The sequence below is a fragment of the Streptomyces sp. BI87 genome (genome assembly GCF_025957665.1).
Taxonomy (GTDB): domain Bacteria; phylum Actinomycetota; class Actinomycetes; order Streptomycetales; family Streptomycetaceae; genus Streptomyces; species Streptomyces albidoflavus.
The window spans coordinates 170,126-227,796 of sequence record NZ_CP110079.1 but is presented as its reverse complement, the minus strand read 5'-3'; the positions used below and the strand labels follow the sequence as shown (position 1 = coordinate 227,796).

At 75.2% G+C, this 57,671-nt stretch carries 49 protein-coding genes and 2 pseudogenes (2 of these 51 running past the window's edge); 29 read left to right on the top strand and 22 right to left on the bottom strand.

What is annotated here, in order from left to right; genetic code table 11:
• The 7 genes from OIM89_RS00970 to OIM89_RS00940 all read right to left on the bottom strand — a co-directional run.
• On the bottom strand, positions 1–7,188 hold the 5' portion of the coding sequence (locus OIM89_RS00970; protein WP_264490880.1) for a non-ribosomal peptide synthetase. The gene continues 576 nt to the left of window position 1, outside the view; only the first 7,188 of its 7,764 coding nucleotides appear in the window; it begins with the start codon at positions 7,186–7,188; its stop codon lies off the left edge, out of view.
• Between the two features lie 62 nt (positions 7,189–7,250).
• Complete coding sequence (locus OIM89_RS00965; RefSeq protein WP_226964798.1) at positions 7,251–9,053, bottom strand: non-ribosomal peptide synthetase; 1,803 nt, start codon at positions 9,051–9,053, stop codon at positions 7,251–7,253.
• Between the two features lie 5 nt (positions 9,054–9,058).
• The gene (locus tag OIM89_RS00960) at positions 9,059–9,940 is read right to left on the bottom strand and encodes a 3-hydroxyacyl-CoA dehydrogenase family protein (protein ID WP_047466800.1); all 882 of its coding nucleotides are present in this window, start codon (positions 9,938–9,940) and stop codon (positions 9,059–9,061) included.
• Positions 9,933–11,006 (bottom strand): HAD-IIIC family phosphatase, encoded by a 1,074-nt coding sequence (locus OIM89_RS00955; RefSeq protein WP_030696059.1) that lies wholly within the window; start codon positions 11,004–11,006, stop codon positions 9,933–9,935. The genes OIM89_RS00960 and OIM89_RS00955 overlap by 8 nt, the downstream gene beginning before the upstream one ends.
• Positions 11,003–12,166 carry an acyl-CoA dehydrogenase family protein gene (locus tag OIM89_RS00950; protein WP_257381077.1) on the bottom strand — a complete coding sequence of 388 codons (1,164 nt, stop codon included), beginning with the start codon at positions 12,164–12,166 and terminating at the stop codon, positions 11,003–11,005. The genes OIM89_RS00955 and OIM89_RS00950 overlap by 4 nt, the downstream gene beginning before the upstream one ends.
• Entirely contained in the window at positions 12,150–12,422 is a 273-nt protein-coding gene (locus tag OIM89_RS00945) for an acyl carrier protein (RefSeq protein ID WP_257381076.1), read from the bottom strand. Before OIM89_RS00945 ends, OIM89_RS00950 begins: the two co-directional genes overlap by 17 nt.
• On the bottom strand, positions 12,419–13,423 hold the full coding sequence (locus OIM89_RS00940; protein ID WP_264491765.1) for a 3-oxoacyl-ACP synthase: 1,005 nt from the start codon (positions 13,421–13,423) through the stop codon (positions 12,419–12,421). Before OIM89_RS00940 ends, OIM89_RS00945 begins: the two co-directional genes overlap by 4 nt.
• Before the next feature lie 287 nt (positions 13,424–13,710).
• On the opposite strand from OIM89_RS00940, the gene OIM89_RS00935 reads away from it, so the two are divergent.
• The gene (locus tag OIM89_RS00935; RefSeq protein WP_264490879.1) at positions 13,711–14,394 is read left to right on the top strand and encodes a hypothetical protein; all 684 of its coding nucleotides are present in this window, start codon (positions 13,711–13,713) and stop codon (positions 14,392–14,394) included.
• A 183-nt stretch (positions 14,395–14,577) separates the two neighbouring features.
• Complete coding sequence (locus tag OIM89_RS00930) at positions 14,578–15,000, top strand: hypothetical protein (RefSeq protein ID WP_264490878.1); 423 nt, start codon at positions 14,578–14,580, stop codon at positions 14,998–15,000.
• Positions 15,001–15,200: 200 nt separating this feature from the next.
• Here OIM89_RS00930 and OIM89_RS00925 read toward each other — a convergent pair.
• Positions 15,201–15,464, bottom strand: a pseudogene (locus OIM89_RS00925) (NUDIX domain-containing protein); the annotation flags it as partial.
• Between the two features lie 293 nt (positions 15,465–15,757).
• On the opposite strand from OIM89_RS00925, the gene OIM89_RS00920 reads away from it, so the two are divergent.
• The 5 genes from OIM89_RS00920 to OIM89_RS00900 all read left to right on the top strand — a co-directional run bounded on the left by OIM89_RS00920 (position 15,758) and on the right by OIM89_RS00900 (position 20,477).
• Entirely contained in the window at positions 15,758–16,621 is an 864-nt protein-coding gene (locus tag OIM89_RS00920) for an ABC transporter ATP-binding protein (RefSeq protein WP_264491764.1), read from the top strand.
• A 7-nt stretch (positions 16,622–16,628) separates the two neighbouring features.
• Entirely contained in the window at positions 16,629–17,603 is a 975-nt protein-coding gene (locus OIM89_RS00915) for an iron-siderophore ABC transporter substrate-binding protein (protein ID WP_030696053.1), read from the top strand.
• Positions 17,600–19,735 (top strand): iron ABC transporter permease, encoded by a 2,136-nt coding sequence (locus OIM89_RS00910; RefSeq protein ID WP_247859902.1) that lies wholly within the window; start codon positions 17,600–17,602, stop codon positions 19,733–19,735. The genes OIM89_RS00915 and OIM89_RS00910 overlap by 4 nt, the downstream gene beginning before the upstream one ends.
• 65 nt (positions 19,736–19,800) lie before the next feature.
• The gene (locus OIM89_RS00905) at positions 19,801–20,094 is read left to right on the top strand and encodes an ArsR/SmtB family transcription factor (RefSeq protein ID WP_047466802.1); all 294 of its coding nucleotides are present in this window, start codon (positions 19,801–19,803) and stop codon (positions 20,092–20,094) included.
• Entirely contained in the window at positions 20,091–20,477 is a 387-nt protein-coding gene (locus tag OIM89_RS00900) for a VOC family protein (protein ID WP_264490877.1), read from the top strand. The genes OIM89_RS00905 and OIM89_RS00900 overlap by 4 nt, the downstream gene beginning before the upstream one ends.
• 9 nt (positions 20,478–20,486) lie before the next feature.
• Here the strand turns inward: OIM89_RS00900 and OIM89_RS00895 are convergent, their stop codons facing one another.
• Positions 20,487–20,840, bottom strand: coding sequence for a MerR family transcriptional regulator (locus OIM89_RS00895; protein ID WP_061403759.1), 354 nt, complete (start codon positions 20,838–20,840; stop codon positions 20,487–20,489).
• 66 nt (positions 20,841–20,906) lie between these two features.
• On the opposite strand from OIM89_RS00895, the gene OIM89_RS00890 reads away from it, so the two are divergent.
• The gene (locus OIM89_RS00890) at positions 20,907–21,800 is read left to right on the top strand and encodes an SDR family oxidoreductase (RefSeq protein WP_226964804.1); all 894 of its coding nucleotides are present in this window, start codon (positions 20,907–20,909) and stop codon (positions 21,798–21,800) included.
• A 17-nt stretch (positions 21,801–21,817) separates the two neighbouring features.
• Here the strand turns inward: OIM89_RS00890 and OIM89_RS29830 are convergent.
• From OIM89_RS29830 to OIM89_RS00880, 3 genes and pseudogenes are all read right to left on the bottom strand, one after another.
• Positions 21,818–21,952: pseudogene (locus OIM89_RS29830) on the bottom strand (VOC family protein); the annotation flags it as partial.
• Complete coding sequence (locus OIM89_RS29825; protein ID WP_258038537.1) at positions 21,945–22,073, bottom strand: hypothetical protein; 129 nt, start codon at positions 22,071–22,073, stop codon at positions 21,945–21,947. The pseudogene OIM89_RS29830 and the gene OIM89_RS29825, both read right to left, overlap by 8 nt.
• Before the next feature lie 5 nt (positions 22,074–22,078).
• Positions 22,079–23,563, bottom strand: coding sequence for an oxidoreductase (locus OIM89_RS00880; protein ID WP_226964805.1), 1,485 nt, complete (start codon positions 23,561–23,563; stop codon positions 22,079–22,081).
• A 555-nt stretch (positions 23,564–24,118) separates the two neighbouring features.
• On the opposite strand from OIM89_RS00880, the gene OIM89_RS00875 reads away from it, so the two are divergent.
• The 8 genes from OIM89_RS00875 (at position 24,119) to OIM89_RS00840 (ending at position 36,590) form a co-directional block, all read left to right on the top strand.
• Positions 24,119–25,096 carry a hypothetical protein gene (locus tag OIM89_RS00875; protein ID WP_238470202.1) on the top strand — a complete coding sequence of 326 codons (978 nt, stop codon included), beginning with the start codon at positions 24,119–24,121 and terminating at the stop codon, positions 25,094–25,096.
• Between the two features lie 126 nt (positions 25,097–25,222).
• Positions 25,223–27,073, top strand: a complete 1,851-nt coding sequence (locus OIM89_RS00870; protein WP_264490876.1) for an HSP90 family protein — start codon at positions 25,223–25,225, stop codon at positions 27,071–27,073.
• Entirely contained in the window at positions 27,074–30,082 is a 3,009-nt protein-coding gene (locus OIM89_RS00865; protein ID WP_264490875.1) for a hypothetical protein, read from the top strand. It begins immediately after the preceding gene.
• Between the two features lie 154 nt (positions 30,083–30,236).
• The gene (locus tag OIM89_RS00860) at positions 30,237–31,220 is read left to right on the top strand and encodes a ferric reductase-like transmembrane domain-containing protein (protein WP_175510499.1); all 984 of its coding nucleotides are present in this window, start codon (positions 30,237–30,239) and stop codon (positions 31,218–31,220) included.
• Positions 31,221–31,323: 103 nt separating this feature from the next.
• Entirely contained in the window at positions 31,324–32,652 is a 1,329-nt protein-coding gene (locus OIM89_RS00855) for a PP2C family protein-serine/threonine phosphatase (protein ID WP_264490874.1), read from the top strand.
• A gap of 66 nt (positions 32,653–32,718) precedes the next feature.
• Positions 32,719–33,366, top strand: a complete 648-nt coding sequence (locus OIM89_RS00850) for an ABC transporter ATP-binding protein (protein ID WP_264490873.1) — start codon at positions 32,719–32,721, stop codon at positions 33,364–33,366.
• Positions 33,363–35,390, top strand: coding sequence for a phytoene/squalene synthase family protein (locus tag OIM89_RS00845; protein WP_264490872.1), 2,028 nt, complete (start codon positions 33,363–33,365; stop codon positions 35,388–35,390). Before OIM89_RS00850 ends, OIM89_RS00845 begins: the two co-directional genes overlap by 4 nt.
• A 3-nt stretch (positions 35,391–35,393) precedes the next feature.
• A complete protein-coding gene (locus OIM89_RS00840; protein WP_264490871.1) occupies positions 35,394–36,590 on the top strand; it encodes an RNA-guided endonuclease InsQ/TnpB family protein in 1,197 nt (398 codons plus the stop codon).
• A 202-nt stretch (positions 36,591–36,792) separates the two neighbouring features.
• Here OIM89_RS00840 and OIM89_RS00835 read toward each other — a convergent pair whose 3' ends face one another.
• Genes OIM89_RS00835 through OIM89_RS00825 form a run of 3 tightly spaced genes read right to left on the bottom strand, consistent with a single transcriptional unit; the run spans position 36,793 to position 39,245 of the window.
• The gene (locus OIM89_RS00835) at positions 36,793–37,563 is read right to left on the bottom strand and encodes a polysaccharide deacetylase family protein (RefSeq protein ID WP_264490870.1); all 771 of its coding nucleotides are present in this window, start codon (positions 37,561–37,563) and stop codon (positions 36,793–36,795) included.
• Positions 37,557–38,438, bottom strand: coding sequence for a DMT family transporter (locus tag OIM89_RS00830; RefSeq protein ID WP_264490869.1), 882 nt, complete (start codon positions 38,436–38,438; stop codon positions 37,557–37,559). The genes OIM89_RS00835 and OIM89_RS00830 overlap by 7 nt, the downstream gene beginning before the upstream one ends.
• A gap of 15 nt (positions 38,439–38,453) precedes the next feature.
• Positions 38,454–39,245 carry an SDR family NAD(P)-dependent oxidoreductase gene (locus OIM89_RS00825; RefSeq protein WP_030696036.1) on the bottom strand — a complete coding sequence of 264 codons (792 nt, stop codon included), beginning with the start codon at positions 39,243–39,245 and terminating at the stop codon, positions 38,454–38,456.
• 196 nt (positions 39,246–39,441) lie between these two features.
• On the opposite strand from OIM89_RS00825, the gene OIM89_RS00820 reads away from it, so the two are divergent.
• The 3 genes from OIM89_RS00820 to OIM89_RS00810 all read left to right on the top strand — a co-directional run bounded on the left by OIM89_RS00820 (position 39,442) and on the right by OIM89_RS00810 (position 42,454).
• Entirely contained in the window at positions 39,442–40,512 is a 1,071-nt protein-coding gene (locus OIM89_RS00820; RefSeq protein WP_226964811.1) for an MGDG synthase family glycosyltransferase, read from the top strand.
• 83 nt (positions 40,513–40,595) lie between these two features.
• Complete coding sequence (locus OIM89_RS00815; protein WP_151170336.1) at positions 40,596–41,528, top strand: NADP-dependent oxidoreductase; 933 nt, start codon at positions 40,596–40,598, stop codon at positions 41,526–41,528.
• A 62-nt stretch (positions 41,529–41,590) separates the two neighbouring features.
• Entirely contained in the window at positions 41,591–42,454 is an 864-nt protein-coding gene (locus OIM89_RS00810) for an aldo/keto reductase (RefSeq protein WP_195729989.1), read from the top strand.
• Here OIM89_RS00810 and OIM89_RS00805 read toward each other — a convergent pair.
• Positions 42,439–43,086 (bottom strand): response regulator transcription factor, encoded by a 648-nt coding sequence (locus OIM89_RS00805; RefSeq protein WP_030696032.1) that lies wholly within the window; start codon positions 43,084–43,086, stop codon positions 42,439–42,441. The genes OIM89_RS00810 and OIM89_RS00805 overlap by 16 nt on opposite strands.
• On the bottom strand, positions 43,077–44,282 hold the full coding sequence (locus OIM89_RS00800; protein ID WP_047466811.1) for a sensor histidine kinase: 1,206 nt from the start codon (positions 44,280–44,282) through the stop codon (positions 43,077–43,079). Before OIM89_RS00800 ends, OIM89_RS00805 begins: the two co-directional genes overlap by 10 nt.
• Positions 44,283–44,391: 109 nt before the next feature.
• Between OIM89_RS00800 and OIM89_RS00795 the strand changes: the two genes are divergently transcribed.
• Positions 44,392–45,918, top strand: coding sequence for a serine hydrolase domain-containing protein (locus OIM89_RS00795; protein WP_264490868.1), 1,527 nt, complete (start codon positions 44,392–44,394; stop codon positions 45,916–45,918).
• 229 nt (positions 45,919–46,147) lie between these two features.
• On the opposite strand, the gene OIM89_RS00790 is transcribed toward OIM89_RS00795, so the two are convergent.
• Genes OIM89_RS00790 through OIM89_RS00780 form a run of 3 tightly spaced genes read right to left on the bottom strand, consistent with a single transcriptional unit; the run spans position 46,148 to position 47,970 of the window.
• Complete coding sequence (locus OIM89_RS00790; protein ID WP_175457701.1) at positions 46,148–46,882, bottom strand: hypothetical protein; 735 nt, start codon at positions 46,880–46,882, stop codon at positions 46,148–46,150.
• The gene (locus tag OIM89_RS00785; protein WP_030696028.1) at positions 46,869–47,447 is read right to left on the bottom strand and encodes a SigE family RNA polymerase sigma factor; all 579 of its coding nucleotides are present in this window, start codon (positions 47,445–47,447) and stop codon (positions 46,869–46,871) included. The genes OIM89_RS00790 and OIM89_RS00785 overlap by 14 nt, the downstream gene beginning before the upstream one ends.
• Before the next feature lie 22 nt (positions 47,448–47,469).
• Complete coding sequence (locus OIM89_RS00780) at positions 47,470–47,970, bottom strand: hypothetical protein (protein ID WP_264490867.1); 501 nt, start codon at positions 47,968–47,970, stop codon at positions 47,470–47,472.
• Positions 47,971–48,487: 517 nt separating this feature from the next.
• On the opposite strand from OIM89_RS00780, the gene OIM89_RS00775 reads away from it, so the two are divergent.
• The 8 genes from OIM89_RS00775 to OIM89_RS00745 all read left to right on the top strand — a co-directional run bounded on the left by OIM89_RS00775 (position 48,488) and on the right by OIM89_RS00745 (position 55,806).
• Positions 48,488–50,506, top strand: coding sequence for a M4 family metallopeptidase (locus OIM89_RS00775; protein ID WP_175457700.1), 2,019 nt, complete (start codon positions 48,488–48,490; stop codon positions 50,504–50,506).
• A 132-nt stretch (positions 50,507–50,638) separates the two neighbouring features.
• The gene (locus OIM89_RS00770) at positions 50,639–51,001 is read left to right on the top strand and encodes a hypothetical protein (RefSeq protein WP_030696025.1); all 363 of its coding nucleotides are present in this window, start codon (positions 50,639–50,641) and stop codon (positions 50,999–51,001) included.
• A 3-nt stretch (positions 51,002–51,004) separates the two neighbouring features.
• The gene (locus tag OIM89_RS00765) at positions 51,005–51,706 is read left to right on the top strand and encodes a YoaK family protein (RefSeq protein ID WP_030696024.1); all 702 of its coding nucleotides are present in this window, start codon (positions 51,005–51,007) and stop codon (positions 51,704–51,706) included.
• A gap of 184 nt (positions 51,707–51,890) precedes the next feature.
• The gene (locus OIM89_RS00760) at positions 51,891–52,769 is read left to right on the top strand and encodes a glycoside hydrolase family 19 protein (protein ID WP_030696023.1); all 879 of its coding nucleotides are present in this window, start codon (positions 51,891–51,893) and stop codon (positions 52,767–52,769) included.
• A gap of 157 nt (positions 52,770–52,926) precedes the next feature.
• On the top strand, positions 52,927–53,010 hold the full coding sequence (locus tag OIM89_RS29925; protein ID WP_359664811.1) for a putative leader peptide: 84 nt from the start codon (positions 52,927–52,929) through the stop codon (positions 53,008–53,010).
• 226 nt (positions 53,011–53,236) lie between these two features.
• Positions 53,237–53,791, top strand: coding sequence for an NADPH-dependent FMN reductase (ssuE, locus tag OIM89_RS00755; RefSeq protein ID WP_047466815.1), 555 nt, complete (start codon positions 53,237–53,239; stop codon positions 53,789–53,791).
• A 70-nt stretch (positions 53,792–53,861) separates the two neighbouring features.
• A complete protein-coding gene (locus tag OIM89_RS00750) occupies positions 53,862–55,010 on the top strand; it encodes an LLM class flavin-dependent oxidoreductase (RefSeq protein WP_264490866.1) in 1,149 nt (382 codons plus the stop codon).
• A 70-nt stretch (positions 55,011–55,080) separates the two neighbouring features.
• A complete protein-coding gene (locus tag OIM89_RS00745; protein WP_175457696.1) occupies positions 55,081–55,806 on the top strand; it encodes a ribonuclease H family protein in 726 nt (241 codons plus the stop codon).
• Here the strand turns inward: OIM89_RS00745 and OIM89_RS00740 are convergent.
• On the bottom strand, positions 55,793–56,599 hold the full coding sequence (locus OIM89_RS00740) for a TetR/AcrR family transcriptional regulator C-terminal domain-containing protein (protein WP_175457695.1): 807 nt from the start codon (positions 56,597–56,599) through the stop codon (positions 55,793–55,795). The two genes, OIM89_RS00745 and OIM89_RS00740, sit on opposite strands and share 14 nt — an antisense overlap.
• Before the next feature lie 147 nt (positions 56,600–56,746).
• Between OIM89_RS00740 and OIM89_RS00735 the strand changes: the two genes are divergently transcribed.
• A complete protein-coding gene (locus OIM89_RS00735) occupies positions 56,747–57,586 on the top strand; it encodes an alpha/beta fold hydrolase (RefSeq protein ID WP_257203850.1) in 840 nt (279 codons plus the stop codon).
• A 32-nt stretch (positions 57,587–57,618) separates the two neighbouring features.
• On the opposite strand, the gene OIM89_RS00730 is transcribed toward OIM89_RS00735, so the two are convergent.
• Positions 57,619–57,671, bottom strand: the end of a protein-coding gene (locus tag OIM89_RS00730; RefSeq protein ID WP_264490865.1) for an MFS transporter. Its footprint extends 1,231 nt past the window's final position; only the last 53 of its 1,284 coding nucleotides appear in the window; the start codon falls outside the window, past its right edge; its stop codon occupies positions 57,619–57,621.

Here is a 57,671-nt window from a genome sequence, read left to right as displayed (position 1 = left end):
CTGGTACGGGCCGTGCGGCCGCCGGGCGCGGATCTCGGCCACGTAGTCGGCGGCCATCTCCTCCACGGAACGGTGGAGCCGCCCCGGGCCGTTCAGCCCCCGGTCCTGGAGGGCGTACACGGGCCGGTCCGGGTCGAGGTGGTGGGTGAGCGCCGAGTACATCCAGCCGACGCCGCCCGCCGGGTGGACGCAGAACAGCGGGGTCAGCCCGCCGTTCTCACGCAGCGGCAGCAGGGTGTCGAAGGCCGGGTGCGCGTCCTCGCCCCCGATCAGGGCGGCCACCCGGGGCCCGGCGGGCGTGGGGGCGTCGCCACCGGTCCCGGCGAGGCGGCCGACCGGGGTGTCCGGGTCGGCCAGGAGGGCGCGCAGGACGGTGAGGACGCCGTCGAGCAGGTCACGGGCCTGCTCGGGGGTGGCCGCGCCGGTGCGGTGGAGGAGGTTGACGTCGGTGCCGCCGTCACGGGGCAGCACCATCAGGGAGAGCGGGTGGTGGCCGGCCGACTCCGTGGTGCCGCCCTCCACGCGCAGCCCCGGCAGGTTCCGGGCCGCCCCGGGATCGGCCGCCGGGAAGTTCTCGAACACCACGGCCGTGTCGAACAGCGCGCCGAGACCGAGCCGTTCGGTCAGAGCGGCCAGGTCCACGTGGCCGTGCGGCATCATGCGGGCCTGTTCGCCCTGGACGCGGCGGAGCAGGGCGGCGAGCGTCTCCTCGGGCCGCAGCCGCACCCGGACCGGGAAGGTGTTGATGAGGAAGCCGACGATCGACTCGACCCCCGGCACCTGCGGGGAGCGGCCGGAGGTGATCGCCCCGAACACCACGTCGTGGCGGCCGGTGCGCTCGGCGAGGACCAGGGCCCAGCAGCACTGCAGGACGGTGTTGGCGGTGACCCCGAGAGCGGCGGCGCCGGCCGTGAGGCGGCCGGTCTCCTCCGGACCGAGACGTTCGGTGGTCCGGCCGGGCCAGTCGTCGGCCACCGGGGCCCCGTCGGCCAGCAGGGTGGGCTCGGCGCCGGCGAGATGCTCGTCCCAGGCGGACAGGGCCTGTTCGCGGTCGAGGCCGCCGAGCCAGGCCACGTGGTCGCCGAAGGGGGTGGCGTCCGGCAGCAGGTCGCCCCGGTAGAGCGCCAGCAGCTCCGGGAGCAGCAGCTGGTTGGACCAGCCGTCGAGGAGCAGATGGTGGCCGATGATCCGGAGCTGGAACCGGTCGGGGGCCTGCCGCACCAGGGTGAAGCGGAGCAGCGGGGGGTCCTCGGGGTCTAGGCGGGTGGCGCGCTCCTCGGCGGTCAGCTCCGCGAGGCGCGCGTCACGGGCCTCGGGGGTCAGGGCCCGCAGGTCGAGCTCGGCCAGGGGCAGGGGGCGGTCGCACAGCACCTGGACCGGGGGCCCGGCGGGCCGCCGGACGAACGCGGCGCAGAGGTTGGGGTGGCGGCGGCCCAGTTCGCCCACGGCACGGCGTAGCGCGGGCACGTCCAGTTCCCCGGAGAGACCGAGTTCCAGCCGCATGACGGAGCCCGCGCCGGGCCCGCCGGAGAGCAGCCCGGCCTGGAGCGGGGTGAGCGGCAGCACGCCCCGGTGGCCGGGGTACGCCGTGTCGAGAGCGCCGCCCGCCCCGGTGACGGGGGCGGGAGCGGGGGAGCGGGGTGCGGACGGGCCGCCGAGGCGTGTGGCGAGTCCGGCGGGGGTGGGGTGGACGAAGACGTCCTCCGTCGACAGGGCGAGGCCCCGGCGGCGGGCCGCGCGGACCAGCCGGATGGAGCGGATGCTGTCGCCGCCGAGTGCGAAGAAGCTGTCGTCGGGGCCGGCCGAGGGCCGGTTCAGCACCTCGGCGAAGACCTCGCACAGCACGGCGACGGGGTCGGTGGCCGCGACGGTCGGCGGGTCCGACGGCCGCTTCCCCGCCGTCGCGCGCCGGCGCAGCTCCTGCCGGTCGGTCTTGCCGTGGGCGGTGACGGGCAGCACCTCCACCACCTCGAAGCTCGCGGGGACCAGTGGCGCCGGGAGTGCGCGCGCCAGCGACTCCCGGGCGGCCCCGGTGTCCGGCCGTGCCCCGGGCCCGGGCTGGAGGAAGGCGGCGAGGACGTGGTCCCCGACGCCCTGGCCCTCGTCCGCGGGCACGGCCACGACGGCGGCCGCGGCCACCCCGGGCACGGCCCGCAACAGGGCTTCCAGTTCGCCGGGTTCCACCCGGTGCCCGCGGACCTTCACCTGGTCGTCGGCCCGGCCCCGGTAGGTGAGTACGCCGTCGTGGTCCTGGGAGACCAGGTCCCCGGTCCGGTACATGCGGCTGCCGTCGGCCGTGAAGGGGTCGGGCACGAAGCGGTCGGCGGTCTGTCCGGGCCGGCCGGCGTACCCGCGGGCCAGCCCCTCGCCCGCGACGTACAGCTCTCCCACCGTGCCCGGCGGGACCGGACGCAGGTCGGGGTCGAGGACGTGGCAGCGGGTGCCGTCGACGGGGACGCCGATCGGCGGGTCGCCCTCGGCGCCGGGATCGCAGCGCCAGGCGGTCGCGTAGACGGTGCACTCGGTGGGGCCGTAGGCGTTCCAGACGGTGGCGCCGGGGTCGCGGCGGTGGATGTCGCGCACCAGCTCGCCGGGGACCCGTTCGCCGCACAGCACGTACTGGCCGGCGCGCTCGTCGACCCACTCGGCCTGCCGCACCCGGCGGTAGACGGAGGGGATGGCGACCAGCAGGGAGCCGGACCAGTCCTGTCGCTCGGTCAGCGCGAGCAGGTTGCGGACCAGGTCGACGCTGCCGCCGGCGGCCAGTGTGGCGAGCAGTTCCAGCACCGAGATGTCGAAGCCGGCCGAGGCGGCGCCGAGCGTCCGGGAGAAGGCGTCCGGTCCCAGCGCCCGCCGGGACCAGGCGACGAAGCCGAGCACGTTGCGGTGGGTGACCACGACGCCCTTCGGCCGCCCGGTGGTGCCGGAGGTGTAGCAGACGTACGCGGCGTTGCCGCCGCCCGCCGGACGGTGGGGCGGGGCCTGTCCGTCGCCCGCGGCGGGCGCGGGGGCGTCCACCAGGACGGCGTCGGGCGCTCCGGCGGGCAGCCGCCCCGCCAGGGCCACGGTGGTCACCACGTGCCCCGGGCGGCAGTCGGTGAGCAGGAAACGGGCCCGCTCCGGCGGCAGTCCGGGATCGGCGGCGACGTAACAGGCGCCGGACTTGAGTACGCCGAGCATCGCGACGGCCAGTTCGACGCTCCGGTCGGTCCAGAGCGCCACGACGGACTCGGCTCCGACGCCGCGGGCCCGCAGTTCGCCGGCGAGCAGTTCGGCGCGCCGGTCCAGCTCCCGGTAGGTCAGCCGGTCCTCGCCCGCGCGGATCGCGACCGCGTCCGGGGTGGCCCGCACCCACGACTCGATCGCCTCGTGCACGGTGGCCGCCGCGCCGGACGGCGCCCCCGCGGGGACGGGCCCGGCCGTGGGCGCCGACTCGCTCGCGGGCGGCCCGGCCGGCGCGAGCAGTGCGGTCAGCGGGGTGTCGCGGCTGCCCTCGACGACGGCGCGCAGCACGGCGAGGTAGTCCTCGGTCAGCGCGGCGGCGGTCCGCCCGGTGAACAGCTCGGTGCTGTACTCCAGGCAGGCCGTCATCGCGTCGTCGCCCTCGCGGTCCTGGGTGACCAGGGTGAGGTCGAACTTGGCGGTCCCCGGCGGCAGTCCGCTGAACAGGTTCTCCTGGGTGCGGCCGGTGTCGAAGAAGTCGGTGCGGGCCTCGCCCACGTGCTGTACGCGCGGCAGCTCCTGGTGCACGAAGAACACGTCGAAGAGCGGTGTCCTGCTCAGGTCACGCTGCTCCACCAGCGCGTTGACCACCCGGTCGAAGGGCACCTCCTGGTGCTCCAGCGCCTCCGCGACGACGCCGCGCACCTGCTTCAGGAGGTGCCCGAAGGAGGCGGCGGCGCCGAGGTCGGCGCGGAGCGCGACGGTGCTGTTGAAGAAGCCGATGAGGTCACGGAGTTCGGGGCGGGTGCGGCCGGTGGTGGGGCTGCCCACGACCAGGTCGCGCTGCCCGCTGTGCCGGGCGAGCAGCAGGTAGAGGCAGGTGAGCAGCACCGTGAAGAGGGTGGCGGACTCCTCCGCGGCGATCCGGCGCAGCCGGCCGATCAGCTCGGCCGGGACGGTGAAGGGGTGCAGCTGTCCGCTGTGGTCCTTGCGCGCGGGGCGGGGGTGGTCGGTGGGCATCCGCAGCGGCTCGACACCCTTCAGCCGCCCCTTCCAGTACTCCAGTTCGCCGTCGAGGGCGGCCGTTCGCACGAGCTGCCGCTGCCAGTGCGCCCAGTCGCGGTACCGGACCGGCAGCGGGTCGAGCCGGTGCGGGCGGCCCTCCCGCCGGGCCGCGTACAGCTCGGGCAGTTCCCGTTCGAAGATGCGGGGCGAGCCGCCGTCGTTGACGGCGTGGTGCATGGTCACGTGGACGACGTGCTCCTGCGGCCCGGTGCGGATGACCTCCAGCCGCACCAGCGGGTCGCGGGCCACGTCGAAGCGGTGCAAGGCGGCGAGGCGGACCCGTTCGCGGGCGGCGGCGACCGGGTCGGAGGCGCCGCTGACATCGGTGAAGTGGAAGAACTCCGCGCCCAGTTCGGGGCGGATGCGCAGGCCGGGCACGCCGTCCTCGTCGACGAGGTTGGAACGCAGCACCTCGTGCCGCTCCGCCAGGTCCTCCCACATGCCCCGGACGGCGTCGATGTCCAGCTCCCCGCTGATCATGCTGACCATCGGCAGGTTGTAGAGGGTGGTGTCGGGGTCCAGCTGGTGGTGGAACCACATGCGTTCCTGCCCGAAGGACAGCACCTGGGCGTCGGTGGGCACCACCGGCGGGACGGCCGGCCTGCCGGCCGCGGAGAGCGAGTCGATGAACCGGGCGAGGTCGGCCACGCGCGGGTACTCGTAGGTGTCGATGAGCTTGAGCCGGTGGCCGAAGCGCTCGCCGACCCGCTGGACGAGCTGCAGGGCGACGATCGAGTTGCCGCCGAGGGCGAAGTAGTCGGCCTCGGGGGTGACGGGGGTCCCGGCGCCCAGGAGTTCCTCCAGAGCCGCGCAGAGCCACCCGGTGGTGTCCTCGGCAGGCGTTGGGCTGCCGGCCTCGACGGGGGAGGGGAGGGAGGCCGGGACGACCGCCCGGGGCCCGGGGGCCGCGGGCGCGGCGGGCGCGGCAGGCGGGGGAGTGGCGGGCGCCGCCCAGCAGCGGATGCCGAGGACGGGGTGGCCGGGGAGCCGCCGGCGCCGGGGCGGCCGGTCGGCTGCGGCCGGGGCGAGGGCTCGCCAGTCGAGGTCGACGCCGCGCCGGTAGAGGGCGGACAGGACGCCCTGCAGACCGTGGCGGGGGTCCGGGGTGATCAGCTCGACGGCGCCCTTCTCCCCCGAGGCGGGCTGCGCCAGGGCCCGGTCCGCCTCGGTCACGGGGCCGGTGGCCACGCAGAGCACCGTCCGGCGCCGGCTCCGCAACCTGGCCGGCGCACCGGTGTGCTCGTCGCGGCCGAGCACGGCGGCGGGCCGTACGCCGGCACGGCGCAGTCCGTCCGCCAGTTCGGTGGGCGCCATGCCGTCGGCGCCGGCCAGCAGCACGACGCGCGGGGCTCCGCCCGTGACGTCGCGGGGTTCCTCCTGGGCCAGCCAGGTGGCCTCGGCGGCCAGACGCACCGCCAGCTCCTCGGTGTCCCGGGCCCGTACGGCGACCCGGTGGGCGTAGTGGTCGCGTCCCTCGTTGAGGGTGAAGGCGACGTCGTCCAGCGGCAGGCGCCCGTCACGCAGGGCGGAGGAGAGCCGGACGCAGAGCAGGGCCAGCGCCTCCGGGGTGCGTGCCGAGACCCCCACGAGGCGCGGCGGCTCCTGTGACGCCGGGTCCGGCTGCTCTGTGGGGCCGTCCTCGGCGGGTGCGCGCTGGACGACGCAGTGGGCGTTGACGCCACCGAGGCTGAACGAGCTGACACCGGCGAGGCGGACGGGGTCGGCCCAGGGCCGGGCGGCGCGCGGGATCTCCACGCCGAGGCGGGCGGGGTCGGTGCCGCCGGTCGCGCTGCGGAAGTGGACGGCCGGGTACAGCTCGCCGTGCCGCACGCTGAGGAGGGCCCTGACCAGTCCCGCGACGCCCGCCGCGTGGTCCAGGTGCCCGATGTTGGCCTTGACCGAACCGATCGGCAGCGGGGTGGCCCGGGTACTGAACACCGAGGCCAGGCCCTCGAGTTCGACCGCGTCGCCGAGGGGGGTGCCGGAGCCGTGGCCCTCCAGGTATCCGGCGTCGCCGGGGTCCGCTCCGGCGCGTTCCCAGGCCGCGCGGATGGTCCGGCTCTGCGCGGAGGCGCTGGGCGAGCTGATGGTGGCGACGGCCCCGCCGTTGTGCAGCACCGCGCTCCCGCGCAGGACCGCGTGGACCGGGGCGCCGTCGGCGCGGGCCTGGGCGACGGTGGTGAGCAGCAGCACGGCGCCGCCCTCGCCGGGTACGGCGCCGTCGGCGTCCGTGTCGTAGGCGCGGCACCGCCCGCTGTGCGAGACCAGTTCGGGCATGGCCGCGGCCTCCTGGGCCGGCAGGCCGCCCGGGCGCAGGCTCACCCCGCCGGCCAGGGCGTACCGGGCATCGCCGGAGGTGAGTTCGCGGCAGGCGTGGTGGATCGCGGTCAGCGAGCTGTTGCAGCCGGTGTCCACGGCGTAGCAGGGGCCGGTCAGACCGAGGACGTGGGCGACGCGGGCCGGGGCGCCGAACGTCATGTTGCCGAGCGCGCTGAGCGTCCCGGGGTCGCTCGCGGCGGCCCGGTAGGAGGAGGGCGAGGTGGCGAGGACGACGGCGGTGCCCGCGTCGGCCAGGTGGCGGGTGGCGTAACCGGCGTCCTCCACGGCCTGGTGGGCGAGGAGCAGGGCGAGCCGCTGCTGGGGGTCCATCAGTCCGGCCTCGCGACGGGAGAGCCGGAACAGGCCGTGGTCGAAGGTGTGGATGTCCCGCAGGTGGCCCATGGGCAGGTGGGCCGCCGCAGGGTCGAGGCCGGTCGCCTCGGCGCGGCCCTCCGGGAGCGGGCCGACGCTGTCGCGCCCGGCCAGGAGGTTGGCGCGGAACTCCGCGAGGTCGTCGGCGTCGGGGAACCGCAGCGCCAGCCCCACCACGGCCACGGCGTCGTCGGGGATCTCCGCGCCGTCGGGTGCGGCGCCGTCCGTGCGTCCGGTCCGCCGCGCCGGCGCGTCCTCGTTGTCCCGCACTGTCTCCCCCGATGTTGGGCCCACCGGTGGTGGGGTTCGCCGTGATGCGGTGCCGGGCCGGCTCACCGCGATGCCGGGCGGGCGCCCGCCGCCCGCAGGGCCCGTGCCTGGTCCGCCACGCGGTCCAGGTCGAAGAGCTGGCCCACGCGGAGCGCGCCGGGCCAGCGCTGCTCCAGGCAGAGGTGCAGCTCGACCACGCTGCGGGAGTTGCCCCCGGCGTCGAAGAAGCTGTCCTCGGGCCCGAAGTCGTCGTGCCGCAGGACCTTGGCCCACAGCGCCGCGAGTTCCTGGCTCAGGGCGTCCGCGGCGGCGTCGTCGGCGCCGTCCGGCCGGCCGTCCTCCGCCGGGAGCAGACGCGACAGGGCGGCCTCGTCGGTCTTGCCGGAGGCGGCCAGCGGCATCGAGCCGAGGAGGACGAACTCCTCCGGCACGGAGCCGGCTTCCAGTTCCCGCCGGCAGTGGGCGAGGAGTTCGCGCGGGCCGGGCAGCGTCACCGCGTCCGGGGCGGCGGTCCAGAAGGCGACCAGCCGCAGGCCGCCCTCGCCCGGCACGCCCTGCACACTGGCCTGGCGGACGGCAGGGTGCCGCTCCAGGACGGCCTCGACCCCGTGCCGCTCGACCCGGATGCCGCGCACCTTGAGCTGGCCGTCGGACCGCCCGGCGAAGACGATCTCGCCGTCCTCCCGGACGCGGGCGAGGTCCCCGGTGCGGTACATGCGGGCGCCGGGCAGCGAGGAGAACGGGTCGGGGAGGAACCGGGCGGCTGTCGCCGCCGGCCTCCGGGCGTAGCCATGGGTGACCTGTGGTCCGCCGATGTACAGCTCGCCGAGGGCCCCGGGGGCGGTGGGCCGCAGCCGCTCGTCCAGCAGACGGGCGGTGACGGTGCCGCGGGGGCGCCCGACGGGCACCGTTCCCGAGGAGGCGTCGGGCAGGGTGTGGGCGAGCACCGCGACGGTGGTCTCGGTGGGCCCGTACTCGTTGCGGAGTCCGGTGCCGGGGAGCTGGGCGCGGTGCTGGGCGACCAGCGGCTCGGGCACCACCTCACCGGCGAGGACGACCTGGCTCAGGTGGGCCTCGGCGCCCGCCAAATGCGGCAGCATCAGCCGGTAGTAGGAGGGCGGGCAGACGGCGCGGGTGGCACGCCACCGCCGGAGCAGCTCCGCGCAGGCGCGGGCGTCGGGCAGGGCCGCGTGGTCCGGCAGCACGGCGGTGCCGCCGTCGCACAGGGCGGGGAAGGTGAGGAGGAGGGCGCCGTCCCAGGCGAAGCGACAGGCCGAGAAGACCGTGCCGAACGGCCCGTCGTCGCGGTCCGCGACCATGGCGGACAGGTTGTCGCGCCCGACGACGACCGCCTTGGGCTCACCGCTGGAGCCTGAGGTGGTGACGACGTACGCGGGGGCGCTGCCGGGCGCCGGGGTCCAGGTGGCGTCGTCCGGCGGTGCGGAGCGCCGGTGTTCGGCGAGGTCGAGCACCGGCAGCGGGTACGGGGCCTCGGCGGCCAGCCGCTCGACCGCCTGCCGGGCGTCCGGGTCGGCGGCACCGTCCCAGACCAGCGCGCCGCACTCCAGGTCCCGGGGGAGCGCGGCGAGCCGTTCGGCGGGGTGGCCGGGTTCGGTGACGCACCAGGCGGCCCCGGCGCGGAGCACGGCGATCATGCCGGTCAGGGTGTGGACGCTCTGGCGCAGGTGGAGCAGGACGGTCTGACCCGGCCGGACGCCGAGGGCACGCAGCCGGGCCGCCAGCGCGCCGCCGACGGTGTCCAGTTCTCCGTGGGTGAGGGCTTCGGCTCCGACCACCGCGGCGGTCCGCCCGGGGTGGCTTCGCAGGGCGGCGCGCAGGCGCTCGGCGACGTCGGGGGCGGTCACGGCGGTCACCGGATTTCGTAGGTGTGGAAGCCGCGGCCGCTCTTGCGGCCGCGGTGTCCGCGCTCGACGAGGTCGCGGAGGAGGGCGGTGGGTTCGAAGCGGGGGTCGCCGGTGGTCTCCCGCAGGACGACGAGCGAGTCCAGCACGGTGTCGAGGCCGATCAGGTCGGCGGTGCGCAGCGGTCCCATGGCGTGTCCGAAGCAGTCGGTGAAGACGAGGTCCACGGTCTCGGCGTCGGCGGTGCCCTCCTCGACCCGGGCGGCAGCGTCGTTGATCATCGGCATGAGGACCCGGTTGGAGACGAACCCGGGGCTGTCGCGCACCAGATGGGCCCGTTTGCCGATGGCGTCGAGCAGTGCGAGGACGGTGGCCAGGCTCTCCTCGGAGGTGCGCGGCCCGCGGACCACCTCGACCGCGTCCTTGAGGTGCGCGGGGTTCATGAAGTGGGTGGCGAGCACGCGGTCCGGGCGTCCGGTGTACCCGGCCAGGATGTCGACGGGAATGGCCGAGGTGCAGGAGGCGAGGACGGTGTCCGGACCGCAGGCGGCGTCGAGGGTGCCCAGGATGCGTTCCTTGACGTCCATCCGCTCGGGTCCGCACTCCACCACCAGCGCGGCGTCGGCGAGGGCGTCCGGGGCGCTCGCCCACCGCACCCGGGCGGCGACCTCGGCGGGCGGGTCGCCCGGCGCGGGCCGGCGCAGCAGCCGGGCGGCCCGGAGGCCGGTCCGCAGCCGGCGTTCGCCGGCGGCCCTCGCCGCCGGGTCGGGGTCGTGGAGGGTGACCGGGTACCCGGCCTCGGCGAAGCACTGTGCCACGCCGACGCCCATGGTCCCCGCCCCGACCACACCGATCGGTGTGGTCGCCGGGGGACGGCTGCCGCTACGCATCAGGACCTCCGGCCGGGGTGAGGAGCCGTACGTGGCCGGGTACGGCCGGGGGCGGGGCGTCGGGCGGGAATTCCAGCAGCAGGGGATCGCCCGGCACCGGCCGGGTGGCGTCGCCGAGCGGCCGGAATCCGGCGAAGCGCAGGTTGACGAGCATCGCCCGGTTGACGTCCGTGGGGACGAACTCGGCCTGGGGGCGCCGCCCTTCGGCGAGGGCCTGGCGCACCACGTGGCCGATGAGGGCCGGGCCGATTCCGCGTGACATGACCCGGCAGGAGAGCAGCAGCAGCCGCAGCACGGTCCGGTCGGCCTCCTCCTCGGTGACCACCAGCCCGACGGTGCCGTACGAGCCGTGCACGTCCGTCAGCGCGGCCACCGTCACCCGGTGGTGCGGGGAGCGGCTGAGCTGTCGCAGCTCCGCCAGGTCGTAGGTGCGGCCGGTGGTGTTGAGCTGGTGGGTGCGGACCGTCAGTTCGTGGGCCCGCGCGAAGTCGGCCTCGGTGGCCTCCCGGACCGTCAGCTCCAGCCGGAGGGAGGCGAGGAACTCCCCGGGCGCTCCCTCGTACGTCTCCTCGGCCCGCTTGCGGCCCAGTTCGGCGCGGTACATCTCGCGGCGCCTGCGGGACTCCTCGGTGAGGTGGCGGGGGCGGAACTCCGGCAGCGAGAGGAAATCCGGCACCGCCTCCGGCTCGTAGCACCGTACGCGGGGATGGGCGGCGGCCACCTCGGCCCGCTCGACCGGGTCGTTGTCGACGAAGGCGAGGCTGTCGACGCCGATGCCCAGCGCCTCGGCGACCCGCCCCACCGAGGCGGATTTGGCGCCCCAGCCGATCTCCACCGCCGTGAACAGCTCGGCCAGGCCCAGCCTGGCGAGGTGGGCCGTGGCGGTGGCGTGGTCGCCGCGGCTCGCCACCGCGTGCAGCACGCCGCGTTCGTCGAGGGTGCGCAGGGTGTGCAGGGTGGCCTCGGCGGGGCGCGGGTCGTCGCCCTCCAGCAGGGTGCCGGACCAGAGGGTGTCGTCGAGGTCCCACACCAGGCACTTGACCGTTGCCGGGGCGTCCGCCGTCATGCCGTCGCTCCGTCCGGGCGGGGCGCGGGGACGCCGTGGTCACGGAAGAGGCGGTCGGCGATATGTGTCTCGGCCACGTGCTGTGCTCCTTCGATGATCTCCATCACCTTGGCGTCGCGGAACAGCCGCCCCGCCCTGCTGTCGGGCGCGCAGCCGGCGGACCCGAGGATCTGTACGGCGTCACGGGTCACGGCCGCGGCAGCGTCGGCGGCGGCGTACTTGGCGAGGACGGTCTCGTGCACGGCGCGCCCCGGCTCGTGGGTACGGGCGCGGGCCGCGCGCCGGCACAGTTCGCGCGCCCCGGTGGCGGCCACCGCCGACCGGGCCAGGACGGCGCGCACCGACTGGTGGGCACTGAGCGGGGTGCCGCCCTGGAAGCGGGTACCGGCATGGGTGACGGCGTCGTGCAGGGCGGCCTCCGCCATGCCCACACAGCCCCAGGCGACGGTGTGGCGGCCGTGGTCCAGCACGGTCGCGGCGACATGGGAGAGCCCGAGGCCGACCGGTGCGACGAGGTGGTCGCGGGGCACCCGTACCGCGTCGAACTCCAGGTGGGCGACGCGCGCGGCCCGCATCCCGAGCTGCCCGGTGACGGCCTCCCGGCTCACCCCCGGCCGTCCGGTCTCCACCAGGACGGCGGCCGGGCCCCCGGGCGCCCGGCCCAGCACCAGGACGAGGTCGGCGAACTGACCGCAGGTCACCCATCGCTTGCGCCCGCTCACCACGAGCTCGTCGCCGTCCTCCTCGACGGCGGTGGCCACGTGCGCGAGAGCGCTGCCGGCGTCCTGCTCGGTGGCGGCGAAGGCGGCGACCAGTTCCCCGGAGGTGAGCCGGGGGAGCCACGTCCCGCGCTGGCCGGCGGTGCCCCAGCGGCGCAGCCCGGCGGCGACCATGCCCTGCACGGTGACCAGGCCGCGGACCGCGCCGCACACGCCGCCCAGCGTCGCGCAGACCTCACCCAGCTCCTGCTGTCCGGTGCCGGCGCCGCCGTACTCGGCCGGGACGTCCGGGGCGAGGAGACCGGCCCGGGCCAGATCGCCGGCCACCTCTCTGGGCAGCCCCTCGGAGCGGTCCCAGGCGGCGGCCGGCAGGAGCCAGCGCGCGGCGAGGTCCCGGGCGGCGCGCACCGGCTCCGGCACGGCCTCAGGCGGACGTGTCATCGCCCGCGCCCAGTCCGGCGGGGTGGCCCTGCTTGGCCCGGACGAATCGGGCGATCCGCGCGGCGGTGCGGAAGCTGTCCAGGTCGAGGTCCTCCACCTCGACGGTGACCGCGTACCGCTCCTCGACGAAGGTGACCAGCTCCAGCGCGAACAGGGAGTCGGCCAGTCCGAGGGCGAAGTAGTCGTCGTCGGGCGCGACGGGGCGGCGCAGGGCCAGGGTGAGGAACTCGGTGACCTGTTCGGTGATCTCGTTCACGCCGTCGTCTCCTGGTGGTTCTGGGGGGACGGGCGGTGCCCGTCGCGCCCGGGGCCTGTCCGGACCAGCAGCAGACTCCAGGCCGCCACCGGGCTCACGTTGATCAGCACGGCGTGGTCGCCGTCGGCGAGCCGGCCGGCCTCCAGGGCCGACGCGAGGTTGAGGAACACGTCGTTGGGGCCGAGGTGCCCGAGCGTGCGCAGGTTCTCCCGGCACTCCGGGAGCAGCGTCAGGTCCAGGGCCTCCTCGGTGAAGGTGAGGCCGCCGGCGGAGAGGTTCTGGCTCACGAAGCCGCTCACGTCCGCGCGGGTGAGGCCGTTGCGCCGCAACAGCCGGTCGAGCAGGGCCCGCAGCCGGTTGCGGGTCTCCACGGCGAGCCGGAAGGAGTAGGCGGGCTGGTCGGTGCACTCCTCGCGCCACCGCGACGGGTGCCGGCCCCGGTAGTCGACGTGGAAGAGGTCCCAGTACCGTCCGTCGGTCTCCTGGACCTGGTCCACGATCGTGACGTTCCCCCGCCGCCCGAGCAGCAGGGCCTGTCCGCCGTCCCCGTTGACGGTGACCGGGTGCCGGTACCGGTGCTCGGAGACGGGCTTGCTGCCGTGGGCGACCAGGACCGGCCCCAGCTCCGGGTCGGCGGCCAGCAGTCCCCGCGCCGTGAGCAGCGCCGGGGTCACGGAGACGCAGCCCAGTCCGCCCACGGTGAAGGTGAGCGCGTGGGTCGCGCCCAGGCGGGCCTGGAGCAGGGTCGCCTCGGAGCTGAGCAGCGTCCGCGGCGCCCGTTGCTCGACCACCAGGAGGGCGCCCAGTTCCTCGGCGGAGATCCTGGCCTCCGCCAGCGCCCGCCGGGCGGCCCGCTCGGCCAGGGTGGTCGCGTCGGCGTCGTCCACCCCGACCGTCTCGATGCCCAACTGCCCGCAGACGGTCCGCTGCTCCTCGGGAAGATCGAGGATCGAGGGCAGCTCCGCCACCTTCGTCCTGACCGGCGGCAGGAAGGAGCCCACCGCCCGGACCGCGAGCGGCGCGGACGGCCTGCGTGCACCGGAATGGCTCACTGGAACTCCCCCGTGAGGCGGCTGGGTTCGGCGTCATTCCAGCGGGGCGGGTGAAGCCGGGGGAAGGCTATTTAGGCAGGGCTGAACCGTGACGGCCGTGCGCCTTCCGTGCGCCTCCTCGGGGCGGGCGGGACGAGTGCCGGGGCCGGCCCAGCAGCGGCGCCGCCCGGACTCCCGGTCGACCACCGGCGACTCACGGAGCGAAGGGTCGTGCACGAAGGTGCGAGACTGCCTCCGTGGCCATGCACCTCATCTCCGTTGTCGGCAGTAGTCCTGGCGTCGGCAAGACCACCCTGTGCCGCGCGGTGGCCCAGTGGCTGGCCGGCGCCGGCGCATCGGTGGACCACTTCGAGGAGGCCGACATTCTCACGCGGCCGGCCTTCCGGCCCGTGGCGGAGGAGTTCGCCGGTGAGACTGCCGCCGTCCGGCCCGCAACCTTGGTCGCGTGCACGCGCGCCTACGTCGCGGAGTCACTCGCGGCGGGCAAGGACCACCTGGTCACGGACGCCCTCCTACCCTTCATTCCGTCCCTTGTGGCATGGGGCCACGACGAGGCGAGTCTCGTCCAGGTCATGGAAGACCTGTCCCACGCCGTGCAGCCGGCCCAGGTCACGGTGGTGTATGCCCACGACGACCCCGAAACGGCACTGCGACGTGCCGTCGAGAGGGAGGGGGACGCCTGGGAGGACTGGTACGTGCGGAAACTTGCCGCCTCCCCTGGGACTCGGGGTGTTCATGACCTCTCGTCGGCTGCCGCTCATCTCCGCTTCGAAGGCGAACTGACGCGGCGTCTCCTCGCCCGGACCCCGTGGCACGTCCTGAACGTGAACGTCGGCACCCTGAACGCCCAGGAGGCCTACGCCCATACCCGGGACCACCTCACGGACATGCTGGAGTTGCCCGGACGGCCTTTGGCATAGCAGGACGCCGACCAGAGGGAAGGGCCCCTCGGCGGTCCTGCCGACGGCGGCCTCCGCCGTGGTGACCCTCGCTGCCGGCTCCCGGGCTGCGGGCGGGGGAGGGGCGGACGACCGGTCAGGCGCCCCGTGCGCCGCGGCCCGTATGCGCTTGTCCGCCGGTCGGCTCCGGCCCACGGTGCCGTGGTGGAACTCTTCTCGCCCTCCTGGCAGGCCTTGCGCGCGGCGGTCGCCGCACTGCCGGACGAGGACTTCGACCAGCCCTCCGGTTCCGCGGCGGGCCGGGCCGCCGCACTCGCCGACCCCGCCCTCCGCGTCGGCACCCAGGACAAGGTACTGACCGCCGGCGACTACCTCTCGGCGTACGTACTCGAATGGACCCCGCACCACCTCGACCTGACCGCACACCTGCCGTCGGCCGCCGCTCCCCCCGCCGAGACCCTCGCCCCGGCCCGCACCGCGCTGGAGCGGATCGCCGGGGCCCCGTTCCCCGCCTCGTTCCCCGACGAGGCCGCGCTGCGCGTCGGCACCGGACGCCGCACACCGACCGACGCCGAGCGGGCCGCTCTGGGCGGGCTCGCGGCGAACCTTCCGCTCATCCTCGGCTGATCACGGGCGTCGGCCGGGCGGGTCGGCGCCCGTCTCTCCGGCCGGCGGCTCCTGTGGTGAGACCGGCCACCCCGGGGCGCGGGCAACTCCGCGTGCCGGTGGGCCAGTTCGAGGGTGGACGGGGCCAGGCGCAGGCGGGGCGTCACCCCGGGGCGGAACCAGTGGAGCAGGACGCCCTCGGTGGGGTGGAGCGTGGCGGGGTCGCCGTTCCAGCGGGCGGTGAAGATCTGGATCAGGACCGGTGATCCGTCCGTCCCGGTGGCGGTCTCGACGGCGAACGGTTCGAGTCCCGGGAGGTCCAGCCCCGTCTCCTCCCGGAGTTCGCGCCGGGCGGTCTCCGCCAGGGAGCGGTCGCCCGGTTCGCGGCCGCCGCCGGGAAGGGACCAGGAGCCCGGTTCCCAGACGCCGGGCAGATTGTCGCGCAGGTGCAGCAGGTAGGCGCCGGCCTCGTTGTGGAGGAGCACCGAGGCATTGCCGACCGGAGGGCCGCCGGGCGGCGCGGGGGTGGGGCGCGGGTCCGTCGGAGGTGACCTCCCGAGAGGGCGACGGCGGGCGCGTGGGCCGCCAGGGTGTTCCGGTGAGCCGGCAGGGGAGCGTAACGGCGCGGGCCGGAGGGCGGGCCGCCTCGGCCGGGAGCGTCCGGATCAAGCCACATCCGGGGAGCGGGGGCCGATTCCCGACCTTGGTTAAGGTTAGGCTAACCTCACCGCTTGTGACTGCACTCGACCGAGAAGACGGTCCGCCGCGCCTGCTCGCGGTGGACGCGCACGGCGCGCCCGCCGTGGACGACGGGACCCCTGGGGGGACCGGGCTGGACGCGGACGGCATCACCGTCGCCTACGACGGGACCGACGTCGTCCACGGGGCCGATCTCCGCCTGCCGCGCGGCCAGGTCACCGCGCTCATCGGGCCGAACGGCAGCGGCAAGTCGACGCTGCTGCGTGCCGTCGCGCGGCTGCACCGGGCGCGGACCGGGAGCGTCACGGTCTTCGCCGACGGGGACGAGCGGGTCGACGCCCTCGCGCTCTCCCGTACCGAGTTCGCCCGCCGCGTCACCCTGCTCGCGCAGAGCCGTACCGCCCCCGCCGGACTCAGTGTCCGCGAGGTGGTCGGCTTCGGGCGGCACCCCTACCGCAAACGGCTGCGCGGCGGCGACCCGGACGGGGCGGGCCGCATCGACCACGCCCTGGCCATCACCGACCTGACCGCGCTCGCCGACCGGGGCGTGGAAAGCCTCTCCGGCGGCCAGTTGCAGCGCGTCTGGTTCGCCTGCTGCCTCGCCCAGGACACCGACGTCCTGCTCCTCGACGAGCCCACCACCTACCTCGACCTCCGCTACCAGATGGAGACCCTCGACCTGGTCCGCGACCTCGCCGACCAGCACGGGGTGACCGTCGGCGTCGTCCTGCACGACCTGGACCAGGCCGCCGCCGTCGCCGACCGCGTCGTCCTGCTGTCGGCCGGCCGCGTCGTCGCCGCCGGCACCCCGGCCGAGGTCTACGACACCGAGCGGCTGACCGGCACGTACGGCATCCGGATCGAGGTCGACACCGACCCCTCCACCCGCGTCCCCCGCACCCGCGCGGTGGGCAGGCACCACCTCCGCCTCGAAAGGCCCTGACACCCTCATGAGAACCACGTACCTGGCGTGGCCGCTGCTCGCCGCCGCGGCCACCACCGCCCTCGTCGGCTGCGGCTCCACCGAGGCGCCGAAGAAGGAGAACGCCGCCGACGCCGCCCTCACCGTCACCGACGCCCGCGGCGAGAAGGTGAAGCTGGACGGCCCCGCGAAGCGGGTCGTCGGCACCGAGTGGAACGTCGTCGAGTCCCTCCTGACCCTCGGCGTCGAGCCGGTCGGCGTCGCCGACGTGAAGGGCTATCAGGCATACGACACCGCAGCGCCCCTCCCCGACGGCGTCAAGGACATCGGCACCCGGGGCGAGCCCAGCGTCGACACCGTCGCCGGACTCAAGCCCGACCTGGTCGTGGCCACCACCGACCTCTCCGACGCCGCCGTCAAGCAGCTCTCCCAGGTCGCCCCCGTCGTGGTGGTGAAGTCGGCCGACGCGAGCCGCCAGATCGACCAGATGACCGACAACGTGCAGCTCATAGCCGAGGCGACCGGCACCGAGAAGAAGGCCGAGAGCGAGATCGCCTCCTTCCGCGAGGCGCTCGCCGACGGCAGGAAGAAGCTCGCCGACGCCGGCCTCGCCGGGGAGAAGGTCGCCTTCGCCGACGGCTGGCAGGAGGGCAACCAGGTCTCCGTACGTCCCTACGTCAAGGGCTCGCTGATCACCGACATCAACACCGAACTCGGCCTGGTCAGCCCCTGGAAGATGAAGGGCGACAAGGGGTACGGCCTCGCCTCCACCGACGTCGAAGGTCTCACCCGGATCGGCGACGCCCGCTTCACCTACATCGCCAACGACGCCGACGGCGGCGACCCGTTCGCCGACGGACTGAAGAACAACGCCGTCTGGAAGTCGCTGCCCTTCGTCAAGAACGACGAGGTGTACCGCCTCCCCGACGGCATCTGGATGTTCGGCGGTACCGCCTCCGGCAAGCAGTACGTCGACGCGATCGTGGACGCGCTGACCGGGTGAACGTGAGCAGCTCCACGACCAAGGACCGGCCCGCGCCGGCGGCCGCCCCGGCGGAGGCAGCGCCCTCCGCCGGGGCCGGCCCGGCCGCGCGCCGGGGCCGCGCCCTGCTTCTCGCCCCGCTCGCGGTGCTCGTCCTGGCCGCCCTCGCCGCCCTGCACGTCAGCCAGGGCACGGCGGCCGTCGGGCCGGGCACCCTCTGGCACGCGCTCGGCTCCGCCCTGACCGGTGGCGACCCCGTCGACCAGGCCGACGCCGTCCTGCTCTCCTCCCGGCTGCCCCGGCTCGCCGCCGGACTGGTCGTCGGCTGCGCCCTGGGTGCGGCGGGCGCCGCCCTCCAGTCGGTCTCCCGCAACGTCCTGGCCTCGCCCGACACCCTCGCGGTCAACGCCGGCGCCTACCTGGCCGTCGTCGCCGTCGCCGCCTTCGGCATCACCCTCCCGGCCTTCCCCGCAGGCGGCACCGCCTTCGTCGGCGGACTGCTCGCCGCCGGGATCGTGCTGGGCCTCTCACGCGCCGGGGCGGGCCCGATCCGGCTGGTCCTGGCCGGCTCCGCCCTCACCCTCGCGCTCAGCGGCCTCAGCCAGCTCCTGCTGATCCTCCGCGAGCAGCAGACCTCCGGTCTGTACGCCTGGGGCAACGGCTCGCTCGGCCAGATCGGCATGGAGACCATCGACCGGATGGCCCCCGTCGCGCTGGTCGGCCTCGTCGGCCTGTTCCTGCTCGGCAAGAGGCTCGACATCCTCGCCCTCGGCGACGACGGGGCCGCCGTGGTCGGGGTCAGCCCGCGCCTCACCCGGGGTGTCGCCGTCGTCCTCGCCGTCCTCCTCGCGGCGGTCGCGGTCACCGTCGCCGGTCCGGTCGGCTTCGTCGGCCTGTGCGCGCCCGCCGTCGTCCGGCTGGCCGGAGCCTGGGCCCCGGTCCTCCTCCGTCACCGCGTCCTCATCCCCGCCGCCTCGGTGGCCGGGATGATCGTGGTGCTCGGCGCCGACATCCTGCTGCGCGCCCTCTTCGGCGCACAGGCCGGCACGGCGGTCCCCACCGGCATCGTCACCAGCCTCTTCGGCGCGCTCCTCCTGGTGTTCCTCGCCCACCGCTCCCGCGACGCCGGCTCCGCCGACCCCACCACGGCCTTCGCCCGTCTGCGCAGCCGCCGGGCGTACGTGGTGACTCTGGTGGTCGCGGGGACCGCGCTGGCCGGCGCGGTCGTCGCCGCCGTCCTGCTGGGCGACACCCGCCTGCTCCTCGGCGACGTGGGGTACTGGATCACCGGCCGCTCCGGCGACCTGGTCTCCTTCGTCCTGGACACCCGGGTGCCCCGGGTCGCTGCCGCGCTGCTCGCCGGGGCCGCGCTGGCCGTGGCCGGCGCGGTCGTCCAGGCCGTCTCGCGCAACCCGCTGGCCGAACCCGGCATCCTCGGCGTCGTCGGGGGAGCGGGCGTCGGCGCGGTCACCGTCCTCACCGTGGTCCCGCTCGCCGGGTTCTGGCTCATCGGCGGGGCCGCCCTCGCCGGTGCCGCGGCCGCCGCCGCCCTCGTCTTCGGGCTCGCCGCCCGGCGCGGGCTGGAGCAGAACCGGCTGGTCCTCATCGGCATCGGTGTCTCCGCCGGCACCGGGGCGCTGGTGAGCCTGCTCATCGTCCTCACCGACCCGCACAACGGCACCAAGGCACTGACCTGGCTCTCCGGCTCCACGTACGGCCGTACCCTCCCCGAGGTCGTGCCCGTGCTGACCGCGCTGGTGGTGGCGCTGCCGCTGCTGGCCGTCTTCCGCCGTGAGCTGGACCTCATCGGGCTGGACGCGGACACCCCGCGGCTGCTCGGCATCCGGCCCGGCACGATGCGGCTCGGGCTGCTCACCGTCGCCGTCGTCCTCACCGCCACCTCGGTGGCCGCGGTCGGCGTCATCGGCTTCGTCGGCCTCGTCGCCCCGCACGCGGCCCGCGCCCTGGTCGGGCAGCGGCACGCCCGGGTCCTTCCGGTCTCGGCGCTGCTCGGCGCCCTGCTGGTGGTGGTCGCGGACACGGTCGGGCGGACCGTCATCGCCCCCGGCCAGATCCCGGTCGGCATCGTGACCGCCGTGATCGGCGCCCCGTACTTCGGCTGGCTGCTGTGGAGGTCCAAGGGGGAGAGCTGAGTCGTGCGGCGCGCGTCCCGTTCCACCCCTTGATAGGCAAGTCGCTGCTTGCCTATGGTGGAGTCATGGCGGAGGATGTCTACAAGGCACTGGCCGATCCCACCCGCCGGCTCCTTCTCGACGAGCTGGCGGAGCGGGACGGCCAGACCTTGTTCGAGCTGTGTACGCGGCTGGTGACCAAGCACGGCCTGGGGCTGTCCCGGCAGGGGATCAGCCAGCACCTGGCCGTCCTGGAAGCCGCGGAGCTGGTCCGCACCCGGCGCCAGGGCCGCTACAAGTTCCACGACCTGAACACCGAGCCGCTGGAGCACGTCGTGACCCGATGGCTCAGGCCCGACGCACCGGAGAGCACCCCATGAGGATCCATCTGACCAGCGTCTTCGTCGACGACCAGGAGAAGGCGCTGCGCTTCTACACCGGGGCGCTCGGCTTCGTGAAGAAGCACGACGTCCCGCTCGGCGAGGCCCGCTGGCTGACCGTCGTCTCCCCGGAGGCCCCCGAGGGCACCGAACTGCTCCTGGAGCCCGACGGCCACCCCGCCGTCAAGCCGTACAAGGAGGCGCTGGTCCACGACGGCATCCCCGCCGCCTCCTTCGCCGTGGACGACGTGACCGCCGAGTTCGGCCAGCTGAGCGAACTGGGGGTCACCTTCGTCCAGGAACCGCTGACGATGGGCCCGGTCACCACCGCGGTCCTCGACGACACCTGCGGCAACCTCATCCAGATCGCCCACAGCGCGTAGACCGGACGCTCAGCCTCCGCGGACGAAGGCCGCGCACTCCGGGCAGTCGTCCAAGTAGCGGTGGCGGCACTCGGCGGTGTGCCGCAGGAAGGTGACCGCCTGCCGCCGGTGGGCGATCTCCTCCTCCAGCGCCGCGATCTTCGCCCGAACGACGCCCTGGGCCGCCGCCTTCGTCGGCGCCATGGCCGCGATGACCTCGGGCAGCGAGAGCCCGACGCGGCGCAGCCGCAGCACGGTCCGGGCCTGTTCCAGCGCGCCGTCGTCGTAGACGCGGTAGCCGTTGCCGTCGCGACGCACGGTGAGGGCGCCGACGCTCTCCCAGTGCCGCAGCACGTGGGTCTCGACCCCCAGCTCCGCGGCCACTTCCCCGATCGTCCTCACCACACGGCCCTTGCCTTCATGTCGACCTGAATCGCTAGCGTCCCGATCATGCCCGACACCACCACGCCCACGCGTTCTTCCAGCCGCCCCACCGTCCTGGTCACCGGCGCCACCGGCAACCTCGGCCGGGAGGTCGTCGACCGCCTCCGGACGCAGGGCGCACGCGTCCGCTGCCTGGTCCGCGACCTGGCAGGTGCGCCACCGGAGGCCGAGCCGGTGACCGGCGACCTCACGAACCCCGCTGCCCTCCGCCAGGCACTCGACGGCGTCGATGCGGTCTTCCTGATCTGGCCCCTGCTCGAATCCGCCCCCGCCCACGGCCTGATCGCGGAACTCGCCGCGGCGGCGCCCCGCCTCGTCCACCTCTCCTCGGCCGCCGTCGAGGACGGGTCCGCCCACCAGACCGACCCCATCGTCCAGGTGCACGCCGACATGGAAGCCCTGCTGCACGGCGCCGGACTGCGGCCCGTGGTGCTGCGGAGCGACACGCTGGCCTCCAACGCCCGTGGCTGGAAGCGGCAGTTGGCGGCGGGCGACGTCGTCTCGGGCCCACAGCCAGCGCGTACGGCCGTCGTCGACGAGCGGGACGTCGCCGACGCCGCCGTGGCCGTGCTGCTCGCCGACCAGGCAGACCGGGACCACGGCCCGTACGTGCTGACGGGACCGGAGATACTCGGCCGCGCCGAGCAGGTCGCCCAGCTCGGTGCCGCGCTCCGGCGCGATCTGCGCTTCCAGGCGCTCCCCGCCGCCCGAGCACGGGCACGGATGCGCGCGGACGGCCTTCCCGAGCCCCTCGCGGACGCGCTGGTCGCGGCGGCGGAGCGGCGCCCCGATTCCCCGCGCGTCACCGATCACGTGCGGCGCCTCACCGGCCACCCGGCGGGCACCTTCGCGCGCTGGGCAGCCGACCATGCGGCCGAGTTCGGCCGCCGCGACCCCTGAGACGTCCCGCCCGGTGGCTACTTCGCCGTCAGGCAGAACGGGCGCCCGGCCGGGTCGAGCAGGACCCGCCACCGTTCCGCGAGGGGCTGCGGCTCGGGCCGTGCGGCGCCCAGGGCCGACAGCCGCGTCTCGGCGGTATCGAGGTCAGCGCCGCGAAGTCGCCGGTGGTCGCTCGTCCAGGTCCGGGCCGGTGGCCGCCCCGCAGAAGGCGGCCAACGCCGGCGGGCCGGCGCAGTCGAGGTCGACGGCCGTGAGCCTCATCGACCCGGTCATGGCATTCAGTTCCTGTTCAGGGTGCGGGTGACGCCGGCGACGACCGCCGTCGTGAGCAGCCAGCCGACGGCGACCAGGAGATACGCGAACCACTGGGTCGCGTCGGTCCAGTGCCACGCGCCGCGCTGGCCGAAGTCGCCGACGGGGAAGAGCAGGTCGACGGTGTAGACCAGCGCGTTGAACGGGGCACCCTCCCCGTCCTTCGTCCGGACGGGCGAGCCCGAGCTGAACACCAGGCCGCCGAGGAGGCAGAGCGCGCCCATCCACAGCGCCGCCAGCCAGGGGCGGTAGCCGTAGCCGACGGTGGCGTCGAGCAGCCGCCCCCACACCCGGCCGGGCACGTTCAGCGTGGTGCGGCGGTGTCGCTGCTTGGCGAGCAGCACCCGCCGGGCGTCGTCGTCGTGGCCGGCCTGCCGGTAGCAGGCGGCGAGCTGCTCGTACGGCTGCGGGGCGTATCCGGGGTTGCGGCGGAGCCAGGCCAGGCGCCGGTTCACGTTCTCCCGCCCGGGTGTCGCCTCGGAGTGGAGCGAGCCGTAGACGAAGCCGTCCAGCCGCACCTCGTCCGGCCAGCTCCCCGCGCGGTCGTGCAGGGCGGTCACCGTGGCGCCCCGGAGGTCCACGGTTCCGGAAGGCTTCGTGGCGAGGCCGAAGTCGAGGGTCCCCACCTGCATGCCGACGCCGAACAGGGCGGTCCCGGTGCCGTCGAGGGTGGCGCCGTCGAGGGTCAGGAGATCCGCTATCCGGGCGCCCCGAAGCCGCACCGTTCCCGTCGCACGGAAGCCGTCGGACAGCTCCACCGCCGAGGCGTCCGCGCGGTCCGCGACCAGCGCCTCGCCCTGCGGGCTCTCCAGCCGCGCCCCTCTCATGAAGAGACCGCCGGGAAGCTGCGCGCCCACCAGGCGCACCCCACCGCGCGTGAAGAAGCCCTCGCGGCAGAAGACGCCTCCCCCCATGGCAAGGCCCCCGGCGAACACTCCCCATCGCCCCGGCGCGGTGATCCGCGCCCCGTTCAGGCGCAGTTCCCCGGTCACCTGGGCATTGACGAGGGTGAGGCTGCCCGTTTCCAGCACGGAGCCGGTCAGGTCCAGGTGCCCCTCGACGCGGGCCAGCCCGGCATCCACGCCCGGGACGCGGCCGGCGGTGATGTGGACCGTTCTCGTCGTGGCGGCGTGCAGGCTCACCGGCTGCTCCAGCCGGCACCCCTTCAGCCACACCGGGCTGCCGATCTCCGCACCGGCCAGGTCGAGCGCCCCGGTGATCCGCGCCCCCGCCAGGCGCAGCGCCGCGACCCCGCCCGGCCGCGCCGGACCGCCGCCCAGCAGCAGCGCGGCCACCACCTCGGCACGGACCGTCCGTCCGGCGCCCCACTCCGCCCCCGTGGCGGGGTCGTCCTCCTCGGGCACCCCGGTCCGCAGGTCCACCCACCGCCCTTCGGGGAAGGCGTCCCACAACGCGCGCTCGGCAGCGGTCAGTTCGTCGTAGATCAGCACGGCCTCAGGGTACGGCCGCCACACGGCCCGCCGCCGGGGAAGAGCGTCTGCCCGGCGCACCGCCCCTCCTGATCACCTCGCAGGCGCCGGTGGTGGTGTCGCGTGTGAGGGCGCGGTGTCAGGCGAGCGTCCGTGCCGCTCTCGCGCGACCTCGTTCCGCCGGGCGCGGTCCGCGAATGTGATCGAGAAGTGAAGGAAATGCGTGCGCGCTTTCGGTGAGGGAGGCCGCAGATGTCCAGTCGCGCCGCCGCATGGGTAAAGGTGCATCTCAGGGGTGGTGCGGTGGGGTGATTCCGGCAGGTGGAGCGCGGATATCGGGGGAGTGCCGTGGCGGTGTCGAGCATTCCGGATGCGCCCCGGTGCGGGCGAATACCGGATGTGCCGTCACATTTCCGGGGAGCGGAATTCCGTATCGGGAAGCGAGGGAAAGAGGGCCCCGCGGCCCACGAACCCGCACGTCAAACGAGTGTGCGGGTGTCGTCCGGGCGTGATACTTAACTACCTGCGAACGAGGCGTCGACGGTCCGAGGGGACCGGGCGCGGCAGGGGGTTGTCATGGCGTTGCTCCGGGGGGCGGGGTCCTCGCTGAGGAGATGGATCGGCCGTTCCACCGCAGAGGTGGACGAGGACCAGGGAGAGCCCGAGATCGGGCGCATCCGCGAGGCGGCCGAGGCGGCCGACTGGGGGGCCGTGCGCGCACAGCTGACGGAGCGTCCCGAGTCCGAGGACCGCACCTGGCTGATCACCGCGGTCGCCAGGACCGCCAACGTGGAGAACTGGATACCCCAGGCCGTCGAGGCCGAGCCGGACTCGGCCCTGCCGCTGCTCGTCGCCGGCGCCCGCCACGTCAACTGGGGCTGGGAGGCACGTACCGGCGCCCGCGCCGAGCACGTCTCGCGCGACCAGTTCCAGGTCTTCCACAACCGGCTGCGGACCGCCGAGAAGATGCTCTACGCGGTGGCCGAGCGCGAGCCGGAGTGGGTCAGCCCTTGGTACTTCCTCCAGATGAGCGGCCGGGGCCTCCAGGTCGGGCAGACCGTCGCCCGCCGCCGCTTCGAGGCGGCCGTCCGGCGCCACCCGCACCACCTCGGCGCCCACCAGCAGCAGCTCCAGCAGCTCTGCGACAAGTGGGGCGGCTCCCACGAGGAGATGCACGCCTTCGCCAACCAGGCCCTGCGCGACGCCCCCGCCGGCAGCATGCTCGGCCAGCTCGTCGCCCTCGCCCACATCGAGCAGTGGCTCGCCCTGGAATCCGGCGCCGACGCCGAGTACCTGGGGCAGCCCGGCATCACCGCCTCCCTCACCGAGGCCGCCGAACGCTCCATCTGGCACGAGGACTTCGCCTACGAGCAGGGATGGCTCCAGGTGTACAACACCTTCGCCATGGCCTTCTCGCTCACCGGAGACCGCGACCTGGCCAAACTCTGCTTCGACGGCACCAACGGGATCGTCACCGCGTTCCCCTGGAACTACCTCGACGCCGCCGACCCGGCCGCCGCCTACCGCGAGAACCGTGCCGCCGCCGGCCGCTGAGCCCGCGCGCCCGCTGCCGAACCACCCGCCCGTGCCGCGCGGCCCCCGACACCGGGGGCCCGCCGGGCGCTCACCCCACCCGCGCGACGCCGCACACCGGCACGCGCCCGACGAGGGAACCCACAGGTGCTCCACTCCGAGTCCTCCCACAGCTTCCAGGTCGACCTGCGTGGTCTGGTGGACCTGCTCTCCCACCACCTCTACTCCAGCCCCCGCGTCTACCTGCGCGAACTCCTCCAGAACGCGGTCGACGCCCTCACCGCCCGGCAGGCCGCCGACCCCGGCGCCCCCGCCGCCATCACCGTGCGCACCGGCGAGACGCTCACCGTCACCGACACCGGCATCGGCCTCACCGAGGCCGACGTGCACCGCTTCCTCGCCACCATCGGCCGCAGCTCCAAGCGGAACGCCGACGGCGTCCTGGACGGCGCCGGACTGGAGTCCGCCCGCGGGGAGTTCATCGGCCAGTTCGGCATCGGCCTGCTCGCCTGCTTCGTCGTCGCCGACGAGATCACCGTGGTCAGCCGCCACGCCACCGACCCCGGCGCGCCCACCGTCGAATGGCGCGGCCACTCCGACGGCCGCTACACCATCCGCACCCTCCCGGCCTCCGCGATGCCCGAGCCGGGCACCACCGTCCGCCTCACGCCGCGCGCCGACAACGCCGAGTGGACCGCCCCCGAGCGGGTCACCGAACTCGCCCGGCACTACGGCGGTCTGCTGAAGTACGAGGTCACCGTCGTCGACCCGCGCGGGACGGCGACCCGGGTCAACGACACCCCGCCGTGGGAGCGCCCGCACGGCTCGCCGCTGGCCCGCCGGGAAGCGCTCACCACGTACTGCCGCACCACCTTCGACTTCACCCCGCTCGACACCATCGAGCTGGACCTGCCCGCCGCCGGGCTGCGCGGTGTCGCCTACGTCCTGCCCACCGCGGTCAGCCCCGCCCAGCGCGCCGGCCACCGGGTCCACCTCAAGGGGATGCTCCTCACCGACAAGGCGCCCGAACTCCTCCCCGACTGGGCTTTCTTCGTCCGCTGCGTGGTCGACACCACCAGCCTGCGCCCCACCGCCTCCCGCGAGGCGCTGTACGAGGACGGCACCCTGGCCGCCGTCCGCGACGCCCTGGGACAGCGCATCCGCGACTGGCTCACCGGCCTCGCCGCCAGCGACCCCGCCCTCCTCCACCGCTTCATCGACACCCACCACCTCGCCGTCAAGGCGCTCGCCCGCTACGACGACGAACTCCTGCGCACCGTCCTGCCCTGGCTGCCCTTCGAGACCACCGACGGCAACGTCACCCTGGAGGAGTTCGCCCGCAACCACCCGACCGTCCTGGTCACCCGCAGCGTCGAGGAGTTCCGCCAGGTCGCGCCCATCGCCTCGGCCGCCGGACTCGGCGTCGTCAACGGCGGCTACACCTACGACCGCGACCTCGTCCACCGCCTCCCCGAGATCCGCCCCGGCAGCAGCGTCACCGACCTCGACCCGGCCACCGTCACCGCCCACCTCGACGCCGTCGACCCCACGGCGGAACTGCGCGCCGCCGCCTTCCTCGCCCTGGCCCGCGAGACGGTCGGCGCCCACGACTGCGACGTGGTCCTCCGCGACTTCCAGCCGGTCACCGCGCCCGCCCTGCTCCTCGACAACCGCGAGGCCCGCCACGAGCGGACCCGCTCCTCGCTCGCCTCGGAGAGCGACGGCCTGTGGGCCGACATCCTCGGCTCGCTGCGCGACGAGACACCCCGCGCCCAGCTGGTCCTCAACCACCTCAACCCGCTGGTGCGCCAGGCCCTCACCATCACCGAGCGCGGCCTCGCCACCACCGCCGCCGAAGCCCTCTACGGCCAGGCCCTGCTGCTCAGCCGCCGCCCGCTCCGGGCGAGCGAGGGCGCCCTGCTCAACCGGGCCTTCATCGGCCTGCTCACCCACGCCATGCACCCGGCCGGCCCGGCCGAGCCCCGGAAGGACGCGTAAATGCTGGACACCCCTCAGGCGGTGCTCGACGCGCTGCGCGAGAACGACGGCCGCCCGCACGGCCTGCACCGCACCGTGACCGCCGAGGAACTGGCCGAGGCCGCCGAGGCGTTCGACGACCCCGCCCTGCTGGTCACGGCGCTCCTGGAGCTGATGGCCGCCTACGAGTTCACCGGTGAGCACCGCAAGTCGCCGGTGGTCTTCGCCCGGCTGCTGAAGCTGCACGAGACCACCCCCGACGCCTTCAGCGAGTGGGAGGCCCACCAGGTCGACTGGCGGTTCAAGTGGGTGACGACCTCGCTGCTCCAGGTCCCCGACATGCCGCTGGCCACCGTCCACGGCTGGGTCGACCGGATGCGCGAGCGGTACGAGGACGCCGGGCACGGCCTCCAGCCCGTGGCCGCCATGCGCTACCACCTCGCCCGGCACACCGGCACCGGCATCCCGGACGCCTACGACCTCTGGGCCACCAGGACCCGCACCCGCCTCAGCGACTGCGAGGCGTGCGAGACCCGCCACCACGCCCTCCACCAGGTCTTCGCCGGGGACGACGCGGGCGCCCTCGACACCTGGCGCCCCGTCCTGGACGGCGCCGTCAGCTGCTCCGACGAACCGCAGATGAGCCAGGCACACGCCCTGCTCCCGCTGCTGCGCCTCGGCCGGGCGGACGAGGCCCGCTCGCACCACCTCACCGGCTACCGGCAGGTCCGCGGCCGCACCGGCATGCAGGAGGAGGTCGGCCTCCACCTGGAGTTCTGCGCGCTCTCCCGCAACGCGGCGCGCGGTGTGGAGATCCTCGCCGAGAACCGTCCCCTCTTTCAGGCCACCGGCGCCCCGCTGGCCCGCCTCGGCTTCCTCACCGGCACCGAGGTGCTGCTCGCCCTGCTCGCCGAGGAGGGCCACACGGAGACGCCCGTGGGCGGCCCGCCCGGCCGCAACTGGACGGCCTGCGAGCTGCTGGCCGAGGTCCGTGAGGAGGCGGACCGCCTGGCGGCCGCCTTCGACACCCGCAACGGCACCCCCGCCGTCGGCGAGGCGCGCGGCCTGCGGCTGGACCGGCGTCCGCTCCTCGACGAGCCGCTGCCGCTCGGCCTGCGCACCGCGCTCACCGGCCCCGCCGCCGTCCCGGCCCCCGCCCCGGCACCCGCGCCTGCCCGCGAGATCCCGCAGGAGCTCACCGAACTGGTCCGCGAGGCACGCCGGATGGCCGCCCTCGGCCACCCCGGCGACACCCCGCTGTGGGACAGGGTGGCGGAGCTGGCGGAGGCCGACGGGTACGCCCACGACACCAGCCTCGGCACCGAGGCCAGGCTCCGCGCCGAACTCGCCGAACAGCGCGCCCACGCCCTCTACGCCGAGGACCGCGACCGGGCCGCGCGGACCGCGATGGAGGAGACCGCCGAGCTGTACGAGGCGGCGGGCATGGCCTGGCACGCCCTGGTCGCCCGGACCCGCGCCCTCTCCTGGGACGTCGTGATCACCGACGGCGACCAGGCCGGGGAGGACTCCGGCGACGCCCGGTCCGCAGGACCGGAACTCTGGGATGCCCTCGACGCCCTTCAGCGGGAGGCGGACCAGCTCCTGGAGAAGCGGATCGCCGCCCACGACGAGACCGGCGCCGACCCCGGTCCGCTCCCGGCCGCCGGCCCCGCCGAAGGCTCGGCCACCGCCGAGAAGTACCTCACCGTGCTGCACTGCCGGGTCTTCGCCGCCTACCACGTGGCGCTCGCCGGGACCCCGGAGATCCCCGCGCCCGACCGCGAGCGGTTCGACGCGCTCCGCGCCACCCTGGAGAGCGAGGCAGGCCGGCTCGGCGTGCCCCACCAGCGCGGCGCCGCCCGCATGTTCGCCGGTGACGTCGCCGCCCGGCTCGGCGACCACGCCCTGGCCGAGAGGGAACTGCGCGCCGCCCTGAAGGAGATCGAGGCCTCCGGCCGCCCCTGGCGCGGGACCCGCGTCCGCGCCCTGCTCGCCCAGGTCCTGCTCTGCCTCGACAGGCCCGAGGAGGCCGCCGAGCTCCTCCACCAGGCGCTCGCCGAGGCGGTCCGGTACGAGGACACGCTCTTCCCGATGGCCCCCACGTACCTGCTGCTCGGCCACGCCGGGACGCACACCGGCGACGTCACCGGAGCCGTACGCCATTTCTCCGAGGCGGCCACCCGCTTCGACCGCGAGGGCGAGCCCAACGACGCCGCCGACGCCCGGCTCCAGCTCGCCGACCTCCTCGCCCGCACCGGCCGCCAGGCCGACGCGGTCGCCGTCCTGGAGTCCGTCGTGGGCGACGAGTCGGCGGCGACGCTCGACGAGCGGCTGCTCGCCCAGACCCGCCTGACCCTCGCCCGGGGCCTGCGCGCGCTGGACGAACACCTGCCCGCCGCCGAGGAGTTCCTGCGGCTGGCCGACACCGTCGCCGGCTGGGAGGACGGCGCGCAGACCCTCACCCTGGTCGCCGCCGAGGCCGCCACCTCGCTGGCCCTGGCCGGCCGCTGGGAGGCGGCGCGCACCGCCTACGACCGGGCCTTCGCCGCGCACGCCGAGGCGCCGAACCCGCCGATGCTGCTGGAGACGGCGTGCGAGTTCGCGCGCCTGACCATGGACGCGCACGGCGCCGAGGCGGCCGAGGAGGCGCTGCGCCGGCTCGCCGACGCCGACGCGCTGTACACGGCCGTACCCGAGGACGACGAGGACTTCGTCCACTGGTTCGCCCGGGGCAGCATCCACTACCGGCGGGCCCGCGTCCTGGCCCAGGCCGACCGCTTCGCCGAGGCCCTTCCCGAGGCCGAGGCGGCCGTCGCCGCCTTCGCCGACGGAGGCCCCGACGGCGAGGAGCGGCGCGCCGAGGCCGTCCGCATCGCCGCCCTGGTCGAGAGCCACGGCCTCGGCCGCACCCAGGCGGCGGTGGCCCGGCTCGACGAGGCGGCCGCCCGCTGCGAGCGCGCCGGCCTGTCCGAGGCGGCCCAGATCCTCACCTCCGTCCGCGACGACCTCGCGGCGGGCGCCACCGACTGAGCCCCGCTCTCCGGGCCGGGCGTCGCGCACCCCGCGCCGCCCGGCCCGGCGGCCTGATCATGTCGGCCGGTTCCGCTCTCGGCAGCCGGCGCGCGGCGCGCCACACTGTGCACGCGAGTCACGCCGGTTGCCCGCCGCGAGGAAAGGCCGACGCATGCAGCGCCCCGCCACACCCGTACCGCAGGAGCCGGACCGGGCCCCCGAGGCGGCCGGCCGGCGCGAGAGCACGCCTCGCCTCCGGGGCGATCTGCGGGCCGCCGTCCCCGACGCCTCCGCCGCGGTCGGCGTCACCGTCGCCGTCTTCGCCTTCCTCTGGTTCCGCATGGAGGCGGGCACCTCCTCGACGGTCGCCGTGATGCCGTTCATGGACGATCCGCGCGCCTACTGGATGTACCTGCTCAGCCAGGCGTTCGGCTGGTCCGCCCTGCTCTGGGCGTGGGGCACCGTCATGCTCGGCCTGGTGCTCTCCGGCCCCCGGACCGCCCGGCAGCCGCCCCGCCGCACCCTGGAGCGCTGGCACCGCACCACCAGCCTCACCACCACCGCGCTGATGTTCGCGCACGCCCTGATGTTCGCGGCGGAACTGGTCCGCCACGACACCCGCCCCGCCTGGCTCACCCGGCTCTGGTCCGCCTTCGCCGACTCCTTCGTGCCCGGCTGGTACGACTCCGGCACCGGCCAGATCGCCATCCCCGTCGGCCAGGCCGCCCTCTACCTCGCCGTCCCGCTCGGCCTGCTCTTCTACGTACGCCACCGCATCGGCCCCCGCACCTGGCGCCGCCTGCACCGCTTCGTCCTCGTCGTCTACGTGCTCAGCGTCTGGCACACCCTGCTGTACGGCACCAACGTCTGGTACGGCGAATGGCCGCGCACCGTGCTCTGGCTCCTCCAGATCCCGGTCGCCCTCCTCCTCGTGGTCCGCCTCGCCCGCCCGGCCCGCCGTGCCGAACGGCTCGGCGCCCCCCGCCGGCCCGGCGGACCCGGACTGCCGGAGTGGACCGCCCGCGCGCTGGGGCGGCTCGCGGCCGCCGCGGTCGTCGCCGGCATCCTCGCCGTCGTGATCAGCGGACACGACGGCGGCCGCACCCGCCCCGCCGACCCGCCGGCGAGCACCCCGCACGACCACGGGTCCGGATGAGGGACGCCGGGGGAGCGGGCCCGGCGCCGCTCGCGGTGGTGGCCCCGGCCCGGGCGGCCTAGCCTTCTCGTAGAGGCGCAGCGGTGTGGAAGGCAGGGGTCGGGTGGCCGGTGAGACCGAGTTTCCCGAGGGTGCGCGGGCTGACGGGCTGCCCGCCGCGCTCTCCGACCCCGTACGCCTGGCGGCGGTGCGCGGCACCGGCCTGCTGGACACCGGTCCCGAGCCGGTCTTCGAGGACCTGGCCACCCTCGCCGCCCGGATCACCGGCGCCGGACGCGCCTTCGTCACCCTGGTCGACGAGGAACGCTCGTACTGGAAGTCCTGCGTCGGCGTCGACGTCACCGGCGGCCGGGAGAACCCGGTGCGGGAGAGCTTCTGCTACTTCCTCGTCGGCTTCGGCGGGGACCCGTTCATGGTCGAGGACGCCGCGCACGACCCGCGCACCCGCGACCACCCCGGCGTCGGGCCGATGAAGATCGGCGCCTGGGCCGGCTACCCGCTGCTCGGCCCGGACGGCGAGGTGCTCGGCAGTTTCTGCGTCGTCGACGAGTCGCCCCGCGCCTGGACCGAGGCGGACCGCGCGACCCTCGCCACCCTCTCCCGCTCCGCCTCCGCCGAGATCCACCTGCGGCAGAGCCTCGCCGCCTCCCAGCACGCCCACCGCCTCTCCGCCGACCTCGCCCACACCCTCCAGCGGGGGCTGCTGCCGCCCGCCCTGCGGCCCGTCCCCGGACTCGACGCGGCCGCCGCCTACGTTCCGGCCTCCGCCGGCGCCCACCACGACGTCACCGTCGGCGGCGACTTCTACGACCTCTTCCACGCCGCCGGCCCCTACTACGGCGCCTTCCTCGGCGACGTCTGCGGCAAGGGCGTCGAGGCGGCCCAGGTCACCTCCATGGCCCGCTACACGCTGCGCGCCGACGCCGGCGAGGTCCTCTCCCCGGCGCGGCTGCTGACCCGCCTCAACACCGCCATGCTCACCCAGGAGGCCCCGCTCTTCCTGACCGCCGTCCACGCCACCTTCCGCCGCACCCGCACCGGGGCCGCCGGACGCGTCTGCCTCGCCGGCCACCCGCGGCCCCTGGTCCGCCGCGCCGACGGCCGGGTCCGCGAGGTGGGCCGCCCCGGCACCCTGCTGGGCGTCGTGGAGGACGTGGAGCTCGCCGACACCCGCTTCCGCCTGGCCCCGGGCGACCTGCTGCTCCTCTACTCCGACGGCGCCTACGAGGCCCGCCCCGCCCCCGGCGCACCCCCCGAGGCCGCCCGCGAGCCCTTCGGCGAGGCCGACCTGCACGCCACCCTCGCCGCCACCCACGGCCTGGACGCCGCCGCCACCGTCGACCGGATCACCGGCGCCCTCGCCGGCCACCACGGCGGCTGGGCCAGTGACGACACCGCCCTGCTCGCGCTGCGCGTACCCGAGCGCGACTGACGGCCCGCGCCCCCACGGCCTTCCGCACCACCCGTACGGGAGCCCGCCCCGCCTCGTTCACCGGCCATGACGACCACACCCGCGCCGCCGGCCGCCCAGCCCGTGCTGCGCCTCCGCGACGTCCACAAACGCTACGGCCCGCGCACCGTGCTGAACGGGGCCGACCTGGACGCCGCGCCCGGCCGGCTGATCGGCGTGGTCGGGGAGAACGGCGCGGGCAAGAGCACCCTGCTCCGCATCCTCGCCGGCGAACTGCGCGCCGACCGGGGGACGGTGCGCCTCCCCGCCACCGTCGGACACTGCCCGCAGACGGTGGTCCTGCACCACGCCCTGACCGTCGCCCAGCACGTGCGGTACTTCCAGGTCGCCTACGGCCTGCCGGAGCCCACCCGCGCCTGGGAACTCCTGGAGGAACTGCGGTTCGCCGCCGGGCCCCGGGACCGGACCGGCACCCTCAGCGGCGGCACCCGGCAGAAACTCAACCTCGCCGTCGCCCTCATGCACGACCCCGAACTCCTCCTCCTCGACGAGCCCTACCAGGGCTTCGACTGGGAGACCTACCTGCGGTTCTGGGAGATCGCCCGCTCCCTCCGCGAGCGGGGCCGCACCGTCCTGGTCGTCTCCCACATGGCGCACGACGCCGACCGCCTCGACGCCCTGCACCGGCTGGCCGGCGGCCGCCTCACACCCGTCCTCGACGGGGGCCGCGCATGACGCGCCTTCGGCTCTGCCTCGCCACGGCCCTGCGGTACGCCGTCCTCGAACAGGTACGCAACCGGCTCGCCCTCGCGCTCGCCGTCTTCTTCGTCCCCGTCTGGGTCGGCCTCGCGTACACCGCCATGCCCACCGCGCCGGTCCGGTTCTTCCTGCGCGCCGCCGACCAGGACGTCACCGTCGCCGGGAACGTCCTCACCCAGCTCTCCGGCGCCGTCCACGCGCTGGCCCTGATCGTCGGCTTCATGATGTTCCTGGCCGCCCGCCGCTCCGCCGCCTTCGACCACCGCCTGGTCACCGCCGGCTACCCGCGCGCCTGCCTGGTCCTCGCCAAGTACCTGGCCCTGCTGCTCGCCTGCCTCCTCGTCGCCGGCTACGCCACCGCCTGGATCTGCGTCTTCTGGCGCCCCGAGCAGCCGGCCCTGCTGGCCGCAGCGCTCGGCGCGGGCGCGCTCACCTACGGCGGCGCCGGCATCATGCTCGCCGCGCTGCTCCGCAGCGAACTGGCCGGGATGTTCCTGGTCATCATGGCCAGCTTCGTCGACGTCAGTCTCCAGAACCCGATCGCCAACGCCGGCGCCGACAGCCCCGTCCTGCGCTGGCTGCCCACCTACGGCGCCATGCAGTCCGCCGTGGTCGCCGCCGACACCCGCCACCTGCCCTGGGCCCACCTCGGCCTCGCCCTCCTGTGGGCCCTGACCACCGCCGCCGTCGGCACGGCCGCCTTCACCCTGCACACCCGCAGCCGCCTCGGCGCCCTGCACCGCACCTGGCGCCTGCCCCCGCTGCGCCACCGCGTCTACCGGCGGGCGGGCGTGAACGACCCGGAGCTGCGCGCCGGTTACGAGACCTGCCGCCGCCTGGTGCGCCGCTCCGGCCAGACCGACTACGCCGTCACCCAGCTCGTCCCCGCCCCCCTGCGCCCACTGCTGTGGGCGATGTACGGGCACGGCCGGGTCCTGGACGACCTCTCCGACAGCGGCCGCACCGACGCCGCCGAACGCATCGACGCCTGGGTGCGGGCGATGGAGGAGGACCTCGCCCGGGGCACCAGCACCGACCCGGTGCGGCGGGCACTGACCCACGCCGTCACCACCTGGGACCTGCCCACCGGACAACTCCCGGCCTCCTTCGCCACCTACCGCCGGGACGCCGCCGAACGCCCCGACTTCACCTCCTGGGAGCAGTGGCACGCCTACTGGCACGCCCTCAGCTTCCCCGTCGGCGTCACCCGCCTCGCGACCCTGCTGGGCGAGGCCACCGGGACCCGCCTCGGCCCGCGCGACGCCGAGGCGCTGCGGAGATGGACCGACGCGTTCAACCTCGTCGACGCCCTGCGCGACCTGCGCCAGGACGCCCACCTGGGCCGCGTCGCCCTCCCCCTCCCGGTCTTCGCCGCCCACGGCGTGACCCTCGCCGACCTGCGCACAGGCCGTCGGACGCTACAACTCCACGCCCTGGTAAGGGAGCTGGCCGTCACCGCGCACGGCTGGCTGGACGAAGCCGACGGCCTCGCCGACCGCCACCCCGCCCTCGCCGCCTCCTGGCGCACCCTCATCCGGCTCCAGCGCCTCCAGCTGCGGGCCCTGGAACGCGGCCGCCCGCTCTCCGGAGGCCGCCGGGGCACCGGCCGCCTCCGCCGCGCCCTGGTCCTGCACACCGGCCGGCTGCACGCCGCGCTGAACTGGCGGCGCCTCGGTCCGGTCCTCACACCGCCGCAGGGCGCACCCGCCCCCGCGCCCCCGCCGCCCCTCACCCCGGTCGTGCCGCGCCCGCGCCCGGCCGAACCGCCGCTGCCGCCACGCCCGCACGCCGGCGGGGCGAGGCCGCCGGCCGGACTGGGCGACCGGGTGCCCCGGCACGTGGCGATCATCGAGGTTTCCCTTCGTGGATACCCCTGGCTTCAGCAGAGGGAAGAAACGAAGTTCCTCAGGAACAGGGCAGGTAGAGCCGATGCGCCGCCGGGGCGGACCGGCGTATACGCCCAACCCCTACGTGTCACAAACTGTAGTGCTAGTATGTGAACTGTGAAGGCCATCCCTGTGAAGCGGGCTTTCAAGTACCGCTTCTACCCGACCGATGCGCAGGCGGCTGAGCTGTCGCGCACGTTCGGCTGTGTGCGGAAGGTCTACAACCTGGCTCTCGCCGCGCGCACGGAAGCGTGGACGCGCCAGGAGCGGGTGAACTACATCCAGACGTCGGCGATGCTGACCGCCTGGAAGAAGACCGAGGAACTGGCGTACCTCAACGAGGTCTCCTCCGTCCCGCTGCAACAGGCTCTGCGGCACCTCCAGACGGCGTTCACGAACTTCTTCGGCAAGCGGGCGAGGTACCCGCGGTTCAAGTCGCGGAAGAAGTCGCGGAAGTCGGCGGAGTACACCACCAGCGCGTTCCGTTTCCGGGACGGAAAGCTGACCCTGGCGAAGATGGCGGAGCCACTGGACATCGTGTGGTCCCGCCCGCTCCCCGAGGGCGCGCAGCCGTCCACGGTGACCGTGTCGCAGGACGCGGCCGGACGCTGGTACGTGTCCCTCCTCGTCGAGGACCCGACGGTCCAGCCGCTCCCCGCCGCCGGAACGGCCGTCGGCGTGGATGTCGGACTCGACCACCTCCTGACCCTGTCGACCGGCGAGAAGGTCGCCAACCCCCGGCACGAGCGGCGCGACCGGACCCGTCTCGCCAAGGCCCAGCGGCAGCTCGCCCGCACGGCCAAGGGTGACGGCGCCAACCGCCGTAAGGCACGCGAGAAAGTCGCGAAGGTCTACGCCCGGATCGCCGACCGGCGCCGCGACCACCTGCACAAGCTGACCACTCGGCTCGTTCGTGAGAACCAAACGATCGTGATCGAGGACCTCACCGTCCGCAACATGGTGAAGAACAGCAGACTGGCCCGCGCCATCTCCGACGCGGCGTGGGCCGACTTCCGGAGCATGCTGGAGTACAAGGCCCACTGGTACGGACGCGAAGTGATCGCGGTCGACCGGTGGTTCCCCTCCTCCAAACTGTGCTCCGCCTGCGGCACCTTGCGGGACAAGCTGCCGCTGAACGTCCGCACCTGGACGTGCGACTGCGGGACGACCCACGACCGGGACGTGAACGCAGCGAAGAACCTCAAGGCCGCCGGGCTGGCGGTGTCTGTCTGGGGAGCTGGTGTAAGACCTCAACTGAGTTCTCCGGGCGGGCAGTCGGCGATGAAGCAGAAAAGCCCACGGCGCGAGCCGTAGGAACCCCCTCCCGCCAGGGAGGGGAGGATGTCAAGCTCGGCAGGTAGGCGCCCCCCAGAGCAGAGGATCGGATCACCCGGCGGCCGACGCCGCCGCGGGCAACGCGGTACGCCGCATCGCCCGCCCATGATGGCCACCCCTGATACGCACTGTCCTGCGGGACGGCGCAACGGGAGACCGGCTCCAGGTCGCTCGGGCGCCCTCACCCCGCCCGGCCCGGAAAGCCGTACGGCACCCCGCTCCCCGGATGCCCGTGGTCCCCGAGCCGCCCCACCTCCAGCCCGAGCCCCCGGCAGTACGCGACCAGGTGCGGCAGGGCCGCCAGGGTCACCCGCCAGGAGTCCGGAGCCGCGTAGGCGTCCGAGTCGTGGAGCAGCAGCGTGCCGCCGGGCCCCAGCCGGGCAGCGGCCTCGGCGACGACGCCGTCCGGGGTCGCGGAGGCGGTCCAGTCGCGGCCCCACGCCGACCAGAGCACCGGGCGCAGCCCGGTCCGACGCGCGGCGGCCCAGCGGCCGCCGGTGAGGATGCCGTACGGCGGCCGGTACCAGAGCGGCCGCCGCCCCGTGATCCGCCGCACCGCGGCCGCGGCCCGGGCCAGTTCCGCCGCGTCCCGGCCCGGCCGGGGCAGCCACGGGCGGTCGTGCTCCCAGCCGTGCACCGCCACCTCGTGCCCGGCCGCCGCCATCCGCCGGCCCAGCTCCGGGGCGCGCTCCAGCCTGCTGCCGAGGACGAAGAAGGTGGCCCGCACCGACAACGCCTCCAACGCCCGCAGGAAGTGCGGGGTGCTCAGCGGGTCCGGCCCGTCGTCGAAGGTGAGCGCCACCCGGCCGGGCGACCCCCGTCCGTCGAGCCCGGGGAAGTACGCCGTACGGAGACCGGGCAGCCAGGTCGCCGCCGGACCGATGTGCCACGCGGCGACCGCCAGCGCACCCCCGGCCAGCGCCCCGGCCGCCGTAGCCGGTGCGCTCACCACGGCCGTTCCTTTCCGTCGGTCGAGGTCAGCAGAGGGGAGCGGGCCAGCTGCACGGTGCCCGCGATCAGCAGCGCCAGGGCCAGCAGTTCCGGCACCAGCCGCACCCCGAAAGTCAGCTCCTCGCCGAAGAGGACCCGGCCCAGCAGCATGCTGAGGAAGGCGTCGCCCAGCGTCATCGCCGGCTGCGAGGCCACCAGCGGCCCCGCCCGCAGCGTGAGTTGCAGCAGCAGGAAACTCCCCAGCCCCACGACGACCGCCGCGTACGCCTGCCAGGTGGTGGCCAGCGCCCCGAGGCCACCGTCCGGCAGCCGCCCCAAGGCGTCCTTGACCAGGGCCGCGGTACCGGCGAAGCCGATCGCGGTGGCGGTGCCGAGAACCGCGGCGGCCGGCGCGGGCGGCAGCCGCCAGGCCGCCACCGTCAGCACCACCGTCAGCACCGCCAGCAGCACCCCCGACCACAGCCACCGCGACCCCGGCACCGTCGAGCCGCCGCCGGCGGGGGAGAGCAGCGCCATGAAGGCGCCGAGTCCGGCGGCCATCGCGACAAAGGCCCACCAGGTCCTGACGTCCGGCCGGCGGCGGAAGACGGCACTGCCGATGACCATGGTGAAGAGGAGTTCGGTGGTCATCACCGGCTGCACCACGGCGAGCGGACCGGCCGCCAGCGCCGCCGCCTGGCAGAGCCCGGAGACCGCCAGCAGCGCCGCGCCCCACAGCCACACCCGGCGGCGGAGCAGCCGCGTGGCCCACGACCACCACCGGGTGACGGCCGCCCCGCCGCCGTCCACCTGCGTGGTGCCACGCCGCTGGAGCACCGAGGCGGCCGCGTTGCCGAGCGCCGCGAGGAGCGCCAGCACCACCGTCAGCACGGTCACCGGCGCGCCTCCGCCTCAGCCACCGTGGTGCGGGTCGGCACGGTCGGCCACGGCCCCGAACAGCCCCGGCGCCGCCCCGTGCAGCCGCGCCGGAAGCGCCAGCCACCCCGGCACCAGGACGTTCTCCCGGCCCCGTACGAGCGCCTCCCGCACCCCGCGCGCCACCCGTTCGGCGGTGACCGGGCGGGGCCGGCGCCGGTGGTAGGGAGCGCCGCGCCGGGCGAAGAACGGCGTGTCCACCGCGCCCGGCGACACCACCGAGACCCGCACCCGGGTCCCGGCCAGCTCCCGGCGCAGGCTGTCCGCGAAGGTCAGCAGGGCGCCCTTGGACGCCGAGTAGACCGCCTCGTCACCCACCCCGACCCAGCCGGCCATCGACCCGATCAGCACCAGTCGTCCCGTGCCGCGCGCCACCATCGGGGGCAGCAGCAGCCGGACCAGCCGCAGCGTGGAGGTGAGGTTGACGGTCAGGACCCGGTCGATCTCCTCCGGCGGCATCGTCACGAACGGACCGGCCCAGCCGATCCCCGCCCCGGCCACCAGCGCGTCGACGCGTCCGGCGCGGGCCACGGCCTCGCCGGCCAGGTGCTCGCAGCCGCCCTCGGCCGCCAGGTCGGCGCGGATCGCCTCGCCGCCCGTCCGCTCCGCGACGGCCGCCAGCCGCGCCCCGTCGCGGCCGCTGAGCAGCAGCCGCCACCGGCCGTCGGCGTGCAGGGACTCCGCCACCGCCGTGCCGATGCCCGAGGAGGCACCCGTGACGAGCACGGTCCGCCGGGGCACCGCCCCGGGTCCGGGACGCCGCGTCATGCCGCCCACTCCTCGCCCATGCCAGTCCCCTTCCTCGCGGCACGCCTGGCCCTCAGCTTCCGTGCTCGGCGGGCGGACCGCTCGTCCAACGCCGGGGCACGCCGCCACCGGGTCACCCGAACGGGCCGATTGCGCCCCCGCCCGGACGCGGCATGCAAGCGAGGGACGAGTCCACCGGCCGGGCGAGGGGAGGAGCATGGGAAGGCTGCGGGTCCTGCTGCTCGGCGCGAGCATGGGCGCCGGGCACGACGCGGTCAGCGGCGAACTGGCCCGCAGACTCCGGGCCCGGGGCGCCACCACCGAGCTCTGCGACGTCCTCACCCTCCTCCCGCCCGGCACGGGTCCGGCCCTGCGCGCCTTCTACCGGGGGACGGTGCGGCACGCCCCCGCGCTGTACGCCGCGATCTACGCCCTCTTCCTCTCCCCGGGCGAGGGGCACCGGCCCGGCAGCGCGCCCCTGGCCGCGACGGCCCGCGCCCGGCTGCTGGACCGGGTCGACGCCTTCCGCCCGGACCTGCTCGTCCCCACCTTCCACCTCGCCGCGCAGATCACCGGCAGGCTCCGCGCCGCAGGCGTCCTGCCGGTCCCCGCCTCGGTCTTCGTCACCGACTTCGCCGTCCACCGCGGCTGGCTGCACCCCGGCAACGACCTCTACGTCTGCCTCACCGCCCAGGGCGCGGCGGCGGCCCGTGCCGCCACCGGCCGCCCGGCCGCCGTCTCCGGACCGGTCGTCGCCCGGGAGTTCCACCGGGTGGCCGGCCCGCACCCGCACGATCCCGAGGCGGGGCCGCCGCCCGTCCTGCTCTCCACCGGCGCGTGGGGCGTCGGCACCCGGACCGTGCGCACCGCCCGGCTCCTCGCCGCCCACGGCTGCCGGCCCGTCCTGCTCTGCGGCCGCGACGAGCGGCTGCGCCGCCGGGCCGCCCGCGTCCCCGGCGCCGTCGCCCTCGGCTGGACGGACGACATGCCGGGGCTGATGGGTGCCGCCCGCCTCCTGGTCGACAACGCCGCCGGGCAGACGGCGGCCCAGGCCCTCGCCGCCGGCGTACCCGTGCTCGCCTGGCGGCCGCTGCCCGGCCACGGCCGCGACGGGGCGCGGAGCATGGCCGCCGCCGGACTCAGCACGTACGCCCACGACCCGGACGAACTGCTGGCAGCCGCCCGGCGTCTGCTCCGCCCCGGACCGGAGCGCACCGGCCAGGTGGAGCGGGGCCGGGCCGTCTTCGTGGCGGACGCCGCCGAGCTGCTGAGCCGGGCCGCCGGCTGACCGGTTCACCCGCGCACCGGCCCGGCGTGGTGCGGAGGGCGGCCGTCCGCGAGGCTGGAGCCATGACGCAGGAGGCAGGCACGATGCGCGCCATCATCCAGGAGAGCTACGGAGGCCCCGAGGTCCTCCACGAGACCCGGGTGCCGAGGCCCGAGCCGGGACCGGGGGAGATCCTGGTCGCCGTCCGAGCCGCCGGGGTCAATCCGACCGATTGGAAGCACCGCGCGCAGGCGGGCTTCGTCGACCGGCTCCCCCTCGTCCTCGGCTGGGACGTCTCCGGCGTGGTGGAGGCCGTCGGCTACGGGGTGACCCTCTTCGCGCCCGGCGAGGAGGTCTTCGGCATGCTGCCCTACCCGCACGGCTCCGGCTCGCACGCCGAGTACGTCGTCGGGCCCGCCCGCGCCTTCACCCGTAAGCCCACGGTGATCGACCACCTCCAGGCGGGCGCGCTCCCGCTCGTCTCCCTCACCGCCTACCAGGCACTGATCGACACCGCCGGGATCGGCCCGGGACAGCGCGTCCTGATCCACGCGGCGGCGGGCGGCGTGGGCCATGTGGCCGTACAGATCGCCAAGGCGCACGGCGCGTACGTCATCGGCACGGCCAGCGCCCCCAAACACGACCTGCTGCGCGAACTCGGCGCCGACGAGGTGGTGGACTACCGCACCACCGACGTCGCCGAGGCGGTCGACGGCGTCGACATGGTGCTCGACCCGCTCGGCGGCGAGACCCGCGCCCGCTCGGTCGGCCTGCTGCGCCCCGGCGGCACCCTGGTCTCCCTGCTCTCCGGCGGTACGGCCGAGGAGGCGGCACGCGCCGCCGAGCGGGGCGTGCGCACCGCGACGATGCTGGTCGAGGCCGACCACGCCGGCATGAACGCCGTCGCCGACCTGGTCGCCGCCGGAGCCCTCCGCCCGCGCGTCGAGGCGACCTTCCCGCTGGCCGAGGCGGCCGCCGCCCACCGGCTCGGCGAGACCGGCCGGACCACCGGGAAGATCGTCCTGGAGGTGGACTGAGGAACGGCTCGTTTCTCAACTGCGCTGCTAGCGTGGCCACTTCACCGACGGGGGAGTGGCGTATGACGACGGACGTGTGGCGGGTCGGCGGGGAGTTGGAGGTCGGCAGGCTCGGCTTCGGGGCGATGCACCTGCCGACGGAACCCGGCCCTGAGCGGAAGAACGCGCTGGCCGTCGCCCGGCGCGCCGTCGAACTCGGTGTCACCCTCATCGACACCGCCCACATGTACGGCGGCGGCGCCAACGAGGAGCTGCTCGCCGAGGCCCTGCACCCCTACCCCGACGACCTGCTGATCGCCACCAAGGTGGGCATGGCCCGGTCGGCGGCGGGGGAGTGGGACCACGACGCCCGGCCCGAGGCCCTGCGCGACCAGGTCGAGCAGGCGCTCCGGCGGCTGCGCCGCGAGCACATCGGCTTCCTGCAACTGCACCGCATCGACCCCTCGGTCCCCCTCGCCGACCAGCTCGGCGCCCTGCGGGAGCTGCGCGAGGAGGGCAAGATCGGCCACATCGGGCTCTCCGAGGTCACCGTCGCCGAACTCGACGAGGCGCGGCGGATCACCGAGATCGCGGGCGTGCAGAACCGGTACAACGTGCTCGACCGCGAGCACGAACCCGTCCTCGCCGCCTGCGCGTCGGCGGGCATCGCCTTCCTCCCGTGGCGTCCGGCCGCCTGGGGCGACTGTGGTGCCCACGCGGAGGTGGCCTCGGTCGCGGCCGAACTCGGTGCCACCGCCACCCAGGTCTCCCTCGCCTGGCTCCTCGGCCACTCCCCGGTGATCCTGCCGATCCCGGGCACCGCCGACCTGGCGCACCTGGAGGAGAACACCGCCGCTGCACGCCTCCAGTTGCCGGCCGGGCACCGCGCCCGCCTCGACCGGCTGGCGGCGCCGCCTGACCTGGCGGGAGATCAGTTCCGCAGATAGGCCAGGACCGCCAGGACCCGCCGGTGGGCGTCACCGTCCACCGGCAGGCCGAGGCGTTGCAGGATGCTGCCGATGTGCTTGTTGACGGCGGCCACCGAGACGTGCAGGGCCCGGGCGATGGCCGCGTTGGACCGGCCCTCGGCCATCAGCGCCAGCACCTCCCGCTCCCGGGGCGTGAGCCGGCTCAGCGGGTCCTGCCGGCGCCGCAGCAACTGCCCCACCACCTCCGGGTCCAGCACCGTGCCGCCGCCCGCCACCCGGACCACGGTGTCCGCGAACTCGGTGACCGCCGCCACCCGGTCCTTCAGCAGGTAGCCGATGCCGCGCTGGTCGCCGAGGTCGAGCAGATGGGCGGCGTAGGACTGCTCCAGGTACTGGCTGAGGACGAGGACCGGCAGGTCCGGGCGGTCGCGGCGGAGGGCGACGGCGGCGCGCAGCCCGTCGTCGCCCTGGCCCGGCGGCATGCGGATGTCGGTGAGGACGAGGTCGGGACGGTGCTCGCCGGCCGCAGTGAGGAGCGCGTCCGCGTCCCCCACCGCCGCGCACACCTGGTGGCCGAAGCGGGTCAGCACGCCCACCAGGCCCTCCCGCATCAGCGCCGAGTCCTCGGCGACCACGACCTTCAGTGACACGGCATCTCCACGTGGAGCAGGGTGGGCCCGCCGGACGGGCTGGACAGCCGCAGTATGCCGTCCGCCGCCGCCACCCGGTCCGCCAGCCCCGTCAGCCCCCGCCCGGCGGGGTCCGCTCCCCCGCTCCCGTCGTCCCGGACGGTCAGCACCAGCGTGTCGGTCCGCAGCCGGGCCTGGACCTCGGCACGGCCGGCGCCGCTGTGCTTGGTCGCGTTGGCCAGCGCCTCGGCGACCACGAAGTACGCGGTACTCGCGACCGGCGCGGGCAGCGGCCCCGGAAGAGCCACGTCGACGGTGACCGGGAGCGGCGAGCGCGCCGTGAGGTTGGCGAGGGCCGCCGCGAGACCCTGGTCGGTCAGGGCACGAGGGTGGACGCCCCGGCTCAGCTCGCGCAGCTCGCCGACGGCCGTCGTCAACTCGCCCTGTAGGAGATCCAGCCGGCGGCCGAGGGGCGAGTCGGGCCCGGCGTCGAGACGTGCCAGCCCCAGCATCACGTTGACCGACACCAGCCGCTGCTGCGCCCCGTCGTGCAGATCCCGCTCGATCCGGCGCCGCTCGGCGTCGAAGGCCCCGACCAGCCGGGCCCGCGAGGCACGGACCTCGGTCAGCTCGGCGTCCCTCGGCGCCAGCACCAGCCGGGTCAGCGCCGCCCGCGCCCCGGCCCAGCCGGTGACGGTGTACGGCGCGGCCGGCAGCAGCGCCAGGCCGATCACCACCCAGGGCCAGGCGCCCGGGTCGTCCAGCGGCGCCGTCACACAGAGCACCGGCAGCGCCAGGGCGAAGGCGAGGACGAGCAGGTCCATCCACCACAGCGCCGTCATGGAGACCGCCGTGAACCCCAGTTCCCGCCAGGTGAGCCGGTCCCGCAACCGGGTCCGCAGCCACGCCCGCACACCGGGCGCGTCCGGCGCCCGGCGGTCCGTGACGGCCGGGTCGAGGTCGACCAGCCGCAGCCGGCACCGCTCGACCCGCGCGACCACACCGCCACCGAGGACCACGGCGAGCAGGACGGCGGCCCCCGCCCCGACCGGCAGCAGTACCAGCCCCGTCAGCAGCCCGCCCACCAGCACCACCAGGGTGAGCGCCCCGACTCCCACACCGGAGAGCAGATAGGCCAGCGCGCGCCACGGCCAGCGAGTGGCGAGGAAGGCGAGAGGATGATGGGCCAGGGCCTGCCAGGCCGTTCGCGCGTGCATGGACCGACAGTACGGAGCCCGCGCCGCCGGGTCGGTAGTGCCCGCACCACCTTTTCCGTCCCAGTGCCACCACTGCGCCCGGCCCCCTGCGGCCGGTTGGCTCTCGGGCATGACCACGCCCCCACTCCGGCTCCGGGGAAGACGTTCGCCTCTCCGGGTCGCCGCAGCCGTCCTGCTGTCCGCCGCGCCGCTCCTCGTCCCGGTCCCGGCCCAGGCCGCACCGCGTGTGGCGCCGCTCCTCGACCGGGCCACCGCGGACCGCTTCGTCCGCGACCACCTGGCCCGCACGGGAGTCCCCGGCGCGACGGTCACCGTGACCCGCGGCGACCGCGTCGTCCTCGCCGCCGGGTACGGGCACACCGCCTCGGGGACGCCGATGACCGCCCGGACCCCGGTTCCGGTCGCCTCCCTGTCCAAGGCGATGACGGCGCTGGCGGTGACCACCCTCGCCGAGGAGGGCCGCGTCGACCTCGACCGGCCGGTCCACGACCAGCTCCCCGAGTTCGCCCCCGACGACGCCCGCGCCGCCCGGATCACCCCGCGTCAACTCCTCGACCAGACCTCGGGGATGGCCGACTCGGCCCACCCCGATCTCGCCCTCCCGCAGCCCCGCACCCTGAAAGCCGCCGTCGCGGCCCTGCACGGCACGCGGCTCGCCGCCGACCCCGGCACGGCCTGGCACTACCACAACACCAACTACGCCGTCGCCGCGCGGCTCGTCGAGGCCGCCACCGGCACCCCGTACGCCGAACACCTGCGCCGGAGCCTCTTCGCGCCGCTCGGCATGACCGGTACCGAGACCGTCGACTCCACCGCCGACATGCCCGACGGGGCCCGGGGGCACGTCCGCGCCTACGGGCAGACGATCGAGCGCGCTCACCCCCGCCTCTTCACCGCCGGTGGCTTCGGCGTCGTCAGTACCGCCGACGACCTGGGGAAATGGCTCGTCGCCCAGCACACCGAGGGGATCTCCGCCACCGGCCGCCGCGCCGCCTCGGCCGAAGCGGTCCGGCTCACCCGTACCCCGCCGCCCGGCCGGACGTACGCGATGGGCTGGAACCGGCGGGAGGAGAAGGGGGAGCCGCTGCGGATCGAGCACACCGGCAGCCTCTTCACCCACAACTCCATGGCCACCCTGCTGCCCGCCTCCGGCGTGGGGATCGCGGTGGTCACCAACACCGGCATGGTCTCCGGGGACGACGCCCCGCTCCTCGTCGACGGCCTGGTCGACCTCGCCGAAGGCAGGACCCCCGCGGACCGCGCCCCCTTCACCGACACCGCCGACCCGGTCCTCGGCGTCCTCTCCCTGCTCGCCCTGGTGCTGGCCGTACGCGGCGTCCTGCGCGCGGGACGGTGGGCGCGGCGCCCCTGGCGCGGCCCCCTGCGCCCGGCCGCGCGCCTCGCCCCGTACCTCCTCCCCGGCCTGCTCCTCCTCGGACTCGCGGACCTCTTCGGCCTGCTGATGGGCCGGGCCGGAACCCTGGCGCAGATCACCTACGTCTGGCCCGCGCTCTTCCTCTGGTCCGCGACGACCGCGCTGGCGGCGACGGCGGTACTGGCGGCCCGCAGCCTCGCTCTCCTCCGGGTGCGGCGGGGCCGGGCGGCAGGGGCCGGGGCGGCGGCGGACGGCACGTGAAAGTGAAGACCGACCACCGTGAACCGGAGTGCCCGTGCCCTGCACGGCTCGCCCGCGACGGCCGCCTTCGACATGCTCTTCCTCAGCTGCGACCGCAAGGTCACCAAGCCCGACCGCGCCGCCTACGAGGCCGTCCTGCGGGTCACCGGCGCCCGGCCAGAGAAGGGCGGGCTCCGGAGCAGCCCCCCGCGCCGCTCCGGAGCCCGCCGGTACAGGGGGCCCAGTCCCGTCAGGGGAACTCCGCCAGCAGCTCGCCCTCCGCGTCGCTGACCCGGATCTTGGGCGTCGGCCCGTCGAACGAGACACCGGCTCCCCAGGCGTAGCCCACCGCGTACCCGGGGTCCCCCTCCAGGGTCAGCACCTGGGCGCGGAGCACCTCGCCGTCCACCTCCACCGTCATCCGGGCCGCGCGGCCCGGACCGATGTACAGCGGCCGGAGCAGCGTGCCGGAACTCTGGATGCTCACCGAACCGGACGCCTGGTTGCCGTCGCTGACGCTCTTGCAGGTGTCCTCCACGCCGCCGCCGGGCTCGGTCGTGTCGCGGTGGCAGACCTGGTCCGTGCTGAGCGTCAGCACCTGCCCGCGTCCGATCTCCACCGGCTCGCCCGCCCGGACCGTCCGTACGGCCGGCCAGGGCCGGGCGGAGGGCGCGGGCGGCTGGGCGGGGGCGAGGGAGGGCGTCGCACGGGGCCCGAGCGCCTTGCCCCCGGCGGAGTCCGCCGCCGGAAGCCCCTCCCCGCCGGACCACTGCGGCAGCGCCACCGCCACCGCCGTCAGCACGGCCGCCACCGCCGCCGGGACCGCGACCAGGGCACGCCGGGTGCGCACCCGGCGGCGGCCCAGCCGGCGGACGCGCTCCGCCGGATAGGGCGGCGGCGCCAGCTCCCCGGCGGTCGCGTGCAGGGCACGCCGCAGCGAGGCGGCGGCGCCGTCCTCGGGCCGGCCCGGGTCAGGGGCGTTCATCGGCGGGCTCCTCCCGGCCGGGGCGCGGCTGGAACTCCGCCAGCGCCGGATGGTCGCGGAGTTTGCGCAGGCCCCGGCTGGCCTGGCTCTTCACATTGCCCGGGGAGCAGCCCAGCACGTCGGCGGCCTGCTGCTCGCTCAGGTCCTCCCAGTACCGCAGGACGACCACCGCGCGCTGCCGGGGCGGCAGGGTGCCCAGCGCCTCCAGGAGCAGCGAGCGCTGCTCGGTGCGGGCCGCGCCGCCCTCCTGCGCCCGCTCGGGCAGCCGGGGCGTGAGCAGCTGCACCACCCGCCGCTTGCGGAACCGGCTGAGGTTGTTGTTGACCAGGGCCCGGCGCACGTACGCGTCGGGCTCGTCCAGGTCCCGCACCCGGGGCCACGCCGGGTACAGCTTGGCCAGCGTCACCTGCACCAGGTCCTCCGCCTCGTGGTGATCCCCGGTCAGCAGGTACGCGGTCCTCAGCAGCCGGGGCCAGCGGGCGGCGGCGAAGGTCTCGAAGTCGGGCGAGGCGCACTCCGTGCGGGCAGGCCGGAGCCCCGGTGCGGCCCGTTCGGGGAGCCGCACCGGGTGCCCCGGTGAGGAGAGGTCAGTACCGGGCGAGGACACGGCCGGCGGCGTCGTAGACGGTCACGGTCCGCTCGTCCATGTCCCCGGCGGCGCCCCAGACGTACCCGGTGGCGTAGCCGGGACGCCCGGCCAGGGTGACGACCCGGGCCTCCAGGGTCTCGGTGCCGGCGGTGACGGTCATGCGGGCGGCGCGGCCGGGCCCGATGTAGAGCGGCGAGTACAGCGTGCCGTGCTCCTCGCCGAAGCTCTGGAGGCTGACCGTGCCGGGGGGCTGGTTGCCGTCGGCGACGCTCTTGCAGATGTGCCCGTCCGCCGAACCGACGCACCGCTCCTCGCGGGTGAGCGTCATGGCGTAGCCGCGGCCCAGCCTCAGCTTCTCGCCGGGGGCGACCACGACGGCGGACCGGCTCTCGGCCGTGACCGCCGGGCGGGCGTCGGCGGCGTGGGCCGCCCCGGGGACCAGCAGGCCGGTGACGGCCAGCAACAGGGCGGCGGCGGGGACGAGGGTTCTCTTCGACATGGTCTTCCCGGATCTGCTCGGTGGATCGCCGTCCCGGGGCATCGGCGCTCCCCGGCACGGTGAGGTGAGTACCTCGCCCTACTCACCCCGGCGGCGGCCGGGAGGTTGCACGGCCCCGGGACTTTTTCCGGCGGGCGGGGCCCGTACGGGCCGCGAGGGACGGTTTTCGGCCGACCCGGATCTGGACGGAACTATTCCGGCACCCGCCCCGGACGGCGGGGCGGCGGGGCGGTGTTCCGGCGCGTGACTCTGCCGGGCGCCCTGCCGCAGGAGTCCGCCGTCCGTCCGGGGGCTCACCCGCGCGGACCCGATCCGGCCATTCCTTTGACGCGCACCTGACAGGAGCGGCGAGCTCTGCGAATCTTCCCCTCGGTCACCGCGCGGCACCCCACGGCACCTCCGCCCCGCGGCCCTCCCCCCACGGTGTTCCTCCGCTTTCCGTTCTGCCCGGGACGGCCACCCGCCGCCCCGTCACCCCCGGACCGCGTACCCCGCGGTCACGCAGAAGGAGTCCGTGTTGAGACCCACCTCCCACCGGCGTGCCGTCGCCGGCGGCGCCCTCGCCGCCGTCACCGCGTTGCTCGCCGTCACCGCCACCACGGCCCCGGCGACCGCGGCCGACCCCGCACCGGCCGCCAAGCCCACCGCGGCGCGCACCGGCGCCCTCCCGGCCGACCTCAGCCCCGCCCAGCGGGCCGCCCTGATCCGCGCCGCCGAGACGAAGACCGGTGCCGTCGCCGCCGAACTCGGCCTCGGCGCACAGGAGAAGCTGCTCGTCCGCGACGTGGTCAAGGACCGCGACGGCACCCTGCACACCCGCTACGAGCGCACCTGGGCCGGACTCCCCGTGCTCGGCGGTGACCTGGTCGTCGCCGCCGCCCCCGACGGCACCCCCGCCACCGTGACCAAGGCCTCCCGCAACGCCCTCAAGGGCATCGCCACCAAGGCGGAGATCGCCCCGTCGGCCGCGAAGAAGCAGGCGCTGAACGCCGCCGAGGCCCACGACGCGGAGAAGCCCGCCACCGACGGCGCCCCCCGTCAGGTGGTCTGGAACGCCGACGGCAAGCCGGTCCTCGCCTTCGAGACGGTGGTCGGCGGGCTCCAGCACGACGGCACCCCCAACGAACTGCACGTCGTCACCGACGCCGCCACCGGCGAGAAGCTCCACGAGTGGCAGGCCGTCGAGAACGGCACCGGCAACACCCAGTACAGCGGCACCGTCACCCTCGGCAGCACCCGGTCCGGTTCCACCTGGAACCTGACCGACGCCGGGCGCGGCAACCACCGCACCAACAACCTCAACCGCTCCACCTCGGGCACCGGCACCCTCTTCTCCGGCCCCGACGACGTCTGGGGCAACGGCCAGGCGAGCAACACCGAGACCGCCGCCGCCGACGCCGCCTACGGCGCGCAGGCCACCTGGGACTACTACAAGGACGTCCACGGCCGCTCCGGCATCCGGGGCGACGGCGTCGGCGCGTACTCCCGCGTCCACTACGGCAACAACTACGTCAACGCCTTCTGGCAGGACAGCTGCTTCTGCATGACCTACGGCGACGGCGCCGGCAACGCCAAGCCGCTCACCTCGCTCGACGTCGCCGCCCACGAGATGACCCACGGCCTGACCTCCGTCACCGCCAGGCTCGTCTACTCCGGGGAGTCCGGCGGCCTCAACGAGGCGACCAGCGACATCCTCGCCGCCGCCGTCGAGTTCCACGAGAACAACGCCGCCGACAAGGGCGACTACCTCATCGGCGAGAAGATCGACATCAACGGCAACGGCACCCCGCTGCGGTACATGGACAAGCCCTCCCGCGACGGCAAGTCCAAGGACTCCTGGTACTCCGGCATCGGCTCCGTCGACGTCCACTACTCCTCGGGCCCGGCCAACCACTTCTTCTACCTGCTCTCCGAGGGCAGCGGGGCCAAGACGGTCAACGGCGTCAGCTACGACTCGCCGACCGCCGACGGCCTGCCCGTCACCGGCATCGGCCGCGACAAGGCAGCGCTGATCTGGTTCAAGGCCCTCACCACCAAGTTCACCTCCACCACCAACTACGCCGGGGCCCGCACCGGCACCCTGGCCGTCGCCGGCGAGCTGTACGGCACCAGCAGCGCCGAGTACAAGGCCGTCCAGGACGCGTGGGCCGGCGTGGCGGTCGGAGCCCGCTCCGGCGGCGGCAGCGGTACCACCTTCGAGAACACCACGCCCGTCGCCATCCCCGACGCCGGCGCCGCGGTCACCTCGGACATCACCGTCGCGGGCCGCACCGGCAACGCCCCCGCCGCCCTCCAGGTCACCGTCGACATCAGCCACACCTGGCGCGGCGACCTCGTCATCGACCTGGTCGGCCCCAACGGCACCGCCTACCGGCTGAAGAACGCCAGCTCCTCGGACTCGGCCGACAACGTCCAGGAGACCTACACCGTCAACGCCTCCGCGCAGACCGCCAACGGCACCTGGAAGCTCCGTGTCCAGGACACCGCCCGCTCGGACACCGGCCGCATCAACAGCTGGAAGATCGTCCTGCCGTAGCGGTACCGCACCCCTCGCTCGCATCACCGCCGCCCCGGAGCCCACGCTCCGGGGCGGCGCCCGTACGACCCGCGGTCCCTCCCGCGCCCGCTCCGAGCTGCCCGGCCACCCCGGCCCGTCTACTGTGCCGGTATGAGCGACGTGACGCAGGGCGAGGAACCCCAGGAGTCCGAGGACGCCACCATGGCCCGGGAGGCGGTCGACGTCTACCTGGCCCGCCAGCTCTCCGAGTGGGAGGGCCAGCTCGGCGCGGCCACCGAAGGCACCTCCGAGTACGACGAGACCGAGAGCTACCTCCGCGCAGAGGAGGGCCGCCGCGCCGCCTGGCGCCGCACCGGCCAACTCGACGCCGCCCTCGCCCTGGCCGTCGACGAACGCGCCCGCGCCGACCTCAAGATGGGCGCCATCGACCCGCCCCGCCGCGAGGCCATCCGCAGGGGGCTGCGGGAGCTGGGGTGGGACCCGGAGGTGAACTCGGACGCGCGGGTGCGGTGAGGCGTGGACTCGGGGGCGCGTGACCGGGAGCCGGCGACACGCCGTGCCCGCAGGTACGGCCGCTCCGCGCTCCTCCTGCTGAGCTTCGCCTCCGGCGCCGCCGACGTCCTCGCCGTCGTCGCGCTCGGCGGAGCCTTCGCCGGGATCATGACGGGCAACCTCGTGCTGCTGGGTGCGGCCGCGGCGGGGGAGCGGAGTCAGGGGGTGTGGGCGCCCGCGCTGGCGCTGGCCGGGTATCTCCTGGGGACGCTGCTGGCGGTGCCGCTGACCGCGCGTGGGGGCGGGCGGCGGGCCTGGCCGCGGGGGGCCTTGTGGTGTCTGGGGGCGGAGACGGTGGTGCTGGCCTCGGTGGCGGTCGCCTGGACGGTGGCGGACCGGCCCGATCCCGGGGGAGTGGCGGCCCGGGTGCTGCTGGTCCCGCTGTCGGCGGCGATGGGGGCGCAGGCGACCACCGTGCTCTCGCTGGGCCGGGAAGGAGCCCCGACCACGTTCTTCACCAGCACGCTCACCTCCCTGGTCGCCGGGTTCGCGGCGCGGCAGCCGGGCGGTGTGGACGGGTGGGCCGTCGCCCGGCTCGCCTGCCTCTTCGCCGGGGCCTGCGGGGCCGTCCTGGTCCGCCGGGTGCTGCCGGACGTGGCGCTGTTCCTGCCGGCGGTGCTGGTGGCGGCGGCGGTCGTGGTGGTCGCGGCGGGGCGGAGGGAATGAGGGAGGCGGCGGGAGGGCGTACCGCCACCGGTTCCGGACAGGAGTGCGGAATTCCGCCGACATTTCGCCGTCCTGCGGCCACCCTTGGTCTAGACCTTGACAGGTTCAGACCACTCTCGCTTAGCTGGCCGCATCCACGGCGGCGCGCGGCCGACGTCGCGCCGCACTCAAGGAGTGTGATCACGTGATCAGACGTGTCATGAGCCTGTTGATCGCGCTGAGCGCGGTCGTCGCGGCGCTCGTCGTCCTCCCCGCGGCCACCGCGCAGGCCGCCGCCTGCGCCACCGCCTGGAACGCCTCCGCCGTCTACACCGGCGGCCAGGGCGCCTCGTACAACGGGCGCAACTACACCGCCAAGTGGTGGACGCAGAACGAGCGGCCCGGCAGCTCCGACGTCTGGGCCGACCAGGGTGCCTGCGGCGGCGGGGGCGGGGAGCAGCCCGGCGGCTTCGTCGTGAGCGAGGCCCAGTTCAACCAGATGTTCCCGAACCGGAACTCCTTCTACACCTACAGCGGCCTCACCGCCGCCCTCAGCTCCTACCCGGCCTTCGCCAACACCGGCAGCGAGGAGGTCAAGAAGCGCGAGGCGGCCGCCTTCCTCGCCAACGTCAGCCACGAGACGGGCGGCCTCGTCCACATCAAGGAAGTCAACGAGGCCAACTACCCCCACTACTGCGACCGGAACCAGCCCTACGGCTGCCCGGCCGGCCAGGCCGCCTACTACGGGCGCGGCCCCATCCAGCTCAGCTGGAACTTCAACTACAAGGCCGCCGGGGACGCCCTCGGCATCGACCTGCTGAACAACCCCTACCTGGTCGAGCAGAACGCCTCCGTCGCCTGGCGGACCGGCCTGTGGTACTGGAACACCCAGTCCGGCCCCGGCACCATGACCCCGCACAACGCCATCGTCAACAACCGCGGCTTCGGCGAGACCATCCGCTCGATCAACGGCTCGATCGAGTGCAACGGCGGCAACCCGGCCCAGGTGCAGAGCCGGATCGACAAGTTCACCTCCTTCGCACAGATCCTCGGCACCACCACCGGCTCCAACCTGTACTGCTGACACCGCCTCACCCTCACGGGGGCGCGCCCGGCCACGCCGCCGGACGCGCCCCCGTTCCCGTTCCCGCGCGGCGCCGCCTCCCACCGCCCGTCCCGTCATCCGAGACCCCGCCGCCCGCTTCTTGACCCGCCCCCGGCCTGCTGCTTTGATCGATGGCATGCCCATGCGACTGGATCTCACGCAGCGACGCCACGTCGACCTTGCGCGTGTCTCCAGCTCCGCCTGTCGTCCCCGAGGCTGACGCCACCCCTCGCCGCCGCCCGGCCCCGCCAAGGGCCGCGCGCCCGCCGGAACTTCGCCTCGCTTCCCGCACCGGGAGCCCCTGACACGCCGTACGCCACAGCCCGTCCCGCAGTTGAGCGGCCGGGCGGCCGTCGCGCGTACCCGGGAGGTGGCGTCCGGCGTGAGCGCGTGTCCTCCCCGCGCCCCGCGGCCGACCGCCTCCCCGCCGTTCGAAGGGCCCCTCCATGGCTACCGTCCTGTCCATCTCCGGCAGTCCCTCCGCCACCTCGCGCACCGCCCGCCTCGCCCGCCACCTCGACGCCAAGCTCACCGCCGCCGGACACCAGGTCGTCCCGCTCGACGTGCGCACCCTCCCCGCCGAGCCCCTGCTCGGCGCCGACTTCTCCCACCCGGCCATCGTCGAGGCCACCGCGCAACTCGCCGCCGCCGACGGCGTCATCGTCGCCACCCCCGTCTACAAGGCCGCCTACTCCGGCCTGCTCAAGGCGCTGCTCGACCTCTTCCCGCAGTACGGGCTGAGCGGCAAGACGGTGCTGCCGCTCGCCACCGGCGGCAGCACCGCCCACGTCCTCGCCCTCGACTACGCGCTCCGCCCCGTCCTCAGCTCCATGGGCGCCGACCACATCCTGCCCGGCTGGTTCACCCTCGACCGCGACATCACCGTCGCCCCCGACGGGTCGGTCACCGTCGCCCCCGGCTCCGCCGAGGCGCTGGGCCGCGTCCTCGACCAGTTCGCCGCCACCCTGCCGCGCACCCCCCTGTACGCCGCCGCGAGCTGACGCCCACTCCGCTCCGAAGCCCGCCCACAGCTGACGCGCCCCTGCCCCACCGCACCGATCGGAGCCTTCCGTGCCCCTGACCTTCCACTGGTTCCTGCCGACCAACGGCGACAGCCGCCATGTCGTCGGCGGCGGCCACGGCACCCCCGTCAACGAGGCCGGCGGCGACCGCCCGCCGACGATCGCCTACCTCGCCCAGATCGCCCGGGCCGCCGAGAACCTCGGCTTCGAAGGGGCGCTCACCCCCACCGGCGCCTGGTGCGAGGACGCCTGGCTCACCACCGCCATGGTCAGCCAGCAGACCGAGCGCCTGAAGTTCCTGGTCGCCTTCCGCCCCGGCCTCGTCTCCCCGGCCCTCGCCGCGCAGATGGCCTCGACCTTCCAGCGCCGCACCGGCGGCCGCCTGCTGCTCAACGTCGTCACCGGCGGCGAGAGCACCGAGCAGCGCGCCTACGGCGACTTCCTCGACAAGGACGCCCGCTACGCCCGTACCGGAGAGTTCCTCGACATCGTCCGCCGGCTCTGGGACGGCGAGAGCGTCGACCACCGCGGCAGCCACCTGACCGTCGAAGGGGCCCGCCTCACCCAGCTCCCCGACCCCGTTCCGCAGGTCTACTTCGGCGGCTCCTCGCCGGTCGCGGGCGAGATCGCGGCCCGCCACAGCGACGTCTACCTCACCTGGGGCGAACCGCCCGCCCGGGTCGCCGAGAAGATCGCCTGGGTCCGGGGGCTCGCCGAGAAGGAGAACCGCACCGTCCGCTTCGGCGTCCGGCTGCACGTCATCGCCCGCGACACCTCCGAACAGGCCTGGGCCGAGGCCGCCCGGCTGCTCTCCGGCTTCGACCAGGAGACCGTACGCTCCGTCCAGGCCGGGCTCGCCCGCAGCGAGTCGGAGGGCCAGCGCCGGATGCTCGCCCTGCACGGCGGCGGCCGCGACGGGCTGGAGATCCACCCCAACCTCTGGGCCGGCGTCGGGCTGGTCCGGGGCGGCGCCGGGACGGCGCTGGTCGGCAGCCACCAGGAGATCGCCGAGCGGATCGAGGAGTACCACCGCCTCGGCATCGACGAGTTCATCCTCTCCGGCTACCCGCACCTGGAGGAGGCGTACTGGTTCGGCGAGGGCGTCCTGCCGCTGCTCGCCGCCCGCGGCCTGTGGACCCGCCCGGACGCCCCGGCCGTCGCCGCTCCCGCCCGGGTCCCCTTCGCCGCCGCGAGCTGACCGCCCGCCGCGCGTACGTCCGCTCCGGCCGCCCGGGGCCGGAGTGGACGTACCCCGTACCCGCGCTGGCATGATGCGGGCCATGAACGATCGCATCATCGCCGCCTGTGACGGAGCCTCCAAGGGAAACCCGGGCAAGGCCGCCTGGGGGTGGGTCGCCGCCGACGCCCACGGCAGCCCCGAGCGCTGGGCCGCCGGGCCGCTCGGCACCGCGACCAACAACGTCGCCGAGCTGACCGCCCTCGAAGAGCTCCTGAAGGCCACCGACCCGTCCGTCCCCCTGGAGGTGCGGATGGACTCGCAGTACGCGATGAAGGCGGTCACCACCTGGCTGCCCGGCTGGAAGCGGAACGGCTGGCGGACCAGCGCGGGCAAGCCCGTCGCCAACCAGGAACTGGTGGTCGCCATCGACGCCCTGCTGGCCGGGCGCGACGTCACTTTCGTCCACGTCGCCGCCCACCAGGTCGGCGGAGACGCCCTCAACGCCCTCGCCGACCAGGCCGCCACCGACGTCGCCGCTTCCCAGGAGGCGGCGAGCAGCGCCCTCGGCTCGCCCTGGCCCCAGCCCGATCCCTCCCGCGCCGCCGCCCCCAAGGCCAAGCCCAAGGGCGGCGCCCGCACCGGTACGCGCAAGACCGGAACCGGAACCGGAAGCGGAGGCACCGGCCGGGCCATCACCGCCAAGTTCCCCGGCCGCTGCGCCTGCGGCCGGCCCTACGCGGCGGGCGAGAAGATCACCAAGAACGGCAGCAGCTGGGGCCACCCGGAGTGCCGCGAGGCGGTCACCGCGGGCTGACCCCGCCCGGCCGGCCCTCCGCCGCCGCCTCCACCCCGTCCAGAAGCAGGGCGAGCCCGGCCGCGTGGGTGGCGTCCATCCGCTCCTCCCACGAGGCCGGCGCCCCGCCCGTCTCCGCGTCCCCGGCGGAGAGCCGTACCGACAGCGGGAACCGCTCCGCGAAGTCCGGCGCCACCTCGCCCAGCCGTGCCGCGCGCTCCGCCCACCACTCGGTGTCCGCCACCCCGGTCACCGCCGCCGCGAGCCGGGCCTCGGCCCGGGTCCGCGCCCCGCCTCGCACCAGGTCGAAGAGGGAGGCGGCCGCCGCCCGCAGCGTGCTCGCGGGCAGCCCCGTCGCGAAGAGGACGCCCGCCAGCGCCTCCATCACCCGCTGCTCGCAGGGCCCCAGCACCGGCCGCGCGTACGAGACCTGGAGCAGCCAGGGATGGCGCAGGTAGAGCGCGCGCAGATCGGCCGCCCAGGCGGTGGCCGCCGCCCGCCAGCCGTCGTCCAGCGGGTACGCGCCGGGCAGCTCCGCGTGCGCCCGGTCGTACATCAGATCCACCAGCTCCGCCTTGCCCGGCACGTAGGTGTACAGCGCCATCGGCGAACGGCCCAGCCGGTCGGCGACCGCCCGCATCGACAGGGCCGCCACCCCGCCCTCGTCGGCCACCTCGACGGCCGCCGCGACCACCGCCGCCACACTCAGCGCCGGCTTCGGCCCGGGCGCCGTCCGCCCGCTCCCGGCCTCCCCCTCGCCCCACAGCAACGCCAGCGACCGAGCCGCGTCCCCCTGACCGGCGATGATGCTCAACGCTTTCACCTCCTCGGGCCGCACGCCTCCGACCACGCACGACTTCTTACGCCGTACGGTATCGTCTGGCCCGCAATTCCTTACGCTGTACGGAATCAGATCGGCGTCCCGTGCCCGCACGAGGGACGCCCGGCCAGGGGAGGCCCCATGCCCACCGCGACCCTGCACGACGGAACGCGCATCGCCTACGAGATCCACGGGAGCGGACCGGCCCTCCTGCTCCCCGTCGACCCGGTGCCCAAGGAGGGCGCCCGCGCCGAGGAACTGCGCCGCTGGGGGATGGACCCGGCCCTGGGCCGCACCCTGGCCGACGGGCTCGGCGACGCCTTCCAGGTGATCGCCTTCGACTACGAGGGCCACCGCATGCGCCACCCCGCCGCCGCCCTCACCCCCGACCACCTCGCCGTCGACCTCCTGGCCGTCGCCGACGCGGCCGGGGCCGGCCGCTTCGCCTACTACGGCTACTCGTGGCTCGCCCTGGCCGGCCTCCAGCTCGCCCTGCGCACCGACCGCCTCGCCGCCCTCGCCATGGGCGGCTTCCCGCCGCTCGGCGGCCCGTACGCGCAGATGCTGCGGGTCACCGCCGCCGCCCACGCCATGGCCCAGCGCCCGAAAACCCCCGCAGGCTCCGGCGGGGGAGGGGAGTACGACTGGTCCAGCGTGGAGATCGCGGCGGACGGCGCCCAGACCGCCCAGTTCCTCGGCCTCTACCAGGCGCTCGCCGGATTCGACGAGGCGGCGGCGCAGAGCCGGATCGGCTGCCCCCGGCTCTGCTTCGCCGGATCGGCGGACGTGATCCCCTACGGACCCGAATGGGGTGGCGTGACCGTCGACATGGCCGGCCCCCTGACCCGCGACCGCGCCCGTCTGGAGGCGGCGGGCTGGCAGGTCCGGGTCCTGGACGGCCTCGACCACACCGGCGCCATGCAGCCCGGCGCGGTCTTCCCCGTCCTGAGGCCCTGGCTGGCAGAGGCGTACACGGGCTGACGCCGCCGCGCCGCCCCGGGATCAGTGGCGGCTCACCGGTCCAGCTCCTGGTGAGCGGTCTCCGGCAGCCGCAGGTAGACCACGG

Coding starts and splice junctions, on each gene's coding strand:
- ssuE (WP_047466815.1), top strand. CDS start 53,237: ATGGCTACCGTCCTGTCCATCTCCGGCAGTCCCTCCGCCACCTCGCGC.
- OIM89_RS00780 (WP_264490867.1), bottom strand. CDS start 47,970: ATGTCGAAGAGAACCCTCGTCCCCGCCGCCGCCCTGTTGCTGGCCGTC.
- OIM89_RS00815 (WP_151170336.1), top strand. CDS start 40,596: ATGCGCGCCATCATCCAGGAGAGCTACGGAGGCCCCGAGGTCCTCCAC.
- OIM89_RS00820 (WP_226964811.1), top strand. CDS start 39,442: ATGGGAAGGCTGCGGGTCCTGCTGCTCGGCGCGAGCATGGGCGCCGGG.
- OIM89_RS00735 (WP_257203850.1), top strand. CDS start 56,747: ATGCCCACCGCGACCCTGCACGACGGAACGCGCATCGCCTACGAGATC.
- OIM89_RS00800 (WP_047466811.1), bottom strand. CDS start 44,282: ATGCACGCGCGAACGGCCTGGCAGGCCCTGGCCCATCATCCTCTCGCC.
- OIM89_RS00850 (WP_264490873.1), top strand. CDS start 32,719: ATGACGACCACACCCGCGCCGCCGGCCGCCCAGCCCGTGCTGCGCCTC.
- OIM89_RS00915 (WP_030696053.1), top strand. CDS start 16,629: ATGAGAACCACGTACCTGGCGTGGCCGCTGCTCGCCGCCGCGGCCACC.
- OIM89_RS00950 (WP_257381077.1), bottom strand. CDS start 12,166: ATGACACGTCCGCCTGAGGCCGTGCCGGAGCCGGTGCGCGCCGCCCGG.
- OIM89_RS00860 (WP_175510499.1), top strand. CDS start 30,237: ATGCAGCGCCCCGCCACACCCGTACCGCAGGAGCCGGACCGGGCCCCC.
- OIM89_RS00745 (WP_175457696.1), top strand. CDS start 55,081: ATGATGCGGGCCATGAACGATCGCATCATCGCCGCCTGTGACGGAGCC.
- OIM89_RS29925 (WP_359664811.1), top strand. CDS start 52,927: ATGCCCATGCGACTGGATCTCACGCAGCGACGCCACGTCGACCTTGCG.
- OIM89_RS00825 (WP_030696036.1), bottom strand. CDS start 39,245: ATGACGCGGCGTCCCGGACCCGGGGCGGTGCCCCGGCGGACCGTGCTC.
- OIM89_RS00770 (WP_030696025.1), top strand. CDS start 50,639: ATGAGCGACGTGACGCAGGGCGAGGAACCCCAGGAGTCCGAGGACGCC.
- OIM89_RS00795 (WP_264490868.1), top strand. CDS start 44,392: ATGACCACGCCCCCACTCCGGCTCCGGGGAAGACGTTCGCCTCTCCGG.
- OIM89_RS00845 (WP_264490872.1), top strand. CDS start 33,363: ATGACGCGCCTTCGGCTCTGCCTCGCCACGGCCCTGCGGTACGCCGTC.
- OIM89_RS00955 (WP_030696059.1), bottom strand. CDS start 11,006: ATGACGGCGGACGCCCCGGCAACGGTCAAGTGCCTGGTGTGGGACCTC.
- OIM89_RS00790 (WP_175457701.1), bottom strand. CDS start 46,882: ATGAACGCCCCTGACCCGGGCCGGCCCGAGGACGGCGCCGCCGCCTCG.
- OIM89_RS00900 (WP_264490877.1), top strand. CDS start 20,091: ATGAGGATCCATCTGACCAGCGTCTTCGTCGACGACCAGGAGAAGGCG.
- OIM89_RS00905 (WP_047466802.1), top strand. CDS start 19,801: ATGGCGGAGGATGTCTACAAGGCACTGGCCGATCCCACCCGCCGGCTC.
- OIM89_RS29825 (WP_258038537.1), bottom strand. CDS start 22,073: ATGACCGGGTCGATGAGGCTCACGGCCGTCGACCTCGACTGCGCCGGC.
- OIM89_RS00865 (WP_264490875.1), top strand. CDS start 27,074: ATGCTGGACACCCCTCAGGCGGTGCTCGACGCGCTGCGCGAGAACGAC.
- OIM89_RS00890 (WP_226964804.1), top strand. CDS start 20,907: ATGCCCGACACCACCACGCCCACGCGTTCTTCCAGCCGCCCCACCGTC.
- OIM89_RS00810 (WP_195729989.1), top strand. CDS start 41,591: ATGACGACGGACGTGTGGCGGGTCGGCGGGGAGTTGGAGGTCGGCAGG.
- OIM89_RS00875 (WP_238470202.1), top strand. CDS start 24,119: ATGGCGTTGCTCCGGGGGGCGGGGTCCTCGCTGAGGAGATGGATCGGC.
- OIM89_RS00960 (WP_047466800.1), bottom strand. CDS start 9,940: ATGCGTAGCGGCAGCCGTCCCCCGGCGACCACACCGATCGGTGTGGTC.